General features: G+C 50.7%; 37 protein-coding genes and 1 riboswitch (1 of these 38 only partly in view). Of the genes, 3 read left to right on the plus strand and 34 right to left on the minus strand.

Going from position 1 to position 44407, the window contains the following annotated elements; all coding sequences use genetic code 11:
• The 30 genes from KJB29_RS05240 to KJB29_RS05380 form a co-directional block, all read right to left on the minus strand.
• Positions 1 to 164 carry the start of a glycosyltransferase family 2 protein gene (locus KJB29_RS05240; RefSeq protein WP_215733674.1) on the minus strand. 976 nt of this gene lie to the left of the window's left edge, so 164 of the gene's 1140 nt are visible here — the first part of the coding sequence; it begins with the start codon at positions 162 to 164; the stop codon falls past the left edge of the window.
• Positions 161 to 739: an O-antigen ligase family protein gene (locus KJB29_RS19270; RefSeq protein ID WP_343213541.1), complete on the minus strand. Its 579-nt coding sequence runs from the start codon at positions 737 to 739 to the stop codon at positions 161 to 163. Before KJB29_RS19270 ends, KJB29_RS05240 begins: the two co-directional genes overlap by 4 nt.
• Positions 740 to 744: 5 nt before the next feature.
• The gene (locus KJB29_RS19275; protein ID WP_246560398.1) at positions 745 to 1605 is read right to left on the minus strand and encodes a hypothetical protein; all 861 of its coding nucleotides are present in this window, start codon (positions 1603 to 1605) and stop codon (positions 745 to 747) included.
• Positions 1606 to 1620: 15 nt separating this feature from the next.
• Positions 1621 to 2790, minus strand: a complete 1170-nt coding sequence (locus KJB29_RS05250) for a glycosyltransferase family 4 protein (RefSeq protein ID WP_215733675.1) — start codon at positions 2788 to 2790, stop codon at positions 1621 to 1623.
• A 66-nt stretch (positions 2791 to 2856) separates the two neighbouring features.
• Complete coding sequence (locus KJB29_RS05255; RefSeq protein WP_215733676.1) at positions 2857 to 3846, minus strand: glycosyltransferase family 2 protein; 990 nt, start codon at positions 3844 to 3846, stop codon at positions 2857 to 2859.
• Between the two features lie 71 nt (positions 3847 to 3917).
• Positions 3918 to 4994, minus strand: coding sequence for a glycosyltransferase WbsX family protein (locus KJB29_RS05260; RefSeq protein WP_215733677.1), 1077 nt, complete (start codon positions 4992 to 4994; stop codon positions 3918 to 3920).
• A 158-nt stretch (positions 4995 to 5152) separates the two neighbouring features.
• Positions 5153 to 5812 carry a class I SAM-dependent methyltransferase gene (locus tag KJB29_RS05265; RefSeq protein ID WP_215733678.1) on the minus strand — a complete coding sequence of 220 codons (660 nt, stop codon included), beginning with the start codon at positions 5810 to 5812 and terminating at the stop codon, positions 5153 to 5155.
• Positions 5813 to 5836: 24 nt separating this feature from the next.
• Positions 5837 to 7291 carry a lipopolysaccharide biosynthesis protein gene (locus tag KJB29_RS05270; RefSeq protein WP_215733679.1) on the minus strand — a complete coding sequence of 485 codons (1455 nt, stop codon included), beginning with the start codon at positions 7289 to 7291 and terminating at the stop codon, positions 5837 to 5839.
• Positions 7292 to 7315: 24 nt separating this feature from the next.
• Positions 7316 to 8338: a polysaccharide deacetylase family protein gene (locus KJB29_RS05275; RefSeq protein WP_246560400.1), complete on the minus strand. Its 1023-nt coding sequence runs from the start codon at positions 8336 to 8338 to the stop codon at positions 7316 to 7318.
• Between the two features lie 200 nt (positions 8339 to 8538).
• Positions 8539 to 8829 carry a rhodanese-like domain-containing protein gene (locus KJB29_RS05280; protein WP_215733681.1) on the minus strand — a complete coding sequence of 97 codons (291 nt, stop codon included), beginning with the start codon at positions 8827 to 8829 and terminating at the stop codon, positions 8539 to 8541.
• A 46-nt stretch (positions 8830 to 8875) separates the two neighbouring features.
• On the minus strand, positions 8876 to 10042 hold the full coding sequence (locus KJB29_RS05285) for an aminotransferase class V-fold PLP-dependent enzyme (RefSeq protein WP_215733682.1): 1167 nt from the start codon (positions 10040 to 10042) through the stop codon (positions 8876 to 8878).
• Positions 10032 to 11141 (minus strand): GNAT family N-acetyltransferase, encoded by a 1110-nt coding sequence (locus KJB29_RS19670; protein ID WP_215733683.1) that lies wholly within the window; start codon positions 11139 to 11141, stop codon positions 10032 to 10034. Before KJB29_RS19670 ends, KJB29_RS05285 begins: the two co-directional genes overlap by 11 nt.
• Before the next feature lie 7 nt (positions 11142 to 11148).
• Entirely contained in the window at positions 11149 to 12261 is a 1113-nt protein-coding gene (locus KJB29_RS05295; protein WP_215733684.1) for a GNAT family N-acetyltransferase, read from the minus strand.
• The gene (locus KJB29_RS05300; RefSeq protein ID WP_215733685.1) at positions 12258 to 13484 is read right to left on the minus strand and encodes a pyridoxal-dependent decarboxylase, exosortase A system-associated; all 1227 of its coding nucleotides are present in this window, start codon (positions 13482 to 13484) and stop codon (positions 12258 to 12260) included. Before KJB29_RS05300 ends, KJB29_RS05295 begins: the two co-directional genes overlap by 4 nt.
• Positions 13484 to 15055, minus strand: a complete 1572-nt coding sequence (locus KJB29_RS05305) for an acyl-CoA ligase (AMP-forming), exosortase A system-associated (protein ID WP_215733686.1) — start codon at positions 15053 to 15055, stop codon at positions 13484 to 13486. Before KJB29_RS05305 ends, KJB29_RS05300 begins: the two co-directional genes overlap by 1 nt.
• Entirely contained in the window at positions 15052 to 15288 is a 237-nt protein-coding gene (locus KJB29_RS05310) for an acyl carrier protein (protein ID WP_215733687.1), read from the minus strand. The genes KJB29_RS05305 and KJB29_RS05310 overlap by 4 nt, the downstream gene beginning before the upstream one ends.
• A gap of 297 nt (positions 15289 to 15585) precedes the next feature.
• Complete coding sequence (locus KJB29_RS05315; RefSeq protein WP_215733688.1) at positions 15586 to 16569, minus strand: GNAT family N-acetyltransferase; 984 nt, start codon at positions 16567 to 16569, stop codon at positions 15586 to 15588.
• On the minus strand, positions 16566 to 17396 hold the full coding sequence (locus KJB29_RS05320; protein ID WP_246560403.1) for a polysaccharide deacetylase family protein: 831 nt from the start codon (positions 17394 to 17396) through the stop codon (positions 16566 to 16568). Before KJB29_RS05320 ends, KJB29_RS05315 begins: the two co-directional genes overlap by 4 nt.
• Positions 17397 to 17405: 9 nt before the next feature.
• Complete coding sequence (locus KJB29_RS05325; protein ID WP_215733689.1) at positions 17406 to 19376, minus strand: asparagine synthetase B family protein; 1971 nt, start codon at positions 19374 to 19376, stop codon at positions 17406 to 17408.
• A 25-nt stretch (positions 19377 to 19401) separates the two neighbouring features.
• Positions 19402 to 20214: a methionyl-tRNA formyltransferase gene (locus tag KJB29_RS05330; RefSeq protein WP_215733690.1), complete on the minus strand. Its 813-nt coding sequence runs from the start codon at positions 20212 to 20214 to the stop codon at positions 19402 to 19404.
• A 10-nt stretch (positions 20215 to 20224) separates the two neighbouring features.
• Positions 20225 to 21382: an XrtA/PEP-CTERM system-associated ATPase gene (locus KJB29_RS05335; protein ID WP_215733691.1), complete on the minus strand. Its 1158-nt coding sequence runs from the start codon at positions 21380 to 21382 to the stop codon at positions 20225 to 20227.
• An 11-nt stretch (positions 21383 to 21393) separates the two neighbouring features.
• A complete protein-coding gene (locus KJB29_RS05340) occupies positions 21394 to 22821 on the minus strand; it encodes a TIGR03016 family PEP-CTERM system-associated outer membrane protein (protein ID WP_215733692.1) in 1428 nt (475 codons plus the stop codon).
• On the minus strand, positions 22818 to 23669 hold the full coding sequence (locus KJB29_RS05345; protein WP_215733693.1) for an XrtA-associated tyrosine autokinase: 852 nt from the start codon (positions 23667 to 23669) through the stop codon (positions 22818 to 22820). The genes KJB29_RS05340 and KJB29_RS05345 overlap by 4 nt, the downstream gene beginning before the upstream one ends.
• A gap of 34 nt (positions 23670 to 23703) precedes the next feature.
• Positions 23704 to 25260, minus strand: coding sequence for an XrtA system polysaccharide chain length determinant (locus tag KJB29_RS05350; RefSeq protein WP_215733694.1), 1557 nt, complete (start codon positions 25258 to 25260; stop codon positions 23704 to 23706).
• Between the two features lie 15 nt (positions 25261 to 25275).
• On the minus strand, positions 25276 to 26124 hold the full coding sequence (locus KJB29_RS05355) for a polysaccharide biosynthesis/export family protein (protein WP_215733695.1): 849 nt from the start codon (positions 26122 to 26124) through the stop codon (positions 25276 to 25278).
• 9 nt (positions 26125 to 26133) lie between these two features.
• Positions 26134 to 27498: a TIGR03013 family XrtA/PEP-CTERM system glycosyltransferase gene (locus tag KJB29_RS05360; protein ID WP_215733696.1), complete on the minus strand. Its 1365-nt coding sequence runs from the start codon at positions 27496 to 27498 to the stop codon at positions 26134 to 26136.
• A gap of 16 nt (positions 27499 to 27514) precedes the next feature.
• Positions 27515 to 30166, minus strand: a complete 2652-nt coding sequence (gene prsT, locus KJB29_RS05365) for an XrtA/PEP-CTERM system TPR-repeat protein PrsT (RefSeq protein ID WP_215733697.1) — start codon at positions 30164 to 30166, stop codon at positions 27515 to 27517.
• Between the two features lie 706 nt (positions 30167 to 30872).
• Positions 30873 to 32237, minus strand: a complete 1365-nt coding sequence (locus KJB29_RS05370; RefSeq protein ID WP_246560406.1) for a sigma-54-dependent transcriptional regulator — start codon at positions 32235 to 32237, stop codon at positions 30873 to 30875.
• Positions 32215 to 33249: a two-component system sensor histidine kinase NtrB gene (locus KJB29_RS05375; RefSeq protein WP_215733698.1), complete on the minus strand. Its 1035-nt coding sequence runs from the start codon at positions 33247 to 33249 to the stop codon at positions 32215 to 32217. The genes KJB29_RS05370 and KJB29_RS05375 overlap by 23 nt, the downstream gene beginning before the upstream one ends.
• A 25-nt stretch (positions 33250 to 33274) precedes the next feature.
• Positions 33275 to 34407, minus strand: a protein-coding gene (locus KJB29_RS05380; protein WP_215733699.1) for an IS630 family transposase whose coding sequence is annotated in 2 segments (ribosomal slippage) — positions 33275 to 33978 and positions 33978 to 34407 — 1134 coding nt in all. Because the reading frame shifts where the segments join, the coding sequence is not laid out codon by codon here.
• A 214-nt stretch (positions 34408 to 34621) separates the two neighbouring features.
• Here KJB29_RS05380 and KJB29_RS05385 point away from each other — a divergent pair.
• Positions 34622 to 35308, plus strand: a complete 687-nt coding sequence (locus KJB29_RS05385; protein ID WP_281412904.1) for a CAAX prenyl protease-related protein — start codon at positions 34622 to 34624, stop codon at positions 35306 to 35308.
• 129 nt (positions 35309 to 35437) lie between these two features.
• Positions 35438 to 35514, plus strand: a riboswitch (cyclic di-GMP riboswitch).
• A gap of 94 nt (positions 35515 to 35608) precedes the next feature.
• The gene (locus KJB29_RS05390) at positions 35609 to 36418 is read left to right on the plus strand and encodes a PEP-CTERM/exosortase system-associated acyltransferase (RefSeq protein ID WP_215733701.1); all 810 of its coding nucleotides are present in this window, start codon (positions 35609 to 35611) and stop codon (positions 36416 to 36418) included.
• 59 nt (positions 36419 to 36477) lie between these two features.
• Here KJB29_RS05390 and KJB29_RS05395 read toward each other — a convergent pair whose 3' ends face one another.
• From KJB29_RS05395 to KJB29_RS05410, 4 genes are all read right to left on the minus strand, one after another.
• Positions 36478 to 37179 (minus strand): PEP-CTERM/exosortase system-associated acyltransferase, encoded by a 702-nt coding sequence (locus KJB29_RS05395; RefSeq protein WP_215733702.1) that lies wholly within the window; start codon positions 37177 to 37179, stop codon positions 36478 to 36480.
• A gap of 234 nt (positions 37180 to 37413) precedes the next feature.
• A complete protein-coding gene (locus KJB29_RS05400) occupies positions 37414 to 38217 on the minus strand; it encodes a 2-oxo acid dehydrogenase subunit E2 (RefSeq protein ID WP_215733703.1) in 804 nt (267 codons plus the stop codon).
• A gap of 7 nt (positions 38218 to 38224) precedes the next feature.
• A complete protein-coding gene (locus tag KJB29_RS05405) occupies positions 38225 to 39445 on the minus strand; it encodes a glycosyltransferase (protein WP_215733704.1) in 1221 nt (406 codons plus the stop codon).
• An 88-nt stretch (positions 39446 to 39533) separates the two neighbouring features.
• Complete coding sequence (locus tag KJB29_RS05410) at positions 39534 to 40502, minus strand: PEP-CTERM sorting domain-containing protein (protein WP_215733705.1); 969 nt, start codon at positions 40500 to 40502, stop codon at positions 39534 to 39536.
• 612 nt (positions 40503 to 41114) lie between these two features.
• On the opposite strand from KJB29_RS05410, the gene KJB29_RS05415 reads away from it, so the two are divergent.
• Positions 41115 to 44407: SdrD B-like domain-containing protein (locus KJB29_RS05415; protein WP_281412905.1), on the plus strand; the 3293-nt coding region annotated here is incomplete at its 3' end.

The raw sequence follows: 44407 nt of genomic DNA on the forward strand, positions 1-44407 counted from the left end.
TTCTCTTCGTTGTAGGCGGTGATAAGGAAGGTTACCCGCGGGGTAATGTCGCGCCGGTCCAGAAGCCGCTTCACAAACAGGCCGATGAGAGGGATCAGCAGCGCGTAGCCGAAATAGGTGTAGAAAATCGTGACAACCAGTAACCAGAATACCAATTCACTCATACCGCAATCCTGGAAGTTGAAGTGTGTCCCTCTTCAGATTCCGTTGAAACCGGGTGAGACACTGACGAAGCAGCCGCAATGCGGGCGTTGTACTGGTCGACTAGTGCCCAGAGCACCCAGTAGATGCCGCCGAGTTGAAGGTATGTCCACCGGTCGCCAAAGAAATTTGCTACGATCGAAGCGATGACAGCACAGGTAAAGCCAAAACCAAGCGCCTTTATGATCTCTTCTTCGGAATTTTTGTACAGTTTCCAACCACTGCGAAGGGCCAGCACATAAAACCATAGAAAAAGCAACAGACCGACGACTCCTTGCTCAGCCATAAACTTTATATATACATTGTGGGTGTCCCAGCCAGTCAGGTACTGGTATGTATTGTATCCCATTCCTGTGATCGGATTCTGGAAAAAATGGCCCAATGCGGCATCCCAGATTTCAGTTCTCTTGGCTGTTTCAAGTTGCATACCCCCAAGCTCGACAACATCGCTCCGTGCTCCATCCTCTACAATGGTATTCTCAATACGTTCTACGACTGAAATAGGAAGGATTGCCTTCCAGGAAATGAGAAATGCCACAATGACTATGAGCAGTCATGTTTACCTCCCTCTCGGTAGTTTACCAAGCGGGAGTGTCCATCGTCATCAGGATACCTCAGTCTACGTTCCTTGATGAACGCAATAAAGATAGAGGTCAGGAGAATTGCGACATAAGCTCCCCTAGAATAGGAATAGAGCGCACAATAAGTGCTTCCGATCATGAAAAAAACATAGGCAATACGCCTTTTCACGTTCTTATCAATGAAAAAAACGCCGAGAACAAAGAGCATGTGGATAGCATGGAAAGCACCCATCTCATTTGGGCCAAGATTGGCAAGCCCGCTAATTCGACTTTTCTCTCCTTGGAAATGGGTGTGTTTAAACCATTTAAACGTACTGTGAAAGCGCATATCAGCCACAAGAAAAGCAACAAATAGAAATATGAATAACCTCTTCTGCCAAGCTTTCTCGCGCAGAGCGTAATAGGTAATCAAATACAGCAGCGGCATGATCATGTAGTTTTTCCAATGAGCATACCTAGCTATATTTATCTCACCCGTAAAACCATCGAAGTTTGAAGAACCAAGAATAAGACTAATGAATGAATAGGCTGCGAAAATGATAAGGGGGCCCTGGAGCGGACTGGGTCCAAGTTCCGGCACTTCGTCTCCACGCTTCTGGATAAGAATTCCCAGCAACATCGCAATAATTATAAAATCGATAACGTTATTAGCCAGAGGCAACTCAGACTTGAGAACCTTGTCAAGGATGACATAAAGAGGCAGGAGAGGCACAACAAAAAGCAATCCTAATGCACTTCTCTGTATAGCCGAAGCAATAATGGTAGGACCAGCGAGTCCATAGACGACATATGGGATTACATTGCTAAGACCTAAACCAAGCATATAACCGCTCAACTTTCAATGTGTAGCATAGTTTAATGCAATTTTGTGATTGACCTGCTCTATCTGTTTCGCCTTATCTACCCAATCGGACGTTTCCTCAACCCATTTTCTGGCAGTTGCTCCCATGGACTCTCTAAATACATCATCTTTCAATAGTTTGATTATCCGAGATATGACTTCATCAACATTTGAGGGATCGACACGATAACCTGTCACCCCATCTATAATAGAGTCTTCGGTACCACCACATTTTCCACCAACCACTGGCTTTCCGGCAGCATTTGCTTCAGTAAAGACCATCCCGAAGCCCTCTGTGCCCATCTCCGGTGTCTCTCTGCTTATCATCGCAAACACATCAGATATCCCATAAATGTTTGGAAGCAAATCATTAGGTACATATCCAGCGAACCTCACATGAGTATCAAGATTCAGTTCATGTACGAGTTCCTTTAAGAAATCTTCATAGGGACCACGTCCGGCTATAAGATAAACAGCATTTGGTACTTCTTCTAATATGCTTGGCAAGGCTCGAATAATCATCTCGTGCCCCTTCCTTCCGTCAACAAGACGTCCAACGGTAAGAATTACTTTCTTCTGCTCCAAATTAAACTCATGCACAAGATCGGGATTCTTCTCGCCTGGCGTGAACCTTTTGTAGTCGACCCCAGGAGTTATTATAGTGATTTTATCTGAGCAGTTATCAACTGAATGTTTGACTCCAACTTCTGCGTTGGTGCATGCAGCAACTATCTGGTCCGCATTTCCCAGAACGAGCCTTCGCAATTTCGGCTTAAAGCGAAACCGGTCGAAATACCAATAATCACCCTCATGCACATAATAAACGTACGGCTTATTGAAGAATTTTTTTGCAAGATACCCAATGATCCCTGCAGGCATAAAGTCACCACAGTGAATAACATCAATACTTTCTTTGTACACCAGGTAAATAGTCCATAAAAATGTCAAAAACATTCGCGGGACCTGATAATATTTCCAATTTGATAAAGGTATTCCCTTTCTAATAATTTTCATTTTTTGCTTTTTATCAAAGTCTTTGTATCCATCAACTTTTTTGGTAAAAACCACTACCTCTTCATGGGGATAATTCACACACAGATTGTAATAATAAATTCTTGATCCTCCTTCAACAGGTGGGAACTTATCTGTTATGAACAACATTTTCATGCACGATCTCCGTATCTGTATTTGTTGACTTTAATACAAATAATCAACCACTCTGCATTAACTAAGTCATTTACCCCTAGCAATCAAAGAAGTTTTAGTTATGAATAAACTCATATACCTTCCCCAATTGCCAGGGAAACATGCAATAATAGCTTTGATATACATTGTACTTGTTCGTTGTGCTGGTGGTATCATCCTAAAATATTTAATAACAGTTTGCAAATCGCCTACAGCAAAAGCTTGCCTTACAACATCAGCACTGCGATGGCTTATCTGATTCTTAACAGCACTAACATCATCATTATTGAGCTTATGATTTACCATTACATATTGTAAGATGTCTATTTCGCCCATTTTATTTTTCAATGAATCGTTAGAAAAGTTACTATCATGCTTTCTAATCCCTACAAGCGGCGTCATCACAATACCGATGGGGGCTTGATTAACACACCGTAACGAGAACTCCAAATCTTCACTAAGAGTCCTCCCTAACGAGTCAACAAAACCTCCAATTTTATCGAATAAAGAACGCTTCATCAGCACTGTAGATGGGAATATAGGCTGATTAAAAAGTAGTTTCCTAAACAACGGTTCGCCTATTACGCAATAATCATCTTTAATATAGTATTTATTACCACTGAAAAAACTCTTCGGCAAAGTATCGAATTTTGCTTTATCTGTCCAAATATCATTTACTACTATCTTGAAGTTGGTAAACATATATTCCACATCCGGTGCTTCGTTGATCAGTCGTCCTTGTACTTCCAATTTATTCGGAAGCCATAAATCATCACTATCACAAAAGGCAACCCACGTCGAAGTAGCTGCAGATACACCAACATTCCTTGCTCTGCATTGTCCAGAATTATCAATGCGCAGATATCTTACTCGCGTTCCTAACTGCCTCACAACTTCTTCAGTATTATCTGTTGAACCATCGTCAACGACAATTATTTCTTTTGGCAACAACGTCTGGTTTATAATCGATGTAATGGTTTGCTCGATGAGATTAGCTCGATTATATGTTGGTATTATGACGCTAACTTCTATTGACATAGTAAATTTACCTCTATAACTACTCAACTATATCGTTGTTGCAATTCATATATTGTTACCCGTAATACAAACTAATTACCTTTACTTAAATTGCAAGCAGTTTTTAATTCTTCGAGATATCTTTGTCCATATTTTAAATCGGGCTCTAAATGATTACCTTCAGCCCATTCGTTCCAAGACTTAATAAAAATGATTTTGTTCTGTTCGTCGTGGTCCTTGATCTTTCCAATAGCTTTATCTATTTGAACTCTAAACAGTTCGGGTGTCGAACCGTGTAGAACAAGGCCATTTACTCCACTACGTGGAGTGTTATCCCAATTTGGAACAACACAAGGATAATTTAGCTTATTAGGAATTCCGTTTTCTAAAATCTGCAACATAACATCTTTGTATTTATATATAGTTGGTCTACCATTCTTAACTGCAAACCAACGGAGTATTATTTTTGGCAAATTCAACCTTGGAATCCAGATTGCTGCTCTAACGGCTGGCATTTGAGGGACAACATATGCATCAAATAAATCATCATAATTATTGTCTGGTGGGTTTTTCATACTGACAAAATGAATACCTTTAAGTCCAGCCTGAATGGCTAATTCTCTCCATAGTTCAATAAATTTCCTCAAATCTGGAATATTATAAGGTTTATATATTGCAAACAACGGTTTACCGTTTACCTTAACATATCTATCATCTTCGAAAGCTGGAAGCAGATAGTTAAAATGCTTTACATAATCCTTCTCCCCCGGGTAGGTCTGTTCAATCAAAACCCTATTAGGCGATCCATGCCATATCCCTGTCCACGTCTCATTAGCCCAACAGATGCAAAACGGAAAATCAGGCTTTCTGGTAGAAAGAACCTCATTAAATGGCCGTTCAAGAATTTGTCTTCCCGCAAACCAATAATGATAGTAACAGAAAGCTTCAATACCGTATTCACGTGCGAGTTCTGCCTGAGCAATACGCGCTTCAGACAAGCGGAGATCATAGAAACCCAAGTCAGCTGGCACATGTGGTTGATAATGGCCTCGATATAAAGGTTTTGCCTTTGCCGTGTTGGTCCACTCTGTAAACCCCTTCCCCCACCATTTATCATTTTCAGGAATAGGATGAAATTGGGGTAAATATATAGCAATCATTCGTGTCATAATATCTTTCTTTTAGCCTTTATCTTGAAGACCTTGTTAGCGGATATTTTACGGCGACAATTAAACATCTCAAGTTAGGGGCAGCGCTTGCTTCGCCCAATCGAGGCGCGACAAGCGGCACTCTACGGCATGTTTAGTTGCCAGAGTAAATAACGTAGTTAACGACAGCGTGTTAAACATGCAAATTGCATATACCTCATATCATCGAAACAATTACGCATAACCATGTTTATTAATCTAAATTTCCATGGGAATTGTCTTCCTCGTATGCCTTCAATCTTTATAATATTATAACTACAGGAGATAAACAGTTCTTTGATGCTCTCAATGGTAAAGAACCTTAGATGGGTTTTGTCAAGTATACCCTCATCCTCGTACTTCCACTGTTTATGCTTGAGTAGAGTCTTGATGTTATTGAAATATCGCACATTAGGTATCGACGCCACGACATAGGCATCTGCTTGCATATACGTTTTAATGTTAGTCAACACAGCCCACGGATTGACTAGATGTTCGATAACATCATTGAACACAACGCAATCGAAATATCCTTCGGGCAGCGACATAGTGTTGCCTTCGATGCTGCCGACCAAGACCCTGTCCAGTTTACCCTGCGCCTCCTCCGCTGCCTGCTCACAGAGTTCAATGCCCCAAACCTCCACGCACCGTTGGAACTTCAGGGCATTACCAAACTCACCAGCACCACATCCGACATCAAGAATCCGCATGGCATCAACCGGTACGTAAGGCACCATTTCAAGCCTGCTGCCGCTGTAATAGTTGTCAGGCTTATCGTTATGGTCCAGCAGGTTACCCATTGGATTACCTCGTATTTTATGGATCTAGCCCCGTGCACTCGCCAACATTTCCTTCGCCTCCCTCACCAGTCTCCAATTGTTCAGGAAGCCATGAACCACACAATATAAAGAGGCAATACACAACAGCTCAGCAACCACCCCCACAAAGCGATCAGCCGTGACAAATCTATGTGACACTAGTACGGCCACTAAAACTACCGCGGCTGAAATGCTCGCATCTCTTATTGCTGAATAAAACTCATAATATTGAATACCTACCTTTTCCTTCACTATTGGGTAATAAATTAAATACTGCATAAAATACGTTGCAGTTACAAGTACTGAGACACCATCTATACCATACAGTTTTAACACAGGATAGAGTAAACCTACTTCTATAATTGCAACGATTATGTTTGTCTTCAGAATGACTTTTGTCATATCCATTGCCATCAAAACATTTCCCAGTGGTTCGAGCAGGAACCTCACTATCCCATAGATACAGAGAATCCTCAGACTCTGGAGGGCTGGCAGCCATTTGTCCGTACCATGGCCCAACACATAAACCAAAAAATCCCTTGAAACCAGCAGCAAGGCAACATTAGCCAGCAAGCCGATGAAACTCACATACTCTAGCACTTTCAAGTAAGAACGCTTTATCCGTTCCCTGTCCTGCTCCATACGGGAGAATGTGGGAAAAAGTACGTTGTTTACCACGGTGCCGAGCATGACACAAATAATCGAGCCCCAGTTAAAAGCGATCATATAATAGCCAAGCACGCTTGAGCCACTAGCAGCACCGATGATGAAGTTATCGATGTTGAAAATCATAAAAACAACAAACCCTGTCAGAGAAAGGCTCGTTCCGTAGTTCATAAATTGACGCGCAGCGGCTCTGTCGAAGGCAAACTTGATTCTTATCGGTTTCAGAATATTCAGAGCCACGATCATTGCTGTGGTTGCACAGAGATTAGCAAGAACAATACTCCAGTACTTGAAACCTGCCAGAGCCAGGATCATCGCCAGCGAAGAATTTACAATCGTCTGGCATACAGTGGCGAAAGCTACTTTCTTGTAGTCAAGATCACGTTTAAGCTTGGTGCTTGGTATGAACCCGAAACAGTTAATGATAAAATTGAGTGCCAACAGTTTGATGACATCAACGACCGCAGGATTGTCGAAAAAAAACACCGCCAGTCCTGAAGCAGCAAAGGCAATCAAATATATGAAGAACCCGATACCGAGCTTCATAGTGAACCCAGTGTATAGTGAGGTATCGTCGAGTTGTTTTCTCTGGACGACGGCACTATTTAAACCAAGGTCACTAAACTGAGATAAAAAATTCACTAATATATTGGCAAACCCGACCAGACCATAGTCGCTGGACATAAGTTCTCTGCTCAGAATGATATTTGCCAGGGCCTGAAAAACTAGAGCTACGATCCTAGCTGCACCGGTGTAAGCAATATTGTAAAATGTTTTTTGTTTTAATCCACTCATGCTGAATTGTTTCTTCCTTAGTTATTAAACAAAGTAACGCATCAACTCACCAGACATCATCCACAAAGGGCTAACCGCACCGACCCTTTTAAGGCAAAACGGAGAAGATTCTGTGCCGTTAGTACCGTAAATGACTGTTGCTACACTCGAAAAACCGATCTTCTGGCAGTAGTCACGCAATTCGTCTGAAAAGTCTTCGACCCTCCCATTGGGATAGGCAAAATGATTTATAGGTTGACCAAGCCGCTCCTCTAATACTTGCTTTGAGCGTTTAATATCTTCCTGAGCATCCAGTAATGGCACCCGACTGAGAATCGGATGGGTATGACTGTGACTGCCGAAGGTTATGCCGTTGGCCGCCATTTCCTTGACCTCATCCCAATTAAGCATTAATCGCCCATCAGGATCCTCGATAATATCGGCCCTAACCTCAAGTGCCCGAAACATTTCTAAAAGCCGTCCCCTACGATCTGCGTCGGGAATCTCCTTGAGTGCCTTCGCAACGCTTATGCTGAGATCTCTTTTTTGTTCAACAGTACTGATCGCCAATTCCTTCCCCTCATAAAGAAAAGGCAAAACTATACTTCTCTTCTTTGTGGCGAGCAGCGCAACTTCAATCTGGTCGGTCCAAGTCTTCCCGGATGTGCCAATAAGGCTGGTCGCCAGGTAAATGGTTGCAGGTACTTCATGAGCTTTGAGGACGGGATATGCCAAGGTGTAATTATCCAAATAACCGTCGTCAAAGGTTATTGCGATAGTTGGACGATCGAATCCCTCTCCGCTCGAAATTCTATCAACAATATCGTCCATGCTCAAAATCTGAAATGTCCTCTTAAGATAGGGGATTTCATCCACAAAATCACTTAGATGGTGATGAACAACCGACCCTTTATCAAGATAAACGCTGCTGTCATCAACGATGCGATGGTAGACGAGGATGATGCACGAATTTTTGCCAAATGGCTTGGCTGCCGTCTTTACCAGAGCTGCGCTGAGACCAGAGTAATGTAACGTTCTGTAGACGGCATTTCGGATATGTTTCTTCAATCTATTACCAATCATTCTGTATAGAGCGCCAGTTTATTAGATATTTCCTACTTTTTCTTGCAAAACTCTATTTTGCCACCCTCAAGGAAAGGGATACCTGCTGTGCAAAGAGAAGATTTGCCACCCCGCACCACATAGGTTTTTATATAACCTCTTCCCATCAATACTTGCGCTACCCGAGCGCTTGCAGTTTGATTAGTTCAATTACAGTAAACAATAATTTCATCATTCTTGGTAAAGGGGAGGTCCATCACTAATATTTTCTTAATATCATCAGGTCCGTCATTCGGCAAATTTATCGCGCCAACAGCATGAGACTTTGCATAGTCAACTTCCGGCATTGCATCCACAAGCCATGCGTTTTTTTTGAATTTGTTAGAAGCAACAACAGGGGTAATGTAATTAACTTTTATATCTTCCGACTCGGAATAAGCACTTCCAACTATGAATATGTTAAGTATAAACATGGCGAGCGTTAATTTTTTTCTCATCATAAACCTCCTTAGAACAGTATTGGTCTGCTGTTATTATTCAACATTACAAGCACTTGTTGAACGTAGCTAACATCTTGTCTAGATTATTGATAACAACATCCTGATGAACCGGAAAACCAAAAACATTCTCCTTTAGATAAACAGCATCTGGGAAACTATCCCACGGAACAGCCGAATGAAAATCCCCCCACCAATTATGGCCGGACAATCCCCGATCTTTAAGTTCGCGGTAAACCCTGTCCCTATCTCGAACTATAACCGGGAAAAATAACGGGCAAACGCCTTTGGGAAGAGAGTGGATCGGTAACATGCAACGCTCTTCATTCTTCAATTTTTCAAGCAGGTAGAGAAAGTTTGCCCTACGAAGCTCCTTGATACGCGAAAAATCACTTCCACGAACTATTGCTGCAGAGATATCCGACATTCCCCAATTCTTCGCGTACTCCCTAAAGTTATTCCCGCTTGGGTAAACCAGATAGTCTCCCCTGTCCTGCAGTATTTTATGGATACCTTTCAAGCCAATTCGCACAAAACGAGCAACAGCCAGGTTGCATAAAAACACCATCTGCCCTAACCGTTGTGCGTCAGTCGTTGTTCCTCCAGCAAGCATTTCAGAAGCAACGAAGTACGTGACAAACCGATTTGGTCGAACGCTTCGTGGCCGTTTGACAGAGAAGGCCGGGTTATTGATCAACAGACAGCCGCCATCAGTAATGGGGACGGTCTTTCGGATACTGAAGATTGCCATGTCCCCCATTGAGCCGAGAGGGATGTCTCCATCGTTGCTAAGCAACGCATGGGCGCAGTCTTCGATAAGAACAATCCCCCGCTCAGTGCATACCCGCCGAATGTTCTCCAGGCGCTGGGGAAACCCGAGGTAGTGGATGACAAAGATCACTGCCGTCTCCGGCCGGATACGAGCCAAAAGGTCATCTTCATCTATCGAAAAATCGGTTTTGACCCGATACCAGTCAATCTTCGCGCCCGAACGCACTACCGGTTCAACTTCTACCCAGCAGTTGTAGGAGGGCATAAGAATCGACTGCTGAGGAGCAAGCTTCAGAGCATCAAGTGCCGCCGCAAGGGCATACCGAGCAGAGTAAAAATACTCACATCTGCCGGTATTCAAGGGAAACACCTCCTGACGGGGACGATCGGCGCGGGACGTCAGAATTTCCCATGTCAGTGATGGCTTGCTGCTAACCTTCATGCCCTTCTTCCTCAAGCCTTTTGCCAAATCGTTTCACAATCGGGGTGACTTTTGTGTAGGCAAAATGGGCCAAAGCACCCTTGACGGTTTTGTTAAACAGATAAAAATTGGTGTAATTCCTCTTAATTTCTGCCCAATCGGACTTGTAGGTTTCGTTGCCGGGACCAAAATCCACCATTTTGACCTGCTCGCTATCCATCAAATACTGCAATACATGATTAAGGAGAACCAGTCCCACACTGTACCGCTTATAACGTGAGTCATAGGCAGTCTTCAGGAAAAAACATTTATCTCCACACAAAATGCGATACTGTGCTGCTATGGGTTGCCCATCAAGATACATCAAGGCCAGCAGCAAGTTGTTGCCACGCGCTGCGATTTTTCCAAGATCGACATGGAACCCAGGTCCCAGGTGCTCAGCCTGTTTCCAGCTTTTCTCATAGACGTTGCTGTAATCCGCCATATACGCGGCAGCTTCATGGCCTTTAACTATCTTGATTTCAATAGTGCCCAGTTCTCCGAGCTTTTTATTCCTTCGTTTGATCTCCTGTCTGACACCCTTGTCCCTGCTTTTCAAATACCCGTCATAGGCCAAGCCTTCACAGGGAAGACGCCAGTTGCAGTCGACAACTTTATGGAGCCAGTTACCCCCACAATTACAAAGAAGTTCTTCGGCTTGGGAATACAGTTCCCCATCGTAAAGCGGACCAATTTGGGCTATATCCCAACCGGAAATTTTTCTTAGCGCCCCAAACAAAAACGCCCCAAGCCTTTGCTTGCTCTCCGATCTGTCAATTATCAAAGATCTCAGGGGCGAATAGGCATTGCCTATGCTCTCCAGTTTCCTTACCGGTATCCTCTTGATTCTCTCATCTTTGCCGAGGAAAGGCGCAATTGCGACCAGTCTGGAACCTTTATAAACAGTTACAATGCACAGGCTGCTATCTTTGAGGAAATAGTTCAGCCACAGGCTATACCACCCGTGACTCAAGAAAAAATATTCGTCGTGGTACTGTGAAGCAAGCGCATCCCATTCTTGCTGAATCCTGCTAAATCCGCTTAAATTGTCGATGATAACTACAGAATATTCTGCTGACACGTCAGTCCTATTTATGAGCACTTGCGGAATCGGTATTTTTCTTCACCAGCGGTAGTATCTTCTTCATAAGAATGGCGGCTATGCATCCAGGCACAGATTTGTTGTACGCATCTATTCCGATTCTGTTTCTGATAGACGGAGTCCATTCCTGCTTGTACGGTTCGTCCCCCCGCAGATAATCCACATAGGCAACCCCATCATTGTCGATGGCATGCTGGAACATCATCGAGGTCAGTATCTTGCCGGGACTGTGCTTCTTGTACTCCTCGTCATAGAGAACGTCATAGATATAGGCTCTGCCATCCGCAACGATCCACTTCTGGACAGCAATGGGCGTTCCGTCATAGGAGAGAATCCCAAGCCTGAGCCACCCCTTGACCGCTGCCACATGCATAAGTTCCCTGTTGAAATCCCGGTCGCGCTCGACGGCCTTCCAGCTCTTTGCCCGAACGGCGTCGTACACATCGAGGCACTGATCAAGCGAAGCAGTGTCCGTTATGATCTGAAAAACAAGAGAGCCGTTCTTTTCCAGGCGCCGCCGGCAGTAATTGATATCCTTGCGGGTGCTCTGGGGAAGCCTCTCGAAGAAGTTGTCAAAGGAGGCATCCGTCACATCGCAGAAGCGGTTGGCGCAACTGACGTAGGAGCGGAACGAAAGCCCCTGACGCTCAAGGAGAGCCTCCATGCTGCCGCCGTCATTGGACTCGACTATCGGCTCAAGCTCAAGAATATCCCAGCCACCGAAGGTTCTAAGGAGGTATTCCAGCACAAGGGTGGTAACCTCCCGCTGCACCGTATCGTCTGCCTTCCCGAAAACGATCCCCTTCAGGGGCGATCGGTTGCCGCCAATGAACGAGATGATGCGGGCCGGGACAACGCCCTTGTAACGCTCCGAACGGACCAAGAACGGTGCGACTGCCACCAGTGCGCCGTCGCGCCGCACCGTGAGAATATGGAGCGCACCTGCCTCACCGTGGCGAAGGCAGAGATCGAACCAGTCCCAGCAGAACCAGGGAGTGTAGAAACCATTATCCTCGGCAAGACGATTCAAGTCGTCACGGATTCCCCGAAAAGCCCCCGGATCGGTTATGGCGGTTATGTCGAAACGCCCACGGGTCATCGAGAACCCATCCCCTCAACCAGCAGTTCGCACGGCTCCCCATGCCCCAAAAAGAGCAGAGGACTCGCACTGTACCCATAGCTCCCTGAATTCAAGAACCCGACCAGATCCCCCACCTCCGGCGCCTCCACCGTTACCCCTTTCCCCATGAGATCAAGAGGGGTGCAAAGAGGGCCAACGAGGGTGCAGGTCTTCCGTTCCGCACCGGGCCGCGAGAGGTTGCGAACCAGATAGTTCTTCCTGATGGTCATGCCGAGATTGCCCGAAGCCGACAGGTGGTGGTTCATTCCCCCGTCGAGCACATAGAACTGCTCGCCACGCGACAGCTTTTCACTCACCACCCGCGTGACGTACATCCCCGCCTCGGCCACCAGGAACCGCCCCAGCTCCATGAGGATGCGGGGTTTGGTCCCCGTGGCCTCGCGGTACCGGTCGAACTCGGCCCTGAAGAGGACGGCCAGCTTGTCCAGGTCGAGCCCCGGGTGTTCTTCGTAGTAGGAGACCCCGAGGCCGCCGCCGATGTTGATGACCCTGCACTCCATGCCGTAGTCGATGGTAACCCGGGCCGCGATGGCCAGGGTGTTGGCCAGGTTCTGAGCCAGGGACTCCTCGTTCAGACACTGGGTGCCTGCGTAGATGTGGATCCCCTTGAAGTCGAAAGCGTCGGCATTGGCCTTGATGAAGTCCAGAGCCGATGGCAGTTCTTCCTCATCGATGCCGAACTGGGAAGCCTTACCACCCATCTTCACCGCGAAGTCCCTGATGAGGAGCTGGGGGTTAACCCGCACGAGGATTGAGGCCCGCGGCGAACCGGACCGGACCAGATCACGCAGATCGTGAAGCTCGCGCAGGGATTCGACGCTGATGCAGCCGACCCCGGCCTCCAGGGAGCGGCGCAGCTCGTCGCGGGTCTTCCCCGGCCCGGCAAAGCTGATGCACCCCGCGTCGAAGCCTGCATCCAGGGCCCGCTCCAGCTCGCCGGCCGAGGCGATGTCGAGCCCATCCACCTCGCTCCGCATGGCAGCCAGGAGTTCCCGGTTCGGGTTGGCCTTGACGGCGTAGAGGAGCTCGAGGCTGTCGCCAAAGGCCCTGCGGATGGCGGCGCACTTCCCCTTCACCGTTTCCAGGTCGTAGAGGTAAAAGGGGGTGCCGTAGCGCTCGGCAAGCTCCTCGAAGCAGATGTCGCGCAGACAGGTTTTGCCGTTTAGTTCCGTCAGGTTCATCAATTCTTCCCGGCCGCCAGCCACTCTTTCTTGATTCCCGAGCGGTCAATCTTGCCGTTGGCGGTCTTCCTGAACGCCCTCTCGAAGTGGATCTCCTGGGGGACCATGTAGGTGGGGAGCCGCTTGCGGCACTCCTTGAGCAGCTCCTTTTTGTGTTCCTCCTCGTGTTCGGTCTCCATGACCGCCACGATGATCTGGTCGCCCGACTCCACCTCCTTGCCGAAGACAACCACGTTGCTCACGCCGGGGAGGCCGATGAGCACCTCTTCAACCTCGGTGGGGCTCACCCGGTAGCCGGAGGTCTTGATCATCTCGTCGCGGCGGGAAACGTAGTAGAGGAAGCCGTCCTCATCCTTCTTCACGATGTCGCCGGAGTAGACGACGGTCTCGTGCAGGTGGGGCTGATCGTGAAAACGGGGGTTCTTCCGGAAGATCACCTTGGTCTTTTCCGGGTCGTTCCAGTAGCCGTGGGTGATGAGGGCGCCCCGGTGGACCAGCTCCCCCTCTTCGCCCGGCGCGCACTCTTCCCCCTTGGCGTTCACCACCAGTATCTCCACGTTGGGAATCCCTTTACCGATGGAGTCGGGCCGGCGGTCCAGCTCCTCGGGAGGGAGGAAGGTGGAGCGGAATGCCTCGGTGAGGCCGTACATGAGGAAGAGCCGGGAGTTGGAGAAGAACTCGCGGATGCGGGAGACCATGATCCGGGGGACCTTGCCGCCGCTGTTGGTGAGGTAGCGCAGGTGGGGGAAGTCGGAGTTGTAGACGAGCTTGATCTTGTCGTTGAAGAGCTTGGCCCAGATGGGGGGCATGCCGGCAAAGCCGGTGATCTCCTCCTTGACGAGAACATCCAGGAGATCCTTGACCATGACGAACTGGTGCAGCACGAGGGTCGCGCCGTGGAGGACGGCGGTGGTGGCCTGGTTAAGGCCGTAGTCGAAGTTTAAGGGAAGGACGCTGATGATCCGGTCCTTTTCGGTGATCTCCAGATAGGTGCTGACGATCTCGGCCCCGTCCACCACAGTGCTGTGGGGCACCACCACCCCCTTGGGCATGCCGGTGGAGCCGGAGGTGTAGATAAGGCAGGCGATGTCCGGGGAGAAGCCGGGGACCGGGGTGTGGTCCGCCGGGAGCGTTGCCCTGAGCTTGGGCCAGCAGGGGTGCCCTTCTTTATCGTGTTCCGGCTCGTCCACATGGATGAGCTTCTGGGGAGCGGTGAGGTGGTTCTTGCGGAACAGCTCGCTGGTGGTGATCATGAGCTGGATCTGGCAATCGTTGACGATGTACTCGATCTGCTCTTTCTTGAGGATCGGGTTGATGAAGACAAAGACCGCCCCGGCCAGGGTGGCGCCGAACATGGCGGTGAGCTGCTCGATGGACTTGTCGAGATAAATGCCGACCCGCTCGCCCCGCTTGATGCCGAGCCCGCGGATGAGCCCCTTCATCTTGAGGGCTTCCTCGTGCAGTTGGGCATAGGTGATGGTCCGGTCGTGGTGTTTGACAGCAACCTTATCGGGCAACCGCGCGGCGGTGTCTTCCAGCAGATGGCCTACCAGGTACGGTCTCAGACTCATGCTTCCCCCCTCTTGGATGTGATCAGGCGCGAAATGGCCGTTACGGTGCCAAGTTTTTCGACGGTCATGTCATCAACGTCGAATTCGACGTCAAAGGTCTGCTGAATGAAGGTGATAAGCTCCATGACCCCCATGGAATCTATGATCCCCTGCTCGATGAGGGGGGTGCCGGCTGCGACATCGGCATCGAGGGTGTCTTTGAAGTAGTTGATGAGTTGGGTTTCGATGGTCATACTCAGTACCTCTGGTTTTAGGATAAATAAAAAAACTAATCACGAAAGCACGAAAGGTTGAAAACACGAAAAAAGGCCAAAAAAGAAAAAGCAGTCTTTAGGTTTTTAAAGGTTTACTTTCGTGCTTTCCAAATTTCGTGTTTTCGTGGTCAAAAATTTTGATTCAAAAGCTACTCACGAAAGCACGAAAGGTCGAAAGCACGAAAAGAGACAACAATAAAAGATTCTTGGTTTTTAAGGTTTACTTTCGTGTTTTCTAAATTTCGTGTTTTCGTGGTCAAAGTTTTTAACGCTTCTTCAGAACATATCAAAATCACCGCAGTGAACCACCCACCCTTTATCGGGAAGGCTGTCCGTGAACGCGTGGGTAAGGAAATCGATCTCCCACCGTTTGAGAAAGACCATCTTCCGCAGGAGCGGCTCGTACCAGGCGTCGGGCGTGGCATAGATGACGAGCCGCTGAATCCCCTGCTCGCTGGCCAGCCGAGCGAGGTGCGACATGGCCTTGCTGAAGAGTGCCGGGTCGTCCCCCTCCACCAGGATGTCGAGAATCTTCCGCTCGCCCCCGGTATCGTACGTGACGCAGTAGCCGCAAACCTGGTCGCCTGCCATGATCTGATAGCCGGTTGTCTGGTAGTGGAGGTTGCCGAGAAACTTCCAGTTGAGGAACGCGGCGCTCTTGTGGAAGTAGGCGTGCTTCGACGCGTGGCGATACCGTTCAAGCACCGGGTCGAGTTGCTCGGGGGAGAAACGGGACACCTGGTTAAGACTCAGGTCGGCATGGCGTCTGCCGGGTTTGACAAAAGAAAGCACGCTTTCGGCATTGAGCCCCGAGGCATTGGTGATCTTCTTGTACACACCCACCTTGGCGGTGATCTTCCAGTTGAAGTACTTCAGGTAATACTTCTTGGACTCCTCGTTGGCATAGGCAAAGAGGAGATCGACTTTCCGCTCAAGTTCATCGGTGGTGAGACGGCAGAGCTTGCCGAATACACCGTGGAAAAGCCGGTAATCGGGGTCCACCAGGGTATTGACCCCCATGGCGCTGCGGTAGAGGGTACCTGCAAAGGCCACTTCCTGAGGGATGTAGTTCTCCTGCCCCACAAGGCGTTCGCCGTCGTAGCAGAGCCCCAGGAACGGCTCCCCCGCTGGGTTGCCGGCATAGAAGGAGTCGAAGAAGCGCTCGTTACAGTGGCCGTTAATCCGTTCCCAGAAGGAGTGGATGTTCTGGCGGTGATCCGCGTAATTGGTCGTGAAGGTATAGTCAAGCGTACGTTTCATGGATTGCTGATATTCCCTGTTCCGGAATCGTCGATGCGGTAACAGAGCCGGTAGAGCTTGCGGTAGGTTCCGTACCCCACCAGGCTCTTGACGAAGTTCTTGGCCTTCTTGTTGAGGATCATGGGGAGGAGCACCGACCGGTCTCCCGCCACGATCCGGCCAAAGGTGGAGAGGTCATAGGACCCCGAAACGTTGATCCTCCCCAGCACTGCCGGGTTTCCCCCCCTGTGCCGTATCACCGGCTCTGAGGTGCTTACGGAGCGGTAGCCGACCTGAGCGGCCATCTCTATGACGCGGCGGTCGAAGACCCCCTGGGGCATGCTGATGTGGTTCACGGCACGGCCGATCCGATCCTCGATGGCCTTTTTAGAATCCTCCAGCTCAGTCCGGATCTCCCCGTCGGTGAGAAGCCCAAGGGGGCGGTGGCTGACCGTATGGGACTGTATCGAAATGCCGGCAGCGGCCAGCTCCCGAACCTGCTCCCACGTCATGTAGCCGGGTTGTCCCATGAAACCGGAAACCACGAAAATGGTGGCGGTGAGCCCCAGTTCTGTGAGAATGGGCCAGGCACTGCCGTGGTTGTTGTCCCACCCGTCGTCGAAGGTGATGACGACTCCGTTCCGCTCGCTGTTGCCGGTCAGGAGTTCATCCAGGGAGAGGGACCGGAAACCGCCGGCAGCCAGGTGCTCCATCTGACTGCGGAACGCATCGGCCGTCACGCAGTAAGCCGGGTTGGTCTTCCTCACCGCCTTGTCCTGCTCGCTGGTGGCGGTTACCTCGTGGTACATGAGGACCGGGGCTGTCATTACCGGAAACGTGCCCATCATCGTCCCACCCTACCCCAAGTACTCGTTGAGGCTCGGCGGCGTGACGCCGAGGGGGGCGTTGGCGAGATAGCAGTGGTGCCAGATGTCGAAGGTGAGCAGGAACAGGATCCGGTTGGCCTTGGAGTTGAGGAAATTGGGCCAGCCGACCGGCCCCTGCTGGAACGACTCGTATTTCTCGAACAGGGTACGGAGATAGTCGGTACGGAAATACTCTCCCATGACTTCGGAACGGAGCAGTCTGTCGTAGATCCGCTTCCTCAGGGCCGGGTCGTTGAGGAAGATCATGACCGGCACGAATCCCCCCTGCTTGGGCTTGGACATGATTTCCGGGGGGAGGATCCCCTCCATGGCCTTGCGGTGCAGAAGCTTGCTCTTGAATCTCCCCCGGAGGTGGTCCACAAGCCCCCCACCCCGCTTGACGGGCATGGGGAGAGACACCAGAAAGTCGGCCACATCGGCGTCCAGGAACGACTCGCGGAGCACCAGGCCGAGCATGTCGGCCATGCGCCCCGATTTGACCATGACATTCTCGTTGACGTAGTGCCGCATGTCCTGTTCGATCTGGGTTTCCTGGTAGACCTGGGCGAAGGATTCAGGGCTCCCCTCGGCCTCGCCGAAGATGCGCGGCACCCGGGCCAGGCTGTCGTTTTTGTAGAGCTGGCTCAGCTCGTGGCCATCGTAGCCGTAGAAGTACCAGTCGTTCAGGTCGGCGGCCCGGTTCCAGAAGAGCCGCATCTGGAAGCCGAGGTTGTCCCGGTCATAGAACAGGGGGCCCCGCAGAAGCCGAGACACACCCCGGGCCGGACCGATCATGCCGCTCTTGCGGAACAGGTAGTGGACGGCAGCGGGTCGGCCGCCGGCGAAACCGCCGGTGCCGTACATCTGGTCGGCCCCTTCACCGCCGATGACCGCCTGGACGTGGCCGCTGGCCGATTTGAGCCCCATGTAGGCGAGAAAGAGGCCGAACTCGAAATAGGGCTCTTCCATGTGCCAGACCAGGGATGGGAGATCATCGATCTCCCGGCCGGTAATGGTGTACTCATGGTGATCGGTGCCGAAGTGCCTGGCCACGATCCGGGCGAAGGGGCGCTCGTCGAAACGGGGGTCTTCAAAGCCGATGGCGAAGGTCTTGACCGGCGTACTGGAGCAGGAGGCAGCCAGGGCCGCGTTGGCGCTGGAATCGAGCCCGCCGCTCAACATGACGCCGGTGCTGCCGTCGCTCCCCATGCGCCTGGCGATGGCGCCGCGCAGCAGATCACGGTAGGCGGGGATCGCTTCTTCCATGGTCATGTCCGGCCGGGTAACGGCGTCGAACTGCCAGTAGGGGACGGTTTCCGCTTTTCCGTCGCGGAAGGTGAGCATGTGTCCCGGCGGCAGCTTGTTGATCCCCTTGAGGATCGACCAGGGAGAGGTGATGTAGGCGTATTTCAGGAACAGGTTGAGGCCTTCGTGGTCCAGTTCCCGCCTTACCCCCGGACAGGCCAGGAGGGTTTTGAGATGGGTGGCGAAGATAAGCCGTCCGTCGGCCACGGTCCAGTAGAGCTGGTGGGCGAGGCCGAAGCGGTCATTCATGAGGCGGAAGGTCTTTTCCCGTTCGTCGAGGATGCCGATGGTGAAGAGGCCGTTGATGGAGCGGGCGAAGGAGGCGCCGCTGCGCCGGTACATGCGCAGGACGAGGTCAAGGTCGCCGCGGCAGGGACGCCCCGAGGGTGGATGCTGCGAGAGAAGCTCCCGGTAGTTGTTGACCTCGCCGTGGATGACCGCCGTAAGACCGGCGTCGGGATCGTGCTCGATGCGGGTTTGGCGGCTCGGGGAGTCGGCGGCGCTTCGCTGCATGCCGATAAGATGGCCGGAACCCGCAGAGAAGGAGAAATCTCCCCTGCCACTCATTTTCAGGTAGGCCGCCATGGCATTACCCAGCACATCCCTGTCGGCAATGGCGTTCCTGAAATCGATTATCCCGAAAATCCCCTGGCTCATTGGTGATGATCCTTCATGGCCGCGCTCAGATCAACCTCTTGCCGTTCTGTTTGAATTCCCGCACGTGGTCTTTGGTCGGAAAGGAAAAATAGGACCCCTCGGACGCAGGATTCTCGCGGTACGTGGCGGTGCCGTCCCGCAGCGAGGCGATGGCCCGGGCCATGACGTGGGCGCCCAGGATCTTGGTACGCCGGATGAGGGAGTCGAGGGTTTCGCCGGGGAGGATGTCGACCATCTCCTGGCGGAGGATCCGCCCGTCATCAAGCTTCTCGTTCATCTCGTGGATCGTGATCCCCACCTGCCGCTCGTTGTGGTACATCTGCCAGAAATTGGGGAGCATGCCCCGGTAGCGGGGAAGCGCGCCGTTGTGGATATTGATGCAGCCAAGCCGCGGCAGTTCCACCAGTTCCTTCTTGAAGATAACCGGAGCGGCAACGGATGCGATGAGGTCCAGGTCCATCTCCCGGAGCGACGCTAGGAATTCAGGGGAGTTGACCCGGTTGGTGCTGAAGACCGGCACGCCATGGTGGGCACAGAGCTGGCCGATGCTGTAGAAGTTCCCTCCGGCCAGGGCCGGTATCCTGGCTTTCACCTTGTAAGACGCATAGCGGGTGCCGACCCGAACGAAATCCATGGGGCCGTAGAAGTCGTACATCTGCCGGGCCAGTTGCACAGGGCCCTTCTTCCCCATGGCAGCGGCAATGACGACACCCTTGATGGTCGCAAGATCGTGGTAGGCCTTGAAGAACTCCTCGAAGAAGAGCCTGACGTAGAACGGGTCGTCCTGGGTGATGAACAGAACATTCAGTTTTTTGCCGGTCGCTGCACTCATGGTCATCGTAGTTCCGTCAACTGGCCATCCAGTTCCAGAAGCCCTTTTTGGGAGGGTCGGGAAGCTGTTTGCCGCCTTTATCAACCATCTTGATGAGTTTGAAGAGTTCTTCCATGTCGAGGCGCATCTCGCTGATGCTTGCATCGGTGCTGTCTATCCGCGACTGAAGGGCCAGCACGGTGCCGTTGAGAATCTTTTCGAGCATTTTGATCTGCTCCGAAAGGTTCGCAAGTTCCGAAGAAGCAACGCCGCCATCACCGAGGGTGGCCTCCAGGCGAGTCACTTTTGCGGACATCTCTTCAAGGGCTTTGCCGTTGGCGGCGGTCATCCGGGGTTTCTCGTCGCCGCTCTCGTCGCCCCAGAACTTGCTCTCCGATTCGATCTCGCCGATGACCTCCTTCACAAGATCGGTGCAGATGACCTTCTTCTCTTCGACAAAGGCCGACAGGAGCAGGAAGTCGCAGATGATGTTGATGAGCCGCGGCACTCCCCGGCTGAAGAGATAGATCAGGTCGATGGCCCCCTCGCCGAACTCCACTGCGGAGCGGTTGCCCGCCTTCTCAAGCCGGTGGAAGATGTATTCCTCCACCTCCGCCTTGGAGAGATGATCGATGTGGCAGCTGATGCAGATGCGCTGACGAAGCTGCCGGAGCCTGCCGTCAGCAAGGGTGCGCCGCAGTTCGGGCTGTCCCACGAGGATGATCTGGACCAGCTTGGACTTGTCGGTCTCCAGGTTCGAGAGGAGCCGCACTTCTTCGAGAAGATCGATGTCGAGATTCTGGGCCTCGTCGATGAGGATTACCGGCTGGCGACCCGCCACGAATTCATCCACCAGAAATTCGTTGAGCTGGCGCAGGAGGGCAATCTTGTCCTTGCCGGCAACGTCGAGGCCGAAATCGTCGTTGATCATGGCCAGGAGCTGCTCCGACGTAACCTTGGTATTGAAGATCTTCGAGAGGGTCACCTTCTCGTCGAGGCTCTTGAGGATGTTGCGAATGATCGTGGTCTTGCCCGAACCGATCTCGCCGGTGATGAGGAGAAAACCGTTGCGCTCCCTGATGCCATACTCAAGGTACGTGATGGCCTTCTTGTGGACCCGGCTGAGATAGAGAAACTCGGGATCGGGAACCAGCTCGAAGGGCTTTGCGGTGAAGCCGAAAAATTCTTCGTACATGGTTAGCGCTTTCAGTAGGTTAGTCTGGCCTGCAACCAGACGATGTTGTTGAAGTAATCGTGCGCCTCCACGTTGGAGTCGTTGAAGTTCCACGTGTAGCCAAGGCCCATCGTCATGATCCTGAAGGTATAGTCAAGGCCCGCCTGGGCGCTGTAGCGGTTGACCTTCTCGGTTATGGGAGTCACGTTGTCAGGGGAAAACTTGTAGTGCGTGTAGTTGCCGAGGAGGTTTGCCGCCAGGTTCGCCCCCAGGGGAATCCGGGCGGTCATGGTGGCTCCGGTGGATGTATCCTTCCGGTCTTCAGTCTCGTATTTGCTTGTTGTGTAGAAGCCACCAAGGGCGGCCTCGATGGCATGGTTGTACTTTACCGAGCCGCCAACGGTATCCCTCTTGTACACGCCCTGGTCCACCGAATCGGTAAAATCACGGGAATAGTGCGCCTCCAGGGAAAAACGGTCGGAAAGGAGGTAGTTCGCCTGGGCGTTCCAGATGAGGGAATTGGTGTTTGCAGGGCTGATTTGCTGTGTTGACAGATTATCCCCTTTATAGGCTCCCGTAACGAAATCATATAGGTGCCTTAATTCCGTCTGAGTTCCCGACTTGTAATAGTAGTAGGTTTTGCCGACGGAACCGTTCAGGGTCAGTTTCGGTGTAACCTGTAAAACCGCTCCTACCATGCCGGTATGGGTGTCGTAGCCATACCAGCCGGTGCTTTGTTCGGATAACTGTTCAGCGTCCAATATACCAGTCATGCCGTTGATGGTAACCGGATACAACGAGTTAAACTCCATGTTGTTCCTGAAATTATCCTTCGGCAGATGGGTACGGTATGCATATTCACCGTAAATCGACAGTCTCTCGCCGAAGGACTTGGTGAGTCTTCCCGTAACGGTGTGATCCTGGGCACTCTGACCCAGCGGGTCATTATACCAGGTATTCTTGTAGGTATACCCTGCAGTGAGGCTGATGCTGCTGGTTATGGGGTAGACAAGGTACGGATTCGCGGTGAAGATATTGGAGTCGGTGGTGTTGACGAAATCGTTGCCCACTGCCACCTGCCGGCGGTCATCGATGGGCACCCGGGCGTACACGTCGCTCATCTTGAGGAACAGGATGTCCCGTATGGGGTTGAAGGTCGAATCGAGGCGTATCCGCTGGGTTCTGGCGAGGGATGTATCGTCCTTTTCCGAGTGTTTCGCGAAGAGTTTGAAGTAAAGCCCGTAATCCAGGTTCAGCTTCAAAAGATTGGTATCGATCAGCGCATTGAGCGACGGCACAATGGTAGTGATGAAGTCGTCCCGGCGGTTTTCATTCGTCAGATCGATGTTGTCGTTGTATTCCTCGCGAATTGTCAGGTTTGGCGTCAGCTTCAACTCCGCGTGGGCAGCGGTGGCAGCGCACCACGACGCCAGCATCCCTCCCAGAACCAGTTTTCTCATTGGACACCATCATTCTTGTAGTATGCGTAGTAGTTGCGGTACCGGTAGTTTTCGTCAAACCGGTTGATGCCGACATTGTTATAGACAACACCGAAAACCTTTTCCTTCTTGAGATGACTGAGGGCGTCCTTGACGTTGCTCGTGGTAGCGCCCCCCTCTTTCACCACGAACACGACCCCGTCGACCATATTGGCCAGGGAGTAGGTTTCCGCAAAGGAAAGGAGCGGCGGCGTGTCGATAATGATATAGCGATCGGGATAACGGTTCTTTATTTCGGCGATGAAGCTCTGCATCCGGCCGGATGAGAGAAGTTCCACCGGATTCTCCACCCTGCTGCCGGCGGGGAGCACCACAAGCTTGCCAATCCCTGTTTTCACCAGGGCATCCTTCACGTCGACCTTTCCGTACAGGCAGTCACTCAAGCCCACTTCAGCCCTGATGCCGAGATAACCGCTGGTACCCGGACGGCGCAGATCGGCATCGACCAAGAGCACTGTGTGGTCGAACTCCTGGGCCAGGGCCACTGCCAGGTTGATGGACGTGATGGTCTTCCCTTCGCCGCTTACAGCGCTGGTGACCATGATGGTGTTCTTGAACTGGCCCGAGTTTGTCAGCTTCAGGATGATCGACTTGAGTTTGCGATACTCTTCCGTTACCGGCGAACGGGGTTCGCTGATTGTAACCAGATAGGGGTTGTCCACTGCAATCCTGGTGTCGGGTTGAAAAACCTCCGGCTCGATAACCGGCCGGGGTACTTCCCGCTGTTCCACCGAAGCCCTGCTCTCCCCCGGGGTCTTGTCCTGCCGCATTTTTGCAGCTTTTTCAAGGATGCTCTCTATCCTGCTCATATGCTGTAAGTTCCTTTCTCTGCTCAGTTGGGCATCAACTTATGATGAACTGATCAAGCCCCAGTTTTGTGAGAACTTTTTCGATAAGTGTCAGTTCAAGCAGTTCATGGGTAAGCATCAGGCAGATGAGAGCGAAGTAACAACCCGCGACCAGGTATATCTTTCGATCTTTCTTCGCCACCTTGCTTGCTTCTTCCTGGTTGAAAATGGTCGGAATTACTGCAAGTACCTCATAACCCAGCTTCTTGAGAGAGGTGACATCCTTGACGGAGGAGTCGAACATCTCCATGACAAAGACTGAGGCGGCCCCGGCAACGAATCCCATGATGATGCCCATGATGATCATCTTGACCCGGTCGGGGCTGACCGGTTTCATCGGCACGATCGCCGGGTCCACGACCCTGAACGTCGTCGCCTTGTCCTCCACCTCCATCTCCTTCGTGAGTTGAGCCTGCCCCTGCCGGGTGAGAAGCTGTTCATACAGCTGCCGATTGGCGTCGCGCTCCTTGATGAGGTCAGTCAGTGTCTTCTGGTCAGCCGGAACGTTTCGAAGTTCATGTTCCTTGCCGCCTATGGTTGCATGGAGCTGGCGCTGTTTGGCGTTGACCGCCTCAAGCTCTGCCTCAACCTGGTACAACTGCTGCTCGAGATTCTGGTACACGGGGTTGGCCGTGCTGAATTCCTCTTTCCCGCCTGTTTCTGCCTGATGGCCCGACTCCGGCCTTTTCTTGAGCGATGCGATGATACTCTTGAGACGGATGACCTCGGGATAGTTGTCGGTGTAATTGGCAGAGAGCTGTTTGAGCCTGCGCTCGAGCATCTCAACCTCGCTCGAGTTCTCCCGGGACGAGAGAGCGACGGTGGTGGGCTTGATGGTCTTGAGCTGACGCCTGAGAGCATCCCGTGTTGCGGTCAACTCATTCCGTTTGATCCGTATTGAATCAAGTTCTCCCTGATATTGACGGATGTCATTAACGAGGAGCGCCTCGTCAATCCCCACCGAAACGCCCCGTTTCTGACGAAAAGCAACGATCTTGTTCTCGGACTCGTCAAGCTTGTCCTTGAAGGTTTTCAGCTGCTCGGAGATGAACCGATCAGCGCCAAAGGAATCCTGCCGCTTGCTGGAAACGTTTTCCTCCACATACTTTCTGACAAGCGTGTTGACGTAGTCGGTGGCAAGCTTCGGATCCTTGTCCCGGATGCTGACGATGAAGAGGTCGTTACCCTTTATGCTTATTTGCGTCCTTTTCTGGAAGTCTTCAACAAGCGCTTCCATTTCTTTCTCATTCTTCACCTTTGTGTCGACATCGAGAGATTTCAGGACGTTGGTAACAAAGGTGCGGCTGAGCATGGCATACCGCAGGATGCGAACCTTGTCCTCGACAGAGGGGGTAAAGGTGATCCCCTTGACCAGATCCTTGATGACACTCTTTTCGATAAATACCGTGCTCGATGCCTCATATTTCTTGGGAAGGAAAAAGCTTCCCCAGGCAATCACAGACATCACCACAAGAGATACCACAATGAAGAGGTATCTCCTCTTCATGAGCATTTTCAGGTATTTGTTCAACTCTTCCGTCTTTGATACCATTAGTTGATCTCCAGGCTAAAAGATACTTTCCTTGACTATGACAAAATCGCCGGGTTTGAGGTTGACGTTCTGGGACATGTCCCCCTCTTTCATAAGATCCTTGACCTTGGCGCTGATCTCCGTTGTGCTGGTTCCTTCCTTGCGGACGATCAGGACATCATTCTCCTTGGCGAACTTGGTAAATCCGCCAGTCTCGATTATGGCGTCAAGAATTCTAAGCCCGTCACGATAGAAGACATACTTCGGATTGGCCACGGCTCCCATCACGTAAATCTTGTATGCTTCATTGTCGGGGATATAGATCATATCCTCGGGTTTGAGGGGAACGTCCTTGGTCACGTCTCCCTTGACCAGCAGGGAATGGAAATCCACATCCATCTTCTTGCCGTTGCGAAGCAGATAGGCGTTCCCCAGATCAATCCCCTTGAAATTGCCATAGCGGATCAGGAACTGAAGGAGCGTTGTACGGGAGGGGAGAACCGCTACTCCTGAAGGAACCCCGCCGCCAAACACGTAGATCTTGTTGTTGGTGACAGTATTGACCGTTACCGTAACAATCGGCTTATTGACTACCTTGGCGAGCTTCTCCGCAAGGTCTTCGCTGAGCTTTGTGGGGGTAAACCCGGAAGCAATCACGTCGCCGATGGCTGGCAGCGTAATCTTGCCGTCGGGCCGCACCGTAACCGTGCCGCTGAGCTCCTTCTCCCCCCAGACGGAGATCATCAGGGAATCCCCATCTCCAACGACGTAATCCCCGTCGGAGCCCTCGGACGCCATAGCACTCGTGCCTGAAAGCATCACCACGACAAGGACAACGGCAATAAATCCACAACTAAATTTCAGCATCCCTTGCAATCTTTCCATTTCCCCCCCTTATCTGCTTCCTCTTCCGAAAAGGACCACTTTGATTGTCTCTAGAACGATTATGATATCGAGAAGCATCGACATGTTTTTGATGTAGTAAAGATCGTAGCGGAGCTTTTCAATGGCGTCGTCCACCGAGGCCCCATAGGGATACTTGACCTGGGCCCAGCCGGTGACTCCCGGCTTGACGAAGTGACGCTCGGAATAATAGGGTATGACTTCTTTCAGCTTTTCAACGAATTCGGGACGCTCGGGCCGGGGCCCCACGAGGCTCATGTCGCCCCTGAGGACGTTGTAGAGCTGGGGCAACTCGTCGAGCCGCGAGGTGCGCAGGAATTTGCCGAACCTGGTGACGCGAGGGTCGTCTTTCTGTGCCCAGACCGCGCCGGATGACTTCTCGGCATCGGCACGCATGGATCTGAACTTGTAGAGGGCAAAGGGACGGTCCCCCTGCCCGACACGCACCTGGCGGAACAGAATTGAGCCGGGAGAAGTGATCCTGATCCCGAGGGCTATGAATGGGAGGATCGGGAGGACAAGGATGATTCCCACAAGCGAAAGAACCAGGTCAGTACCCCTTTTCATGACCCTGCCGAAGCCTGTCCTGCGGAAACCGTTGGAAAAGATGAACCAGCTTGGCGTGATGTTCTCGATCATCAGCTTGCCGGTGATCTGTTCGTAGAACGAGGGTGCATCAACGACTTCAATCCCGCTGAATTTACAGTTGAGCACCTCGCTGAGGGGAAACGAGCCTCGCCGCTCGGAAAGGCTCACGACGATCTTGTCGGTCCGTTCCCTGATGGCCGCGGAAACAAGTCCGTCACCATTGCCGACGATGTGTTGCGAAGGGACATAGACAGGTTCGTTCGGGCAACTGAAATAACCTGCCAAGACATGATTGTGGTTGGTGGCCGAAACAAGGCCGCCGATCTCCCGGGCCAGGGGTCCCGTGCCAAGCACCAGCACACGACGCGCAAGACCGGGATGGTAAAGAGAAACACGGCAGAACAAATGCCACAGGATCTGCAAGGAGCCCCAGATTACCAGGGCCATGGCAAGGAGCCCCCTGCCGATGGTCAAGTCAGGCGCAAGATAGAAGATGGCCGAGAGAATCAGAAAGGAGACGCTGAGGGAAATCGCCGAGTGGGCGATGCGCTCCCTCAGTTTCATATCTTTGTCGACGTTATAGAATTCAACCATGAACGAGGAGAAGATGACCGCAACCACCAAAAGCACGAGTTGGACAGCTCCCGCGAGGCTCAGGAAACTTTCCATGCCCGGTACGGTGCCGAACCTGACCAGGTAGGCGATTCCCAATGCCAGGACCGTACAGACAATATCGCCGGTTATGAGCAGGATGACCATCTTCTTCATACCTTCCTGTCCTCTTTTAGCGCTTCAGTTCGGCAAGGAGTCTCCTTGCCGCGGCACTTTCGGGGAATTCCCCATATTGAAGAGATTTCTGGGCACTGGCGCTGGCCTTTGCCCTGTCACCCACCTCGCGATAGGCCATGGCAAGGTGGTAGTGCACGGAGGGGTTCTTCGGAAGGAGAGAGGCTGCCTTTTCAAGCACTCTGACCGATTCGGTCCTCTTGCCGTTTTTCAGCAGCGCATAGCCGTAGGTATCCATGACCCCGGCGTTATTGGGCTGGAGCTTGTTTGCGCGACCGGCCAGGGATAAAGCCTCTGACTTGTTTCCATATCCTTCGGCAGCCAGATATGCCAGGTTATTAAGCGCGGGTACAAAATCAGGCGCTATTTTGAGTACGGAACGATAGATACCGACAGCTTCTTTTTTCTTGCCCGATTGATCGAAAGCCGCTCCTTTAGCAAACATCGCGGGGATATTCTTGGGGCTTTTCCTGAGAATGTCGTTATAGGCTTCGATAGCCCTGGCAAAATCCCGTTTCTTCTCATAAAGCCCACCTAAGGCCATGGCCGCCCGAAGATTGCCGGGCTCAACAGCCATGCCGCTTCTAACAGCCGAAATGGCACGATCATAGTCTTTCTGACTCTCGTAGATTGATGCAACAACAAGATGACCGGCCGCGGACTTGGGGTTGGCGGCGACTATCTTCTGTGCCTGCTCCACGGCCTTGGGGATGTTCCTGGTTGCCACCAAGGCCCCGATTTTCAGCGGAATCGCCCGTGCCGGGGCGACCTTTTCCAGCTCATCATAGACCTTGAGGGCCTCCTCGTACTTCTTATCGGCTGCGAGAAGTCCGCCCTTCAACTCCAATAGCGCCACATTGTTCGGGGTCCCCTTCAACCCCTCTTGTGCTAAAGCAAGGGCCTTGGGCGACTCCTTTTTCCTGATGTAGTAGGATGCAAGAGAGAGATAGCCGACGGGGTCCTTTGTTTCCTTGGCCTTGGTATAGTAGGCTAATGCCTCCTGCTCCTTCCCCTCCGATTCGCTGATGGCGCCGAGGCCGATCAGAGCCTTGAGGTTGGCCGGATCACGTTTCAATATCTCGTTGAACAGCCCGGCTGCGCGTCCGTTGTCCTTTTTGCTGATGTAATACGATGCCAGGTTGAAGGAAGCCGGGAGATATGCCTGATCGACTTCCCGCGCCTTTTGAAGATACGAAATACCATCCTTTTCCCGCTTATCGGCAAAGGCGGCAGCGGCCATTGTATTGTAGAGAGGGGCATCCTGCTTGCCTCCCCTCAGCCCGGCCTTGAGCACCTCGATGGCGCGGGCCTGCTTGTTCTGGCGCATGTAGTAGCTTGCCAGCAGATACCGGCTGTTGAGAACATCGGGAGCAACCTTCACCGCCGTTTCAAGCTCTTCCTCGCCTTCAGCCCTCTTTCCACGCGCCAGGCTGACGATCCCCTTCTTCATGTGGGCGCCAACCAGCTTCGGCTCAAGCTCAATCGCACGGTTGAGTTCCTTGAGCGCCTCGTCGGTCATCCCCTTGGCAATGTAGGCGCTGCCGAGAAGGTTGTGGGCGAAGGCATTCTTATCGTCAAGCTCAATAACACGCTTCGCTTCGGTAATGGCATCATCTACTCGCTTCTGCTGAAGCAGAACCGTCGCGGACATAAGCCGTGCCTGTAGATGCTTCGGGCTGAGGTCGAGCACCTTGCGGAACTGACTCAGGGCGCTCTCGAGATCGTTGCGTTGATAGTAACTCAGGCCGAGATAGTAATAGGCGCCGGGGTTTGGATAGCTTTTCACGACGCCTTGAAGTTCTGTAATTGCCTGGTCGTAGTTTTTCCTAGTGTAGAGGGCAATTCCCTTGAGTTGGTGTCCTTCCGGCCGTTTGGACGATTTCCTGATCAGGTCGTCGGCAAGGCGTTCGGCCTTGTCCACTTCACCCTTGCTTATCTGCATCATTCCAATCCTGAAGGCCGCATTGGCATCATCGGGATCCGCCTGCATGATCTTTTGGTAGTATTCAAGGGCCTTTTCACTGTTGCCGCGGTAGCCTTCATAGGCGGCAGCAAGATAGTACGCTTTGGTATTCTTGGGGTCTTTCTGAACAATGTCATTAAGAAGCCCCATCCCCTCCTGCTCCCGCTTGGTCGCCAGATAAACCTTTGCCAATTGCAGCATTGCCGACGCACGGGCAGGTTCTGCCCGGAGAGACTCCTTCAAGTACTTCTCGGCCTCATCGAACATCTTCTTTTGGCCGTAACTCGTACCAATCACTTCAAGGGCCTCCGCCGATCCGGCCCGTGCTGAGAGATACGCCTTGGCTTCAGCTATTGACTCGTCAGGTTTGTTGATTGAATTGTAGAGTTTTGCCAGGTCAAGCCTGATTTCGGGATTGGATGGATTTTGCCGGAGTGCTTTCTGGAACTCTTTTTCCGCCTGTTCGAATTTGCCCACTGCCATGTATGCCTTCGCAAGCTTGTAACGGGCGTCGAAATAATTCTGATCTTTATCAACGGCATTTTTCAGAAGAACAATCGCTCCATTGGCGTTGCCCTTGTCCAGTTCCTTAACTGCCTCGGCGTAAAGCTCTTCCTTTGTTTTCCCCCCACATGCGGAAAGAGTCGCCACAATAAGACAAATCAGTGCAATACGTCTGTTAAACAATGCTGTACCCTCCCTGGCTCGCATAAGTACCGGCCATCATTTGTCGTACGACTGAGGTAAATTTTTTATAATCAAGAGGTTTGATCATACAGATGGAATTTTCAAATCCCTCGAGCACAGAGAGGAGATCCTTGCTGATATGATCCGTCAGGACAATAATTGGCAGACTGAACCGGCAGAGATCCTCAAAAAAACGCGATCCGTAAGGGTAACTCGCTATTACTAACCCCACGCCATCATTGCACACCGTTCGCGATTCAAGGCTCTCGTGAGGGATAGTTTCCGCACGATACCCCTCTGCCTCGAGAATTGCGGAACAGACCCGCGAGAAGCCGGCCTCATCAATTATTAGAATCGTTTCTCGTTCCATGACCAGCAATGGAGCAATATGGATACCCAATGGAAGCGCTTTATAAAATTATCTTTATTGACCGTCCCATAAATACATTTATTATACTGTATTTATTACAATTATTAATTACAACAATAATTGCAAAATTCCAGTCAAGCTCCCCTCTGGGCTTGAATTCACCCAGCTGATCATAAACGAAACGGCTGCCACTGCTCCCTTTGGAAACACTTATTTGCTCCAGCACAGAAAACAAAAAAAAGATGTATCCAAAGGATACATCTCAAATACAAAACTTGTAATTAACCGTTAGTTATCATCGTTAGTTGTTGTATCTTTTGGAAACACTCTTCTAACTCACCTTAAAACCCCCATTTCACCGAGTCGCTTATAGAGGGCCTTTCGAGAAATCCCCAGCATTTTGGCCGCATGCGATTTATTCCCACCGCTCTCTTCCAATGCCGAAAGTATTGCCGCCTCTTCGAGTTCACGAAGGGTACGCACCTGCTGACGGCTCTCAACCCGCACTACATAGGGCTTTAGCTCTTCGGGAAGCTCCTTGGTTGTGATTCGGTCCTTCTTTGCAAGAACGACGGCACGTTCAATAATGTTGCCCAACTGGCGTATGTTTCCGGGCCAGTCATAGTTCAGAAAGGCCTGCATAACGTCGTCGTCAAAACGGAGCACCTTTTCTTCGCGCGCGCCGTATTCCCTGACAAGTTCGGCGGCAAGGAGAGGAATGTCTTCCCGGCGGTCACGAAGGGGAGGCACCTGCACCTGAACCACGTTGAGCCGGTAGAAGAGATCCTCCCGAAAGTTCCCGGCGGCTATCTCCGCGGGTATATTCCTGTTTGTAGACGAGATGAGCCGAAAATTGACCTTGATTTTCTTGTTGCTGCCAAGTCGCTCTATTTCCTTTTCCTGAAGGACTCTGAGCAGTTTTGCCTGAAGCGGCATTTCCAGTTCACCGATCTCATCGAGAAAGATCGTTCCTTCCGCCGCTTCTTCAAATCGGCCGATGCGACGGGAGAAAGCCCCACTGAAGGCCCCCTTCTCGTACCCGAAGAGTTCCGACTCAATCAACTCGCGAGGCATGGCCGCGCAATTTACCGCGACGAACGGTTTATCCCTTCGCACACTTCCGTAGTGAAGGGAGCGGGCAATGAGTTCCTTGCCGGTTCCGGTCTCGCCACAGATGAGCACGCTGCTCATGGAATCCTTGACGGCCTCGACAGTTTCAAAGATATGGAGCATTTCCGGAGTGGCGCCAACAATGCGTGCCGGCGTTCCGCCGGAGACTCTCTTGCGCAGAGTTTCCAGTTCGCGCTTAAGGCTGCGTTGTTCAACTGCCCGAGCCAGGATTCCCTTGAGCTTAACGTAATCAGGGGGTTTGATGAAATAATAGAATGCTCCGCGGGTGATGGCATGCACAGCTGAATCCACGGAACCATAAGCCGTCAGGAAAATAACCGGTATATCGGGATAGCGCTCCGCCATAAAATCCATCAGCTGTATGCCGTCCTTGCCAGGCATTTTCATGTCGGTAATGACAGTGTCTATATCCTCTTTACTCAAGGCTTGCTCTGCCTCGGCGGCATCCCCAGCCTTGAACACAGAATAGCCTTCCTCCCGCAGGATTGCAGCGAGCACCTTCAGGGCATTTGGCTCATCATCGACAATGAGCACTTTCCCGTGCGCTTTACCCTGCATGTGCTTCTCCATGAGAACTCTCTACAGGAAGGCAGAGACGCACGGTCGCACCGTTTCCCTTGGAGTTGATTATTTCAAGACTTCCACCGTGATGCTGAATGATCTCCCGAGAGATAAAAAGACCGAACCCCCGCCCCTTGTCCCGAATGCTGCCACATGGTGGTGAAAGCAGATTGTGGAAAGCCCCCTCAGGTATCCCCGGCCCGGAATCTGAGATATCGAGCGTCACCTGCCTCCTGTCCGCCATAGTGTTCAAACGGGTTCTGAACGTGATCGTGCCGCCGCTCCCCATAGCCTCAATGGCATTGTTGACAATGTTGAGTATTGCGCTCTCCAGATGAAAAGCATCAAACTCGAGGAACGGAACATCCCCGTAATCGCAGACAAACCGGATATCGCGTTCCTGTGCCTGAAGCGATGTAATCTTCAATACCTTTTCAAGAAGCAAATGGAGGTCGCTGCGCGATTTTTCCATCTCCAGGAGCGACGTACTGAGGAACTTGGTTATGAATCCATCGAGCTTTGCAATCTCGTCGTCGATGATGTCCGCAAATTCCACAAATGTTTCATCGGAGCCATAGCGGTGCTTGAGATATACTACCGCTCCCTTTATTGCGTTGAGCGGATTTCGAACGCCATGGGCAAGAGTGGCGGACACCTTGCCGATGTCGATGAGCGTGCTGGCCCCCTTCAACTCCAAGGCTCTTGAACAGGTTTCAGAAGCGCACACGGAAACACGAACCGCCCCCACAGCGTTTTCCTGATTCAGGACGGGCTCTAAACGTATATCAGCCGAAATCCTCCCCAAAATGCAAATAACCGAATAATCTCGCAGCAATAAAGGATTGCCGCTTTGGACGACCTCTGCCACCGCATCCCGGTCCTGATACCACACTCGCGGGAACACCTCATAATAAGGCTTTCCTGCGAGAAGGGCTGCAGGAGCTCCGATTACTTGTTCCGCAGCTTCGTCACAGGAGGAAAGAGTTAGATTCGGCGCTACATCGAATGAATAAAAAATCATTGAATTACCTAGTACCATGTAACATTTAAAATGCCGGATATAGCCGTTTGAGCTTGATCCGTGCATCTGTGGCGGCAAACTGCCAGTCAATTTTTTTCATGCTGTTGTTCCTGGTGGTTTCCCACGCTGTTACTTCGGCTTGCATTGTCGCCATATCGGCAATCCGGCGATCCAGACACTGTCCTTTCAGGACACTGAGCTCAATCTCAGCCATATTCAGCCAGCTGCCGTGCTTGGGCGTATAGTGAATCTCGAGTCGTTCCGCCAAGCGCCTGGCCTGCGCTGGGGGAAAGGTTTCATAGAGAGAGGCAATGCCATGGGTGTTCAAGTTGTCCATGACCAAGCGGACCTTGCGGGCATCCGGATAGCGCTCGTCCAGCATCTGCTTGATCTGCATTGCCCAATCCTTTCTGGTGCGGCGTTCGGTGACGGCAACATGGCGCTTGCCCCCCAATGGCTCCACTTCCATAAAGATTTCGGCAACACCGTTGCGCACGTATTCGTCATCAATCTTGCGCACGACTCCAGGTTTCCCTGGGATAGGTTCACGGACTTCACCGATCAATTGCTTGCAGGACTCATCCATGCAGACTACGGGGCACTCAGGGTCGTACGGGAGGTGGTAGACCTCCAGAATATCTTCCATCGCCGCTACAAAGGCGGCGCTACCGTCGGGCGGGATTTTCCAGTACTTGCTCCGGTGAGGCTGAAGTTCGTTTTTTTTAACACCCGTTGGACGGTCATGTGCGATACGGATTCGGCGAAATTAAGTTCGACAGCCTTGTCAGCAAGAAGCCTGACGGTCCAGCGAGCATGCCCTTCCGGGGCATCAGAGCAGGCCAGAGCGAGCAGTCTGGCTTCAAAGGCTCCGTCAAACGTCACCTCGCGGGGCGGTTTGGCTCGTGGCTTACGATCAAGCGCTGCATCAAGACCGTCTTCAACGAGGCGCTTTTTTAGCTTCTCTATCGTACGACTGGTGATACCAAGAGCTTCGGCCACATTTTCCACTTTCCAGGCTGGGCCATGCTCGCCAGCGTCGCAGAGCAATAACGCCCGGGCGTGGGTAAAGCGCCTGGCATGTGTTTTCCCCCGTCTCGTCAGCGTTTCGAGTTCTTTGCGTTCTTCTTGGGTAAGCGTTACTCGATATCTTGGTGACATGGCGGCCTCCTTGATTGAGTTACCGCCAGAATATCACTTATTTCAACAAATACGAACTATATAATGTTACGTGGTACTAGGTGATTAACAGAGAAAGATTTGTTCAGTATTCATTCTCTGTCTCGCCTTGAAAAGACACTATTTGACTTTACCAGGAGCAACGGTTAAGGTTACTCAAAATTACCACAATTCATTAACCCAAGTAAACCGTACAATGCATACGAGAACTCTTGCCCACATACTTCCCTTCGCAGTTTTCATGGCATTTATCGCCATCGAAGGGTTATTGCCCTGGCTCGATAATAACGGCGTCATTGCCCTCCGACCCGAGAGTCCACTCTTCCTCTACCCCTTCAAGACAATGGTCGTGGGCTTATTGCTGCTCTATTTCAGAAAACATTACCATGAAATTAGTATTAAACAAATCATACGCCCTTCCATAGCCATATCCGCGATACTTGCAGGGATCATTGTTTTCGTGCTCTGGATACAAATGGATTGGCTTTTGCCCTTCCAGAAACCGGCTCAAGGGTACAATCCCGACCTTATTTCTGATCACATCCACCGGACAGTACTTATTGCTTTCCGCGTGGCTGGGGCTTCGATTGTGGTCCCGATAATGGAAGAGATCTTCTGGCGATCCTATATAGCCAGACTGGTCATCAATCAGGACTTTGAATCGGTGCCGGTGGGAACATTCACGTGGGCATCATTTATTGCGACGGTCTTGCTGTTCGGTCTAGAGCATCAGTTCATTATCGCTGGATGTATGGCCGGCGTAATCTACCATGCGCTTCTGTGCAGGACCAAAAGTTTATCAGCATGCATTGTGACCCATAGCTTAACCAATCTGCTGCTGGGAATCTATGTCGTGAAAACCAAGGCATGGCCTTTTTGGTAGACCTCCTGTAGCATGACGGTGTAGCATGACGGAACCTACTCCGGGAAAGGTGAGCCTTTCTTCCCTGGATATTTATTGTTGCTTGAATTGAACCGCGTGTGATATAGAATAGATGCAACATTTATAGATAGACGATAATACTCAACCATCCGTGAGGATGGGGCGGAAAGCCTATTGGGTCTCTCCGAGACAGCCGGGTTGCCGAAATATCTACCAAAAAGATATGCGCACCGGCTTCTTTTTTTCTAGCCATATCCATTATGACCAGCTAAAAAAGAAACGTCACGGAGGACATCAACAATGACAGGGACATTTACAAGATTCTCACCCGAACTGGGACTCGTCGATTACTTCAACCTGCTCTATTCAGTCGTACCCGCTGAAACCGATGAACTCGTCAAAGAAACATATCGTCTCAGGTATCAAGTTTATTGCATTGAAAACGAATTTGAGCCCCCCGAATCTTCACACCAAATGGAGACCGACGAATTCGACGACAACTCGGTCCACTCCATCATCAAATACAATAAATCAGGTCAGTCACTTGGTTCAGTCCGGATGATCCTCCCAAACCAGGATGACTATACACGCAGTTTTCCCATCCAGAAAATATGCGGTCACTCGATATTCACAGACAGAAAACTCTTCTCTATCTACAAACCGATTGAAATATCACGGTTTTGCCTTTCCAAGGAATTGCGCTCAAAGGCAAAACCCTGCAAACACAGCTGCATCAAACTGGCATCCTCCAGCGCCCCCTTCTCGTCATCTCTTTTGAATCAATGCGGCCCCATACTCGGGCTCATCAGAGGCCTGATTCAGATGAGCAGCGAAAACCATGTCACCCACTGGTTTGCCATTATGGAGCCATCGCTTATCAGGCTTCTTGCAAAGCTCTCCATATATTTCAAACCAACTGGTTCACTCATCAACTATCATGGCATGAGACAGCCGTGTTATATAGAGCTTTCAGAGTTATTGCGGAGGGTCTATTCCGAGCAGCCTCTGGTGTGGGAAGTGTTGACCAACAAGGGGCAGTTTGACGTGAATCTTACCAACTGCGATGAACGCTTTTCTGGTTATAATCTGAATAAAATTTCACGATACTGACACAAATCAGGGACTAATTCTTATTCGGAAACATCAACATTGTGGCGTAACCGGATTTATCACAGCATGTTGCTTTCAATGAATTTAAAGCAATCAGGGGCTTTTCTCTCCATTCCCAGCCTTAGTTCCTGCAAATTACCAAGATAGGGCGTCCTGAGCCCATGGTAATCAATCTCTGGACCAACAGGGTAATAAATCATGCCAACCCGCTTCAAGAGTACGTATAATCCTCTCTTCATCGCAACATACCAATGAGATAAACCCATGTTCATGCTGCTCAACAAAAGAAATTTATAAAACTCATGGACATAATTGCACTTCCGCTGCTCGTGAACGACACCCGTCCCAAACGGCAACATTGAGGCATATCCTACGAGCGCGTCGTCTTCGATTCTCTTCCGATATTCTTTACTGATAGCTAGGCGCGAAACTTCGCCGATCTTCACTGTTTTTACACATTGCAATGCTTGCTCATGCATTTCGGGAACAATTTCGCAGTGCTGAGTCATGGGATATCCCAGTGCATTGGGAAGGATAATACGAGCGGTCCCCACGATGGATTTATCTTCAGTGCACCTGATGATGAAGTGTTCTGAAAAGTCGTCATATTCATTACGCTCCATGCCGTCAGGATAATCCTTGGTGTCCTCGAATTTCCATTCTTCGCAATACACTTTGAAGCGCAATCTATAAACCTCTTCCATCGTTTCATCATAATTGTTGGAAGTTTTGTCAACACCTTCAAAGGTAAATGGAATCATAAATGTCTCCTGACGCGCTAAACAGGCCGCTGACGGAACTCGATCCGGACAATCTGGATGAACCTACCCAGAAATCAAAGTATCGACAAAATGTTTTGATGACATAGTCGAGAAAGTCGATTCAAGGTTAAGATCACTCTAAAGGGCTCCAACCCTGATAAGGAGCTTCTTACAGGATCGGGAATGCCGCCATGCAGCTGAATAACGCCGAGTAGTCAGGTTGCTACCCGGCAGCTACATGATGATTTCTTCGTCTGCATGTTCCAGAATGTAGGCGATTCTCGTAAAGAACCGTGCCGCTGGAGCTCCTGCCATGATCCGCCGGTCGAAAATCAAACCAAGCGGAACAGTCCTGCGGACCTCGACACGCCCATCAATCGCAATCGGCCGCTCCTTGACCCATCCAAAGGTTACCGTAAGAGGCCACAACATGTCTCCAATGAAAAAATCGATCCCATATTTGGCAGGAGAATTAACAAAACAGGCCCCGCCCCTATGTGTTGCCCACATACTTGGGAAAAGACGTGGCAAACGAATGAGCCACTTACTAAAATAAACGGGAACCTTGCTAAGAAGTGAATAAAAAAGCCGCCACCGAGGATTGGAATCTTCCGTTGCATTAGATAAGGCTACCAACTCGCCCGTGAGGTCGGCAAGGGATTTTTTATCACATTCCAGAATAGTATCTGCCAAAACAACAGATTCGGCATTTGGGACGTTGCGCTCAACAGCTACAGTAATATCAAACCGGTTAAATTGGACAAATCGCTTCCAAAACGAAAACCCGAGAAGAGCCCGGTTTGCATAAGGATATTCCTGGAGAGCCATTGCAGCTGCCTTGATCACGAATGCCGTATATGAAGGCTTGACGGAAGTCTGCCTTAAGATGTTCTGACGAAGTCTATCCATTGCTGAAGCATCAATCTCCCGCACAAAGGTTACCTTATAGGCAGGCTTCATCTCTTCATTGAGAGTCCAAAATGCTTTTACAATCCGGTTTGAACATAGTATGGAGAATTTTTTTTCTGAAGTATTCATGGAGACCCTATGAAATACTGTCAATGAGAATTTGGGCGCTTGTGGATGCAGCATTATAAGATTTCAGGACAGCTTGAATTTTTTGGGCATTTTTTCGGAACGAATGATCAGACAGTACTTGTTTAACCGTTTCAGCAAGCAATGATGGCTTTTTCAAAAATTGTTTTAACTCAAGTGACTTCCCAAATCCCATTGCCTCAACACGTCGCATATTGAATTTTTGATCAGGTATGGTTGGAATGCCGATCACTGGCTTGCCGTGAGAAAGAGCCTGGTAGATGGTGCCATTGCCTCCATGACAAATTACAACGTCACTACGCTCCATGATCAGATCGCCATCGAGGTAACTTTCCACATAAACCTTTCCTGGCATCGGCTTGAGCTCTGATGATTGGCCACCAGTGGTTACAATTGACGAAAAAAAAGATGTAGCGAGACTTGGGCCAAGTTTTGAAAAGAATTCGGAAACTCCCGTTGTGCCCATTGTCACATAAACCAGCGGCGATGAAGAAATATCAAGCGGCCACCATGCCGGGGGAGCAAGAACACTTTTCCAGGTCAATGGCCCCACATAATGATAAGCAGCCGGCAGATTACGCGATGGGAAATACTCCGGAATATCCGCAAGGAGTGTTATATCATTTCCAGTAAGGCAATTTGTCGCCGTAACAGTTCGGTTTGTGTTCAATTCCCGGCTTAACCTCTTGAATACCCTCATAACATTGTCAAACAGCTTCATTTCAAGAACAAGATTCAGCCGGACCAATGCTTCCCAGAGCATTGCATCGCGACGAATCAGCCAGGGGGGAATCCAATCAAAAAAAGGCACATAGGGGAGTGCTCGGTACTCCGTTGATGAAACATTCACAATAGCAGCGTGCCTGACCTTGGTCAAATGGGTAGACAAGGGCGCACTAAACCTGCCGTCTGAAAGCACCAAGTCGGGTTTCAAGGACCTAATTACCTCTATATCTGCAGTCAGCATTTGCAACAACTCGGCATCTTCAATAAATCGAAGCTTACCGGAACGAATGTTACCAAAAAGCATCTCAGGATCAGGTTCATAAATGGGGACCACATCGAAGCCCTGCTGCAAGACAAATGAAACCTTGGGGCTCTCGCCGGCAAAAACTACCTCATGGCCCATCCTTCGTAACTCAAGAGCGACTGCCAGAACTCGGCTGAGATGAGACAGTGTATGAGTATAGGGGAAGGCAAGAATTTGCATAATTAAAGTTTATCATAGCACATAAATAGAAAATAAAAAGGGCTCTCGGTTGAGAGCCCTTTTTATTCCATAGAAACTGAAAAAAATGTTATTTTTTCGCCCTACGGCGCATGAAACCACCTGCAAGCAGAAGCCCAAGCCCAGTTAAAGCGAAAGTCGACGGTTCGGGAACAGCGGCAATTTGAAAACTGTTGTTGCCGTCAGCCTGGAAAATGATATCAGGGCCATTGATACCGTTCACTGCGCCGAGTGCAGGAACAACGTTAGCCCCTGCGGATACGTCCCAGAACAGCCTGGACGGATCAGCTTGCAGGAAGGGGAGGTTGTTTGATGTATTGAAATTAAGGGACATAATAATAAAGTCCAAATTAAGAGGATTGGTAATAACAACCTCATCCTTATTGATCTGATCTACTGCGATAGTGACAGCGGTGGATCCTGTACCATAAATGGTTTGTTGGCCCGCCCAATCATCAGCTAAATTCTGATCAAGGAGACCAGTGTTGGCTTCGGTGCTAAAATTGCTCCGAGTAACGCTTACAACCCTGCCCGACAGAAATTCATTGCCGTCATTAAAGCCAGTTCCAGCGAGGTCACTGGCATTAATGGCAGATTTATAGAACTTTACATAATTGGGCAAAGTAGGGTCGAAGAAGAAACTGGCATTTGCTGGCACCGGACCCGCAAGGGCACTTGTATACCCTCTTTCACCGAACGCAATCATTGCCGTTATTTCATACGTCGAATTCAAGCCGGAACCAAGAATAGGTTTATTGGTTGCGTTATTATAGTTACCCAGTATTGCCTGATAATAAAGATTAAAATGTGTCTGCAAGGCAGGATTTACTGCAGGGTCGGTAGCAGGATTTCCAGTACCATCCGTTATTGCAAGCGGTACAGCATTTACACCTAGGGCGTTACCCACGGACCAATCAAGTTGAGCAACCGGTTGACCTACCCCCGCAAAATCGATGGTTGTCGTCGCCGCGAATGCATTCCCTGCCGCGCAGGTAGCAAACAATGCTGCTGTGATGGTCATTTTCTTTACGGTTTTCATCTTTCTCCTCCTCTCCTTTACTAACGTTATAATATTAACGACAATTCTCGCCGTCACAACCACCCCACCTACCCCCTCCTTTCTATTAGCCTCTTCATTTACATCGCTTGGTATCAAATATGAGCAATTACTATGCCACAATAAATTCCCCATAAATATCAAGAGTTACCCAATTTAGCCGCTTCATCTCCCCTGAAAGTGTAAATTGTGCCGACAAATCGCTTGAACAATTTTACACAACCCTTTGATGACGAGAACGGATGTATTTTAGATACAAATCCATTCACATTTATCTCGCCATTGCTAGCGACACCGACAGATTGGACATACTGAGGTCACCCCACCCAGCATTTATTTTAATCAACCCCCCAATGTATTTAGAACCCGTCGCACTGTTGGATATTTTTACACTCTCTTTATCTCCTAAAAAATTTGTCATAATAATCGCTTACTTGCAAAAGGTTTAAAAATTGCATAAGCAGTTTAACGATTTCTCTAATTAATTATCGTACTCAATCAAATTTATTAATCTTTCACAGAAAGGAGGCGACTTAGCCCATCAGAAAAACAGTATCCGTTTAATGTTCAAAATTTAAACGAAAGGAGAGGATTATGCGAAAACGCGCATACTATTATTGTTTACTAACCATTCTATTGTTATGTTTTAGCACTATTCAAACGTACGCTGCGTCTGGCACGTTGCAATTCAAGGACACCAGACTTGGCAACATCACAGTGTCAGTATTTGATTGGTCGCCGGATAACGGTCTGGCGGTAGGGGTCGTACCATTACCGACTTCGCCTGCTTCATCTGATTTCAATCTGCTTCTGCATAGTTTCCTTACAAATTTTAAAGGACCCAATGGAATAATAGCAGGAAGCGGATTGAATGCTGATTATGAAATTACTGTTGTTATGGGTGCTACCCAAACAGGATTTACCGATTCGAGCACCATTCCTGTTAATACAAATTTCAGATTAAGTTCTAATCAGACAATAAATTATTTCAAAGTATATTACGATACAAAATTAAATTCTAACTCATTAACTGGTCAAGGATACAACGACGGCATCCTTATAATGAGTGGAACCATCAGCAATGACAATGGCAATTTTTCTATTACAACTAACGCTACAGTTCCTTTGGATAATTTTTTGAACAATAATTATCCTACTGTGACCACTTTACAAGGCGGCGGTGGCTATGCAGCTTCTGTAAAAATTGATTTTTACAACCCAGAATTTATTACTTTCACATCTCCGAATGCACGGTTATCTTTCGCCACAAATACCAATGAAGTAACCCCTTTCAATCAAGCCGACCCATCTGCTGCTTTTTATAATGGAACTGGCTTTCAAACCCCAGTCCGGGGTGCCGGCAACGTTAATGGCATGCCAGCAACACAAGGCAAGGCTGATTTCCAGTTCCAGGCTGACGCTAACAGTAGTATCCAGTACGAGGCCTGCACCGGCTCTATCGGTGACATCGTCTGGCACGACCTGAACCGGAATGGCATCCAGGATTCCGGCGAACCAGGCATAGACGGAGTGCCGGTCAGTCTCTACATGGCCTCCGATAACAGCCTCATCACCACGACAACCACTGGTGTCGGCCCATTAAACCAGCATGGCTATTACCAGTTCACCGGTCTGTGCGCCGGCGACTACAAGGTTGTTGTTGATGAGACAAAACTGCCGGCGGGATTTACTCCAACGGCTTCGAATGTAGGGGCAGACCGGACAATCGACAGTAACGGCAGCCCCGCTCTCGTCACGCTTCCCACCGACTCCAGTTCCGATCAGACCATCGATTTCGGCTATGTCTCAGCCTGTACCGGCGCCATTGGGGACTATATCTGGTTGGACAAAAACCGTGATGGCATTCAGAACGACGGTCCGACCGCCGGCATTAATGGCGTAACAATTAGGCTCTATAACGACACGCTTACGACAGTGCTGGCAACAACGACAAGTGGTCCTAACGGTTATTACCAGTTCTCAGGACTCTGCGCCGGAACATATCAAGTGGTTGTCGATGAAACCACTCTGCCATCGGGACTGCTTCAGACAGACTCCCTACAAGGCACTGACCGCGCCCTTGACAGCAACGGCAGCCCCGCTTCCGTGACGCTACCGACTGACTCCAGTTCAGATCAGACCATCGACTTTGGTTATGTCGCCCGCTGCACCGGCTCAATCGGAGATTATGTCTGGCTGGACCAGAACTTCAACAGTCTCCAGGATGTCGGCGAACCGGGGATCGAAGGTGTAACCATCATTCTTCGCAAGGCATCAGACAACAGCCTCATTACCACGACGACAACCGGCCCCAATGGTTTCTACCAGTTTAACGCCCTCTGTGCAGGCGACTATCTGGTCGAATCCGTACCTCCTCCCGGCTTGAGTCGTGTACCGCTCTGCAGCACTGATCAAACGATCGGAAACGACAGTAATTGCTCGCCAGCGCCGGTAACACTGGCCGCTGACAACTCCTCTAACCAGACCATTGATTTCGGCTTTGAAAGTGCCTGCACCGGAACCATCGGTGATTTTGTCTGGGATGATAAAAACACCAATGGCATCCAGGACGCTGGAGAGCCGGGCATCAATGGCGTGACCCTTAATCTAAGGAAAGTTTCAGACAATAGCATCGTCGCCACCACAACCACAACCGGCAACGGATATTATCAGTTCAGTGGATTCTGCGCTGGTAGTTACAAAGTCGAGGTTATTACTCCGACAGGCTACATGCCGACCCCATCATGCAGCACTGACCAGACGATCGCTAATGATAGCAATTGCAATCCAGCACCTGTTGATCTTCCTGCTAATTTTAGTTCCAACCAGACTATAGACTTTGGTTTCATCAAACTTGCCTCCATCGGCGACTTCGTCTGGAACGATATGAACCGAGACGGCATACAGGATGCCGGCGAACCGGGCATACCGAACGCAAAGGTTGATCTGTACAACTGCGACACCGGCGCGCTGATCGCGACCACCTTCACCGATGCTAGCGGCATGTACCTCTTCAGCGACCTTAAGCCGGGCAACTACTCCCTCCTGTTCTCGCTCGCTGCCGGTTATACCGATTTCAGCCCACTGAATCAGGGCAGCGATCCTACGAAAGACAGCGACGCCAACCCGTTATTCGGGCCGAGCTACGGCAGGACCGTCTGCACAGCCCTCACCTCGGGTGAGAACGACATGACGTGGGATGCGGGTATGTTCAAGGTCGCTCCTGATCTCATGATCAAGAAGTACACCAACGGCGATGACGCCGACTTGCCGACGGGCCCGAAGGTTCTCGTGGGCAGTACCGTGACGTGGACCTACGTGGTCACCAACACGGGCAACGTGGGTCTTACCAATGTTAAAGTCACCGACGACAAGGTTGGTCCGATCTGCACCATCGCCTCCCTGGCGGTCGGTTCTTCCCAGACCTGCACAAAGACCGGGATCGCCATTGAAGGGCAGTACGCCAACACAGGCTGTGCCGAAGCAGGTTTCTGTTCACAAGTCGGCTGTGTCCAGATCACCAAATGCGACCCGAGCCACTATTTCGGCGTTAAACCGAGCATCGACATCCGCAAGCAGGCTGAGGGGCCGGATTCCCGCACCTTCCCGGCTGGCTCCAACGTCGACTTCCTGATCGTGGTGACCAACACCAGTGACGTGCCGATGACCAACGTGGCGGTTACCGACGCCCAGGTCCCCGGCTGCGCCAAGACCATCGGAAACCTGGCCGCCGGTGCCAGCACTTCCTACACCTGCACCGCGTTCAACGTCATGAACAGCTTCACCAACACCGCATGCGTGTCCGGCTCGGCCGACGGCACCACGGTGACCGACTGCGACGACTCTTCCGTCAAGATCCCGAAGATCGACATCCGCAAGCAGGCCGA

Source organism: Geobacter grbiciae (assembly GCF_018531165.1).
GTDB classification, from domain to species: domain Bacteria; phylum Desulfobacterota; class Desulfuromonadia; order Geobacterales; family Geobacteraceae; genus Geobacter; species Geobacter metallireducens.

What these genes read in the sequence shown, in the direction of transcription:
- KJB29_RS05250 (WP_215733675.1), bottom strand. Translation starts at nt 2,790, where the DNA reads ATGAAAATGTTGTTCATAACAGATAAGTTCCCACCTGTTGAAGGAGGA.
- KJB29_RS05385 (WP_281412904.1), top strand. Translation starts at nt 34,622, where the DNA reads ATGCATACGAGAACTCTTGCCCACATACTTCCCTTCGCAGTTTTCATG.
- KJB29_RS05280 (WP_215733681.1), bottom strand. Translation starts at nt 8,829, where the DNA reads ATGAGAAAAAAATTAACGCTCGCCATGTTTATACTTAACATATTCATA.
- KJB29_RS19275 (WP_246560398.1), bottom strand. Translation starts at nt 1,605, where the DNA reads ATGCTTGGTTTAGGTCTTAGCAATGTAATCCCATATGTCGTCTATGGA.
- KJB29_RS05330 (WP_215733690.1), bottom strand. Translation starts at nt 20,214, where the DNA reads ATGACCATGAGTGCAGCGACCGGCAAAAAACTGAATGTTCTGTTCATC.
- KJB29_RS05405 (WP_215733704.1), bottom strand. Translation starts at nt 39,445, where the DNA reads ATGCAAATTCTTGCCTTCCCCTATACTCATACACTGTCTCATCTCAGC.
- KJB29_RS05265 (WP_215733678.1), bottom strand. Translation starts at nt 5,812, where the DNA reads ATGGGTAACCTGCTGGACCATAACGATAAGCCTGACAACTATTACAGC.
- KJB29_RS05305 (WP_215733686.1), bottom strand. Translation starts at nt 15,055, where the DNA reads ATGAGTCTGAGACCGTACCTGGTAGGCCATCTGCTGGAAGACACCGCC.
- KJB29_RS05390 (WP_215733701.1), top strand. Translation starts at nt 35,609, where the DNA reads ATGACAGGGACATTTACAAGATTCTCACCCGAACTGGGACTCGTCGAT.
- KJB29_RS05285 (WP_215733682.1), bottom strand. Translation starts at nt 10,042, where the DNA reads ATGAAGGTTAGCAGCAAGCCATCACTGACATGGGAAATTCTGACGTCC.
- KJB29_RS05315 (WP_215733688.1), bottom strand. Translation starts at nt 16,569, where the DNA reads ATGAAACGTACGCTTGACTATACCTTCACGACCAATTACGCGGATCAC.
- KJB29_RS05360 (WP_215733696.1), bottom strand. Translation starts at nt 27,498, where the DNA reads ATGAAGAAGATGGTCATCCTGCTCATAACCGGCGATATTGTCTGTACG.
- KJB29_RS05375 (WP_215733698.1), bottom strand. Translation starts at nt 33,249, where the DNA reads ATGATTTTTTATTCATTCGATGTAGCGCCGAATCTAACTCTTTCCTCC.
- KJB29_RS05295 (WP_215733684.1), bottom strand. Translation starts at nt 12,261, where the DNA reads ATGACCCGTGGGCGTTTCGACATAACCGCCATAACCGATCCGGGGGCT.
- KJB29_RS05260 (WP_215733677.1), bottom strand. Translation starts at nt 4,994, where the DNA reads ATGACACGAATGATTGCTATATATTTACCCCAATTTCATCCTATTCCT.
- KJB29_RS05340 (WP_215733692.1), bottom strand. Translation starts at nt 22,821, where the DNA reads ATGAGAAAACTGGTTCTGGGAGGGATGCTGGCGTCGTGGTGCGCTGCC.
- KJB29_RS05400 (WP_215733703.1), bottom strand. Translation starts at nt 38,217, where the DNA reads ATGAATACTTCAGAAAAAAAATTCTCCATACTATGTTCAAACCGGATT.
- KJB29_RS05345 (WP_215733693.1), bottom strand. Translation starts at nt 23,669, where the DNA reads ATGAGCAGGATAGAGAGCATCCTTGAAAAAGCTGCAAAAATGCGGCAG.
- KJB29_RS05300 (WP_215733685.1), bottom strand. Translation starts at nt 13,484, where the DNA reads ATGAACCTGACGGAACTAAACGGCAAAACCTGTCTGCGCGACATCTGC.
- KJB29_RS05355 (WP_215733695.1), bottom strand. Translation starts at nt 26,124, where the DNA reads ATGGAAAGATTGCAAGGGATGCTGAAATTTAGTTGTGGATTTATTGCC.
- KJB29_RS05310 (WP_215733687.1), bottom strand. Translation starts at nt 15,288, where the DNA reads ATGACCATCGAAACCCAACTCATCAACTACTTCAAAGACACCCTCGAT.
- KJB29_RS05320 (WP_246560403.1), bottom strand. Translation starts at nt 17,396, where the DNA reads ATGATGGGCACGTTTCCGGTAATGACAGCCCCGGTCCTCATGTACCAC.
- KJB29_RS05335 (WP_215733691.1), bottom strand. Translation starts at nt 21,382, where the DNA reads ATGTACGAAGAATTTTTCGGCTTCACCGCAAAGCCCTTCGAGCTGGTT.
- KJB29_RS05270 (WP_215733679.1), bottom strand. Translation starts at nt 7,291, where the DNA reads ATGAGTGGATTAAAACAAAAAACATTTTACAATATTGCTTACACCGGT.
- KJB29_RS05410 (WP_215733705.1), bottom strand. Translation starts at nt 40,502, where the DNA reads ATGAAAACCGTAAAGAAAATGACCATCACAGCAGCATTGTTTGCTACC.
- KJB29_RS05370 (WP_246560406.1), bottom strand. Translation starts at nt 32,237, where the DNA reads ATGGAGAAGCACATGCAGGGTAAAGCGCACGGGAAAGTGCTCATTGTC.
- KJB29_RS05325 (WP_215733689.1), bottom strand. Translation starts at nt 19,376, where the DNA reads ATGAGCCAGGGGATTTTCGGGATAATCGATTTCAGGAACGCCATTGCC.
- KJB29_RS05350 (WP_215733694.1), bottom strand. Translation starts at nt 25,260, where the DNA reads ATGGTATCAAAGACGGAAGAGTTGAACAAATACCTGAAAATGCTCATG.
- KJB29_RS05395 (WP_215733702.1), bottom strand. Translation starts at nt 37,179, where the DNA reads ATGATTCCATTTACCTTTGAAGGTGTTGACAAAACTTCCAACAATTAT.
- KJB29_RS05255 (WP_215733676.1), bottom strand. Translation starts at nt 3,846, where the DNA reads ATGTCAATAGAAGTTAGCGTCATAATACCAACATATAATCGAGCTAAT.